Raw genomic sequence first — 57,671 nt, forward strand, 5'->3', positions numbered from 1 at the left:
TGTTGGCCTTTGTGTGTGTTTTATTGATTTTTTTCGGTCTGTATAAGTTTTATAAAAAGCTTCGCAAAAAACGCAACACTACTGGTTAATCTTCTTATTTTTGAAATCAAGACGTTAATACAATTTAGTTTGAAAATAATAGCAATGATCCCGGCTCGTTACGGAGCCTCTCGATTCCCAGGAAAATTAATGCAAGATCTAGGCGGCAAACCTGTGATCGTTAGAACCTACGAAGCTGCAAAAGAGACCAATCTCTTTGATGAAGTATATGTTGTTACCGACAGCGAAATCATCTTCAATGAAATTGAACTCAACGGAGGTAAGGCCATCATGAGCAAGCGCGAACATGAGTGTGGGAGTGACCGAATCGCCGAAGCAGTAGCCGACATGAACGTTGATATCGTGGTTAATGTGCAAGGAGATGAACCCTTCACAAGCAAAAAGGGACTGGAACAGGTTTTAAGTGTCTTTGACGGACCGGATGCCGATAAGATCGATTTGGCCTCACTAATGACAGAAATTCACGACTGGAAAGAGATTAGTGATCCCAACTGTGTAAAGGTGATTGTGGATCAAGATAACTTTGCACTCTATTTTTCCCGTTCACCCATTCCATATCCGCGTGATAAGAACGTGGCCGTACAGTATTACAAACATAAAGGTATCTACGCTTTTCGTAAATCGGCATTGATGGATTTCTACAGACTGCCTATGCGCAGTTTGGAGGCCGCCGAAAAAATAGAATGCATACGATACTTAGAGTATGGAAAAAATATAAAAATGGCTATTTCCAATGCTCAGGGGATCGAGATCGATACCCCCGAAGATCTGATACGAGCCAATAAGGTGTTGAAAGAAGAAAAGAAGGAAACCGTGAATAATAAGTTTCGAAACTTTCCCATGGTTCCCAAGGTGGTTTTCGGGCAGGGTTGTTTTGACCAATTGGGTTCTATTTTAGCACCCCAACGAAAGGACAAAGCGCCTTTTATCTTTTTAGTGGATGATGTTTTTAAACAGAATAAAGATCTATTGGACAGGATAAACCTTCGGTTTAATGATAAGTTGTTGTTCATTTCGGCTGAAGAAGAGCCAAAAACGACGCAGGTGGACCAGATCGTTAAGGATATCAAAGCTGAATTTACCTACAAACCGTCCGGAATCATCGGGATTGGCGGTGGAACGGTATTAGATCTCTCCAAAGCGGTCTCCATCATGTTAACAAATAAGGGCAGTGCTGCAGATTATCAAGGTTGGGACCTAGTAAAGAACAAAGCGGTCTATCATGTGGGAATTCCTACAATATCGGGTACCGGAGCCGAGGTGTCCCGTACAACGGTTCTTACCGGACCCGTTAGAAAACTTGGGATCAACAGTGACTTTACGCCTTTCGATCAAGTGGTTCTGGATCCTGAGCTTACGATTGGGGTACCTAAAAACCAGTGGTTCTACACAGGCATGGATTGCTTTATTCATTGTGTCGAATCCCTTAATGGAACATTCCTCAACGCTTTTAGTCAGAGTTATGGAGAGAAAGCCTACGATTTGTGTAAAGAGATCTTTTTGGATGAGGGACTACCCGATGAAGAATCCAGAGGAAAATTGATGATGGCCTCTTGGCATGGAGGTATGAGCATCGCCTACTCACAAGTAGGGGTGGCACATGCCATGAGTTACGGACTTTCTTATGTTTTGGGTACAAAGCACGGGATTGGGAATTGCATCGTTTTCGATCATTTAGCCGAATTCTACCCCAAAGACGTTGCATTGTTCAAGGAAATGGTGAAGCAACACAACATCGACATCCCAAAAGGACTCTGTAGCAATCTTACCGAAGCACAACTCAATACAATGATCGATATCGCCTTAAGTTTGGTGCCCTTATGGGAGAATGCCTTGGGTGAAAACTGGGAAGTAATAATGACCAGAGATAAGCTGAAGGAACTCTACCTTAAAATGTAGAAAAGCTAAACAAGGGGATGCACCTAACAAAATTTATTTTTTTTAAAGTCATGGGGTGGAGGATTGAAGGCGATTTTGATGCCTCGATCAAAAAAGCTGTTGTGATCGTAGTCCCTCATACGAGTTGGCACGACTTCTTTATAGGCGTCTTTACCCGTCGTATCTTAAAAACCGAAATCAATTTTGTCGCCAAAAAAGAGTTATTCAAATGGCCCTTTGGCTGGTACTTTCGGTGGATGGGAGGCGCACCTCTTGACAGAACTTCCGGTCAAAATAAGGTTGAAGCAATTGCTGAAGTCTTCAGAAAAAAGGAAGAATTCAGACTGGCCCTAGCTCCCGAAGGGACTCGCAAGAAAGTAGCCGCATGGAAAACCGGCTTTTACTACATTGCACAAGCCGCACACGTGCCCATTATTCCCGTCTCATTCGATTATGCCACCAAGACCGTGACAATTAACCCGCCGTTCTATATTTCCGGTGCCATTGAAGAGGACACTCAGTTTCTTCGCATGTATTTCAGAGGTATTGTAGGAAAAGTACCGGAATACTCTTAACACAGTACCTCTTCCTGCCTTCATTGCTTAACACAATGTTAGTTTAATTCTTTGTTAAAGCGTTATTTATAGCTACGAACTAACAAATTGACTATCAATGAGCGCAGGTTAAAATCTCGTTAATCTTAGCGCAGAAAAATACGTATTGATTCATTTTCTAGTTATTTAGTCACAAACCTAAAAAGTAACACTATGAAAATGCACAAAATTTTAACACTACTGCTTTTCGCGGGCTTAATAACAACCGCATGTAGCAGCGACGATGACACAGGAAATGATGATACAACTGCCGATTCGCGCAGAGAATTGTACGCTTCCAATAATTCCAACGGAAACGTAACTAAGTATGATGTAAGCGATCCCGGTGCAGTCACCTCAAAGACCTTCCTAACCTTATCTCTTGACTCGGAAGGTATCCACTATGACGGATCAACGGATGCCGTAACCCAAGCTTCAAGATCATTTTTACGATTAAATTCTTATGCAAATATCTCTGTTGCCGAAGATGGGATCACGATCAATGCCGACATATCAAGTTCGGCCGATCTGGAAAGTCCTAGAGATGTTGCCGTAAACGGTAACTTCTATGTTGTTTCAGACAATGCCGATGTTGACGGTGATCCTAATACAGCCGATGGTCGTTTTTTTATATACGTTAGAGATGCTAACGGATTCACTTTGCGTAATACAGTAACTGTAGATTTTGCAGTATGGGGAATTGAATTTGTAGGTAACGACTTGTTTGTGGTCGTGGACAAGACTTCAGACATTGCCGTATTTACCAATTTTACGGCAACCAATACCACAGATGCCACGGTAGCTGCCAATAAACGTATTACGATTGAAGGCATTACGCGAACCCACGGAATTGCATTTGACGGCTCTACAATGATCCTAACCGATATCGGTGATGCCGCTTTGGATGCAGATGGAGGATTTCATGTGATAACTGATTTTCAAAGCAAATTCAACGCCGTTGCCAATGGTGGCACGATGGCGGTAGCAGGTAATCAAGTACGAGTAGCCGGAAGCAGCACGTTCTTAGGGAATCCTGTAGCAGCAGCGTTCGATCAAGAAACCAATACCGTATTTATTGCGGAACGAGCGAACAGCGGGGGTAGAGTATTGGCTTTTCAGAATATAAATACCGGCGGAAACATTGCACCGACAATGAATGTATTATTGTCCGGAGCGTCTTCACTATCTTTTTATAAAGAGTAAACGCATGCCATGCTCAAAATTAAAAAGCCATCTTTTTAAGATGGCTTTTTTTATTCTTCCGCAGATTCTTCCATGGTGTGATACACGTTTTGGACATCATCGTCCTCCTCTAATTTTTCAAGTAATTTTTCGACGTCTGCCGCTTCGCTTTCTGAAAGTTTCTTAGTGACCTGCGGAATTCGTTCAAATCCGGAACTAAGAATCTCAATATTATTTTCCTCTAAATAGGCCTGTATAGCTCCAAAGCTTTCAAACGGGGCATAGATCAACACACCGTCCTCATCCTCAAAGATTTCCTCCACACCGTGATCGATCAATTCCAATTCCAATTCCTCCAAATCCATACCTTCGCCTTGAATGCGAAAATTGCAAGTATGATCGAACATGAAAACCACCGATCCGGATGTTCCAAGGCTTCCGTCAGATTTATTGAAATAGGAACGAACGTTGGCTACGGTACGCGTATTATTATCGGTAGCGGTTTCAATAAGTACAGCGATACCATGGGGTGCATATCCCTCAAACAATACCTCTTTATAATTACCTTGATTTTTATCGCTGGCACGTTTAATGGCACGTTCAATATTGTCCTTAGGCATATTGACAGCCTTGGCATTTTGAATTACGGCACGCAAACGGGAATTTGCATCGGGGTCGGGTCCACCTTCTTTTACCGCCATCACGATGTCCTTTCCAATACGCGTAAAGGCTTTAGACATTGCGGACCACCGCTTCATTTTACGTGCTTTTCGAAATTCGAACGCTCTTCCCATAGTAACTATTTAGTTGAAAGTTTTGGCAAATTTATAAAATCCGTTAGTCCTTGGGAATATGTTTGGCTAAAAACTTTTCATTGGCTAGATTCAAATTATTAATTATTTGTTGACGGTCCTTATTGAGAGCAGCCATCAACTTATTGTAGTTGCCAATTGCTTTATTGATTTCTTTTACCTTTCGATTATAGCCATCTATCTGTTCCTTGGTACGCTTACGCTCCGGAGTTTTTTCGAGGGTGGTTTTAATGGATTCCACCTCATCGTTGAGCAGTAGAAATGCAACTACTTCAGGGATGCTGGTTTGACTTTCTTCAATAAAAAAATTGAAAGCGGTTTGTGTTGCTTCAACCAAAGAAGGATCGTTTTTATAAAGTGTAGCGTCTTTCAACATTTTTAAACCTTCCGCTGCCACTTGTTGCAAAGCGTTCCCATTTTGCTGAATAGCGCCTACGTCTCCTTTCTCGATAGCTTCCCAAAGATACACATCATTGATATTCACTTTAAAGAATCGCAAGTACATATCATTATAATGCTTGAATACTTCAGAAGAGATAGCCATCTTCTTTCCTAAGTCCGATTCATTCTCAATAATATCGATGTTGTGCTTCGCCGCATACGCATAGAAATGTGTTTCATATTCCTGCTGTGCTTCTGCCATTTTTTTATCGGCAAGTTCGCGTGCTAGTATATAAGCTTCCATTTGATCGTACGACTGTTCTGCGACTGCCTTCATGTCGATGATCTTTTCATAATCCTGTTTCATTAGGCTTTCATTCAATCTTAGATTTTCGAGCACTTGATTCTTATAGGTATCGCCGTCAAATCCTTCGGCGCGCTCAATTTTTGAAATCGCACGTTCGATAGACTTAATTAAGGAATTTCTGGAACCGTCAACACTGCGTTCATTTTTACTGTGTGCAATGGCCTTGGTGTATTTCCACATATTCTTAGTAATGATCTCCTGTTCGCTTGAAATAAACTCTAAGTAATCGAGCGCATTCTTAAATTGTTGTGCATGAAGCAAAGGGGAGAACCCGATAGCTAACAAGGAAATAAAAAGTAGTTTCTGTTTCATATTAATGTGTATTTATTGCTAAAAGGTATTCGCTCAAAATAATATATGCTTCTTCAATCTGTAGGTCTGAAGTGATTTCCTTTAAAATCAATGTATTTGCTTCCTTTTCCTCAGAACTATAAGCAAGCAACTCGTTGGTAGCCGTAGTATTCGAAACTAACATCGAGGCAGTATAATTTTCCAGCTCGTTAGCATAATCTTTCCACAGGTTTAAAGATCCTGTATAATCGTTGTAGACGTTCTCAAGGGTTAATGAATAGGTCGTGTTCTTTTGTATGTAGTTGTTTACGAGCAGTTCATTGAACTTTCGAATGTTTTGAAATCCGGTACTGGCGGTTATCCTCTTGGCACTCCGTTCCTTAATCTGTCCTAAAGCTAAAGGCTCAAGCGCTGTGTGCTTTAGACTCACAGGCACCGAATCTATATCCAGCGCGAATTTTAAATGTTTTTCACCATTTGGAATCCGGTCGTACATATCCGGCAGTTGAATATCGGGAATGACACCTTCCGATTGTAAACTCTTTCCAGTTACACGATAGAATTGATCTACAGTGATCTTACAATACCCTAATGATTTTTCGTTGCTAAGCGGAAGTATGGTTTGAGCACTTGATTTTCCATAGGTTGGTGTTCCCACAATGATCGCTCTGTTGTAATCCTGCATGGCTCCGGCAAAGAATTCGGAAGCAGAAGCACTGAATCCATTCACCAGTAACAATAGAGGTTTAGTGAACAGCATGCCGCGTTTAGCATCCTTTAATGTTGAAGTTTCACCATCCTTATACTTTATAATAGACAATGGGCCTCGGTCCACAAACATTCCGCTTAAATCAGTTGCTTCTTTCATGGAGCCGCCGCCATTAAATCGCAAATCTATAATTAAAGCAGCGATATTTTCCTGTTCCAGTTTATACAGTTCCTTGGCAAGATCATTGGCAAGGCCCAATCCGTCCCACGACTCAAAATCGGTATAGAAACTGGGTATATTGATATAACCAATTTTGGTGTCTGTCCCTAGCACATAACCTAGAACTGTGTTCTCTTCAACTTTGATCGCTGCCTTGCTAAGCGTTACCGTTTTTATGGAACCATCCTGTTTTTTAAGTCTGAATTCAATCGTATGATGCGCTTCATCTTGTGTAAAAGCTTGAATATCTTCGTTTGAAACACATACAAGCTCCATAGTATCTTTACCGGACTTCAAGGCTTTAATAATGTCCCCCTCTTCAAAATCCTCATGGCGATGGGCGCTGCTTCCGGGCGTAATGTATTCGATAACGATCTCACCACTGTCGTTCTTGGATGTCATAAAACCGAAAGAAAGCGAGTTCTTAGATAAAGCCGATTCGAATACACTCTTTTCGGTGTCATTGAAAAAAAGGGTATTGGGGTCCATATAACTGGCATAAGCATTTAAAAATGCCTCATGTACAAAACGTTCAATACCCCCGTTTTGATGAAGCAACTCATCCAAAATACAGACTTCGCTTTGGATTACCAAGGGTTTTGCTAATGCCTCCCGTTTCTTAAAGTTTTGTTGTATGGAAGCAACACTTGAATCTTCTTCAATAAGGCGCATGAGAACCCCGTAACGCACCTTCTTGTTCCAATACTTGGCCATCTCAGCCTCGGTCGTCACATACTTAAATGTATTCCCGGGTGTAAACACAAGCGTATCTGTACCACTATAATCAAGAACTTGGTCCTTTAACGACAGCAGACTGTGCTTTGCAAATTCAATACGTTCTGTTAACTTTTGGCTGTATTTTGAAATAAAACCACAGCTACCTGCACGCAGGTAATCGTCAATCTGAAGCATGTCTGTTTCGAAGACAGTGACGTCTTCCGTAGTAAAAAATCGTTTGTTTGGATCTAACTGATCGAGAAATTGATCGTAAATGCCTTTTGAGAGACTGTCATCCAGTGGCTTCGGACGAACATGCTCTTTTTCAATGAGCTGTTTCAATGCTTGTGTCTGTTCGCAGAAAAGGGAAGCATCCTGAGCGAAAATGGTTATAATAGAGAAAAACGCAATACCGAAACAAAAACGTGTGATCATGAATGACTGCCTGATTCGGTTAAAAAAGTACAAAATTTTAGCTTACTAAGTCGTCAATAATCTTAGCCAGTTTAAAATCTTTTTCGGTCACACCGCCTGCATCGTGCGTAGAGAGACTGATGTTCAATGTGTTGTAGGTATTAGACCAATCCGGATGATGCTGCATTTTTTCGGCTTCAAAAGCAATACGGGTCATCACCGAAAAGGCATCTTTAAAATCGCGAAACTCAATGGTGGTATGGATTGCATTCTCGCTGTAATCCCAACCTTCAAACTGCTCCAATTTATCATTAATTTCTTTTTCGCTCAATGCTTTCATAATACATTAATATTTTAGGGTACTTATCTCTTCTTTAAGCGTACTGTCTTCAATAACCTCTGCTACCGTAATACGATATTGCTTAGGTAATATGTTCTCCTTCGGAAGAATAGCAAGGTAGCTTTCCTCATTTCTGCTGAAGACACGCTTAAAGATAGGCAATTTATTGCTTAATTTGTCGGTAAGTTCCCGAAACAAATCTTCATGGTGCACCATATCATTGCTAGCCAAATGAAAGATACCTGTGCGTCTTTGATTAATGATGTAGTGAATTTGTTGGGCGATCTTATTGGCAGTTGTAACCGTTATTATAAGGTTAGGAAAGACTTCGAAAGAAGCGTGATGCTTGATGGTTTGCTTTAGCTGAAAAATAGCAGGGGAGTTCACGCCCAACACGGTTGGCAGTCTCAGGATTGCATAGGTCTCAATGGGCAATTCCCGGATGATCTTTTCTATGGAAAGTTTGTGTTTCCCATAATCACTTTCGGCTATGGGAAGATCTTTCTCGTACGAAGGATATGTAAACTTTCCGTCAAATACGGCGGCAGAAGATAAAAATAACAACCGCGTTCCTTCATTGGTCAGAACATAATTCGCCAAGGTTTGGTGCATGGTTCTTTGAGACGCAAAATCTCCTTTAATCGAAGAAATGATTACACAGGGGCGTACTTCAGCAAGGACCTCTAAAATGGTGTGTTTGGTGACGTCAAATCGATAGAATACCTTGTTGTCTTTAAGATCCTCATTATCTCTGCAATATGTGCCATAGACATCAAAATAGGACTGAAGTTCCTTATAGAGCGCATGACCAATAAAACCGCTGGCGCCGATGATAAGAATTCTATTTTGAGGAATTTGTTTCATGTACTTACTTCGGAAAATGACGTTCTAAAAAATAGACGCGCCGGTTTTTGTGGTGAATCTTTCAAGTGCCTGCATGCCAAGATAGGAATTTCCTTTTGGGTTCAAGCCGGGTGCCCACGTTGCCAGAATATATTCATTGGGCAGTAACGCGACAATACCACCGCCTACACCACTTTTTCCAGGCAATCCCACCTCGAAAGCAAATTCTCCTGCTTCGTCGTAGAATCCACAGGTGAGCATGATCGCATTGATACGCTTTACTTGTGTTAATGTAAGATGCGGAACATTGCGCATACATTTTCCGCGATTGGCAAATAAATAGAAGGCGTTGGATAATTGTTCGCAGTTCATCTCCAGCGCACATTGATGGAAATAGAAATCAAGCACTTCGTCCACGGGATTGTTTAAATTGCCAAAGGATTTTAGCAAGTAAGCCGTGGCATAGTTCTTAAATCCGGTCGCTTTTTCGGAAGCAGCAACCCGTTCATTATAAATAATAGTCTCATCATTTGCCAACCCGCGAACATAGGTCAAAAAGTCTTTTTTAGGATCAGATAATTCAGAGATTAGGATATCGGCAACAACAATAGCCCCGGCATTGATCAACGGATTTCTGGGAATTCCTTCTTCCATCTCCAATAGCGACAAGTGATTGAAGGGATCACCGGAGGGCTCTACATCCATTCTGTTCCATATGGAAGTTCCTACCTCTGATAATGCTTTGGCCAAGGAGAGTACCTTCGAAATACTTTGAACAGAGAAGCGCGTGTCCCAGTCTCCTACACAATAATTATCACCCTTGATCCGATTTAGATATATTCCGAAGTTATCTTGGGAAACAGAAGCCAACTCAGGAATGTAAGAAGCCACTTTTCCCGTATCCTCAATACCCAAGAGTTCTGTGTGAATGTCTTCTAATACCTGTTGATAATCGATCATATTAACCTTTGTAGAACGGTAACTTTACCACGGTAGCCGGCACCGTATTCTTTCGAATTTGAATAAGGATCTCAGTTCCGGGTGCGCTAAGTTCGGTAGGAACATAGCCCATACCGATTCCTTGGTTTAGTGAAGGTGCCATCGTTCCGCTGGTCACATTTCCGATGACTCTCCCGTCTTTTGAAACAATTTCGTACCCTTGTCTTGGAATGCCGCGTTCGTTAAGTTGAAACCCAATCAGTTTTCTTTTTACTCCTTCTTCTTTTTGTTGCTTTAAAGCTTCAGAGTTCACAAAGTCTTTCGTAAACTTTGTAATCCAACCCAAGCCCGCTTCGATAGGAGAGGTGGTATCATCAATATCATTTCCGTAGAGACAATAACCCATTTCCAACCGCAAGGTGTCACGTGCTGCCAAACCAATGGGTTTTATCCCAAATTTAGCACCGGCTTCCATTACTTTGTCCCACACTTGCGCAACTTCGCTGTTCTTACAATAGATCTCGAAACCGCCGCTTCCGGTATATCCGGTCGCACTAATTATAACATGTTCAATTCCGGCAAAGTCTGCCACTTTGAACGTATAGAATTTAATTTCTGAAAGATCCACACTGGTTAAGGACTGCATCGCTTCAACCGCCTTTGGACCTTGAATGGCCAACAAGGAAAAATCTTCTGAAAGATTTCGCATTTCGGCTCCCATGGTATTGTGCTTTGATATCCAATCCCAATCTTTATCGATATTGGATGCATTCACGACCAATAACCATTTTTCAGCATCAAGGCGGTATACGATAAGGTCGTCTACTATTCCACCTGAGGCATTAGGTAAGCAGCTGTACTGCGCTTGACCATCCACCAATTTAGAAGCATCGTTACTGGTAACATGTTGAATGAGTTCTAAGGCTTTGGGACCGGTGATCAAAAATTCTCCCATGTGAGAAACATCAAAGACACCTACACCCTTACGAACCGTTTCATGTTCTGCCACCACTCCCTCGTAGGAAACGGGCATATTGTAACCGGCAAAGGGTACCATCTTGGCACCTAATTGTTCGTGAACTTGAGAAAGAGCAGTCTGCTTCATGTGTGAAAATTTTTCGCAAATGTAACGTTATCTGTAAAAGGTAACGAAAGATTTGCTTGATTGTTTTCAACAGGGGTAGTAACTTGCAGATTACAATAACAACTGCTAGTTAAGCGTAAAGAAGGAACGTAGCAATGAAAATATTTTCATCAGAACAATTATATCATGCCGATAAGATAACCACCGAGAAAGAGGGGATCACTTCCGTAGATCTCATGGAACGGGCAGGAACACAGATCTTTAATTGGTTGCACCAGCGCATGCAAGGAGCTCAGGTTCCCATACATATCTTTTGCGGTATTGGTAATAACGGTGGTGACGGTCTGGTGGTAGGGCGGTTACTCATTGAGCACGGTTACAATGTCAATCTGTACGTGGTCAACTGCAGCGACAAACGTTCCAAGGAATTTTTAATAAACTACGATCGTGTAAAGAATGTGACCAAAAATTGGCCTAAATTAATGAAATCTGAAGACGATTTTCCTGCCATCGCTCCGCAGGATATTATTATCGATGCCATTTTTGGGATAGGTTTAAACCGATGTCCCGATGGTTGGGTAAAAAAACTCATACAATACCTTAACGCCAACAAAGCATTTAAGCTGTCTATAGACATCCCCAGTGGATTATTTGCTGAAAAGCCTGTGAGTGATCCCGATGCTGTCTTAAAGGCGAATCACACGCTTACATTTCAAGTGCCCAAATTATCCTTTTTTCTTCCTGATACCGGAATCTATGTTCCTTTTTATGAAGCCATAGATATTGGTTTGGATGCAGAATTTTTGAGTAGTGCTGAACCCTTGGCCCAGCTTATTGGAAAACAGGAAGCGCAATTATTTTATAAACAACGACAAAAATACGATCACAAAGGAACGTACGGTCATGCACTCGTTGTGGCAGGCAGCTACGGCAAGATGGGAGCTGCCGTTCTGGCTACTAAAGCCGCGTTACGTACCGGTGCAGGAATGGCAACCACATTTACGGCGAAATGCGGATATAGCATTCTACAAACAGCCATTCCCGAGGCCATGGTACTTACAGACGAACATGAAGAGTTCCTTACTGCGATCGATTATAACTTTCAACCATCGGCTATTGGGATAGGGATGGGAATTGGTGTTCAGGAAGAAACTGTATCAGCTTTCAAAACGTTTCTAATGAAGACCGAAGTGCCTGTACTCCTCGATGCAGATGCGCTTAATATTCTGTCCTCTCACAAGGAGATCCTTGATCATATTCCAAAGCATTCGATCTTGACGCCGCATCCCGGAGAGCTTGAGCGATTAATAGGATCGTGGAGTTCAGATTATGACAAACTGGACAAGGCGAAAGCTTTCGCAAAAGAATATGACCTTGTCTTGCTTATAAAAGGGGCAAACTCCATTGTAGTTTTTGAGGAAAAATTATATATCAATACAACGGGAAATCCGGGTATGGCAACCGCCGGCAGCGGTGATGTCCTTTCCGGTATGATCACTGGTCTACTATCACAAGGTTATGATCCATTATTAGCCACAGTATTTGCGGTCTACTTGCACGGGAGTGCCGGAAACATAGCTTCACAAGAGCTGGGTTATGAAGCAGTGATTGCCGGAGATATCATTGAAAAAATAGGTAATGCCTATCTGTCTCTTTTTGAACAAGAACCTCCCGAAACAGAACAGGCATAATCTAAATGTTTATAATAGTTCCTGTAACATTTCCCGAAGCTTAGGGTCTGAAGGACGCGGTGCATCTGCCGATACTATCTTTCCTTGGGGGTCGATCAAAATAAATCGCGGTATACCGAGGATACCGTAATTCTCTACGAAATCTGACTTCCAATTATTGTCGGCCATTAACTGAATGCCTCCCAAATCCTTTTCGGTGACCATGGCCTTCCAAGTATCATAATCTTTTTTCTCATCGATGGAAATACTTACAAAAGCCACATTCTCATCTTGAAAATCTTCCTCTACAGCTTTTAAAGCCGGGATCTCTCGTATACAGGGACCGCACCAGGTTGCCCAAACATCGATATACACATATCGTCCCTCCAAATCAGACAGACTCGTAGTACCGCCCTTATGATTCTCATACGTAAAGGTTGGGGAGTCGTTACCGGGTAGCAAGGGGCGTAATTTGTTGTACCGTGCCGTCAACTTTTCCAAATTCTCAGGATCGGGGGAACTACTCTTATAGATTTGATAAACGTCATCTAAAGATACATCCGGACGCATACCAAACTCTAGGAAACCGTATAATAATTGATCTTTTGCATATCCATCGGGTAACGATTCATCTACTTTGGTTAAATAGGCCATTGTAGGATCAAAATCGGGATCATCATTATCAGATTCATTGATGAGTCTGTTAAAGTGCGTATCAAGCATGCGTTGATAGGCAATGGATTGACGAAAGGCCGTTGTATCTGCATAATCGATATCTTTCATGGGTTCATAGTAGCGATCTGATACTTTGAAAGTTCTATCCCCGGTAAAATAGCGGTGGTATTCTTGAAAATTCTCTAAGTTCATGATATGTTCGTAATCCAGTTCCTTGGCCTCTAGCGCTTTAAACGCTTCTGAAAGACCTTCGGTGTTGTTTAAAAGATCTTCGTACCGAGAATGGATGCTGTTTGCTTCGGCAACAAAATCCTTTTCTGACATGGCAAATACTTCCTGATACGGCTTCTCTTTTTCTGAAAGCAAGTATTTTTCAGCTAAATAATTATTTTCGGCTGCAAGATCCCCGGAGTATGAAATGCTCTCATCAAATTGCGTTATATCAACGGAAAAAGTAAGTGTTTTTCCCTTTTCGAGATAGGTAAGTGTTCGTTCCCGTCCAATATAAAGTTCGTAAAAACCGTTGGTATCCAAATAGAGTGTATCGCTCAATGTACCGTTGGCTGAAATGGGAATTTCTTCCTTCAAATCGTATCCCCGAATCATGGCGGAACTTTCTTCAGAATTTTCAACAGTACCGGAAAGGAGCACATAATCAATGTTTTTATCGTCTTTCTTACATGAAATTATTGTGAGTGCAACGACAAGGAATACTAATTTTTTCATAGGTGTTTACAGTTTGTACATTTATAGCTTCAGAAGGCAATGAGTTGGCTAAAATTACAAAACCTTTGCTATAAATTGGTATTTTTGCAGAACAAACAACCCAATCGATGCAAGAAACCCATTATATCAGTTCCGAGATATTGGATCTGCCCACTGTAAAAGAGATCATTGAGTCTAATAAACTATTGGAATTATCTGAAGAAGCGGCATTCAACATAAAAAAGTCCAAAGCCTATCTCGATGGAAAGATGGAGAACAATGAGCGACCCATCTACGGCATTAATACCGGATTTGGCTCGCTTTGCAATGTGAAGATCGCTAACGACAATCTCTCAAAATTACAAGAAAACCTGGTGATGTCCCATGCATGCGGAACGGGAGACTATGTTCCCAGACCTATTGTAAAATTGATGTTGCTTTTGAAGATTCAATCGCTTAGCTATGGTTACAGTGGTGTGCAATTACAAACAGTAGAAAGGCTCATTGACTTTTATAATAACGACCTGCTTCCGGTGGTGTATACACAAGGCAGCTTGGGTGCTTCAGGAGATTTGGCTCCCTTAGCGCATTTGTCGCTTCCACTTTTGGGCAAAGGCGAAGTCTTTGTAGGCGAGAAACGCATGCGCACTGCAAAAGTGCTCAAAAAATACAATTGGCAACCGATCACTCTCGAAGCAAAAGAAGGGTTGGCCCTATTAAATGGTACGCAATTTATGAGTGCATACGGTGTCTATACTTTATTGCAATCTCATAAACTATCGTATCTAAGCGATGTGATTAGTGCGTTGTCTGTGGACGCATTCGATTGTAATATGAGTCCATTCGACCCGCTGGTACATTTGGTACGGCCGCATCGCGGGCAAGTTAAAACTGCCGAGCGTATTGTGGAATTTCTGGAAGGAAGTGAATTAGGCCTTTCGGAAAAGAAGAACGTACAGGATCCTTATTCGTTTCGTTGCATCCCGCAAGTACATGGAGCTAGTAAGGATACCATCGTGTTTGTCACCAAATCTTTTAAGACCGAGATCAATTCAGTAACAGACAATCCCAATATCTTTGTGGCAGAAGACAAGATCATTTCCGGCGGAAATTTTCACGGACAGCCCTTGGCCTTGGGATTGGATTACTTGTCAATCGCCATGGCCGAATTAGCCAATATCTCCGAAAGAAGAACCTATCAACTCGTTTCCGGATTGCGGGAATTGCCTGCTTTTTTAGTGAATAACCCCGGATTGAACAGTGGTTTTATGATCCCGCAATATACCGCTGCAAGTATAGTAAGTCAGAATAAACAACTGGCTACACCTGCCTCTGTAGACTCGATCGTCTCCTCCAACGGACAGGAAGACCATGTAAGTATGGGGGCCAATGCAGCTACGAAATGTTTGCGTATTGTTGAGAACCTAGAGACTGTTTTGGCAATAGAACTACTAAATGCGTCACAGGCTATGGAATTTAGAAGGCCAAAAAAGACATCGCCATTTTTAGAATCCTTCCTGCAGTCGTTTCGGGAAACGGTTTCTTTTGTGGCAGAAGATCGCCTTTTGGCAGATGATATCCATGCGGCCATAGCGTTCATTCAAAGTTTTTCTATTGATAATGAGATCTTGTTTGAATAAGATTTAACTGGCTTCGATCACAATCTCATCAACCCATGCTTTTGCTTCAGAAAGTGCATCAAATAGATGAAAAGGCTTCTTGAGAAATATCTTTTCGATCTCGACATTGGAAATATTGATCTCTTGGGTACTCACAACAGCAAATGCCTTGAGATTGTCGATCTTGGAAGTTTCAATATAGACACGAGGATCTACGGCATAGGAGTTCTTTCGATAGGAGATGTATCCAAAAGGCCTGTTCTTAAAATAGGTGTTAGATATTTCAAGAAGGTCTTTGTTGTATTCGGGAAGTACAGTAATACCCTCATGCATGATGGTAACGAGATAGTTCTCATAGATCTCTACGGTCCCGAAGACGTATTGTAATGTAGTAACGTTCAATTTGGTTGGATTTGAGACTTTCAAGTTACAAAATTCACAAAGAACTCTAAAGCGGTTTCCGTACAATCCAAATGTCTTGAGGGATCCAACCCGCTTGAGGAGGGGTTTCAATATGCTCTAAAATTGTTACGTTCGAGAATAACTTTTTCATGAATTCCTGCGGGTGGAAGGTCGTATAGATCCTATGTCCTTCTTTTACTTGTCCACGTGCCACTAGAGCTCCTTGATCGTAAATTTCACGTTCGTTTTCCGTTAAAAGTGGCACATAATTATTTCCCGACGTGGTAATGAACATGATACCTCCGGGTCGCAGCACCCTATAAAGCTCGGCAAACCATTCAAAGTGCAACCTTTCAGACAGATGAGTAAAGACCGATAGGCTGTAGATCACATCCATATGTGCGTTCGGATAGGGGAGTTGTGCTTCTAATGTGTTCAGGTTAAAATCAATTTTCGGAAGATTTTTAGCGTTCCATGCTATGGAAAGCGGGTTGTAGTCACTTCCATAGAACGAACAATCGCTTGGAAGAATGGTTGGCAGATGTCTAATAATTCTTGCAGGTCCACAGCCCCAATCTAAAATTTTCTTGTTCTTAAGATCGGTGTGTCGTTTCAAATGATTCACCAACCATTCCGCAGTCTTTTTTCCCCCCATGTAATATTTCTCATAATTCATCTCATGGGATTCGTAAATGAGATAGTCGGGTGGAAGTTTAACATTGGGGTGATTTTTCAAGAAGCGATCATTCTTTTTCTTATTCTTTAGTAGTTGTTGATAAAACCGTGCTTTATCTGCTAGATGTAAAAAACCTAATTTTCTTAAGGTATTGGAGAGTTTTTGTTTATTCATTAAAGTAATCTCTAGTAGCGGGTGCAAAATATAGATTTATATTTTATTAAAAAACATTAAATAGCTAGTTTTAGAGAACCAAATATAGTGTTCGCATGAAGATCTATTACTTTATTTCATTTTGCCTGTTTTGTTCAACCATCTTTTGCCAGTCGTATACTCCTTTACTGAATAATATCAACGAATGGCAAGTCACCAATTGCTTCAATGGTTGTCTTACCGATACCTATTATACAGATGGTGATACCATTGTGGAAGGGAAATCCTATAAGATTCTCGATGGATTTCATTATATCTCACGTACTTTTCTATTGAGGGAGGAGCTATCCACTAAGAAAATTTATTTGGCAAAGCTTAGTTTGAATCGGATTGATGAATATTTATTATATGATTTTGGATTGAATGAAGGAGATTCTTTTAATATGATGAATCCTATAAGTCCGTTCCCACAGGATGGCGGAGCGTTTATACTCGATTCGGTTCGATGGAAACCGCTCATTGACGGAAACAATTATCGTCATTATTATTTTTCCCCCGCCCCAACCAACCCAACAAGTTCAAACAATGCCGTTTGGATAGAAGGAGTGGGTTCATTATCACTAATCAATGCACCCGGCGGTGATCCCAACGTTAATGGCGTGGGGCATTTGAGTTGCTTTTTTAAAAATTCTGAATTGTTTTACGCCAATTTAGATTCCATCTCAGGCTGCTCCCCGGTACTTTCAGTTCCTGAGGTATCCTTATTGGATTCATTAAAATTTATTACTTCGGAAGGAGCTTGCATCGTAGCGAATGCCAGATCGGTCGTTCGCATCGATGTATTTGATCTTAGTGGCCAACGAATAGACAGTATTTTCAGCAGCAATAAGGAAAGAATACAAATAGATGTGAGTCACTATGCTGAAGGATTCTATCTATTTATAGTTTCGACCGAAACAGAAAAACGCACCTTCAAGGTAATCCTCAATTGACCAAATCGTATCCATTCAGCCGGTGCCATGCCTGTGATATTAGTAAGATTCACACGAATGGAATCTGAGTTCGCTCTTATAAAAAAACAAAAACCACCCGATTCCAAGAATGCAGGTGGTTTCCTATTTTATCAGACTGTTGTTAAGATTCAGTCTTTTTTTTCTGCTTTTTGATCTTTATAGTAAGCTCATTGGTCTTTTCATCAAGATCCATAGTGATACCGTCACCTTCTTGCAAATTGGAATTGATGATCTCTTCCGCTAAGGCATCTTCAATATATTTTTGAATGGCCCGCTTCAAAGGTCTGGCGCCATAATCTTTATCGAAGCCTTTGTCTGCAATATAGTCCTTAGCCTTCTCGGTAAGGGTAAGGTCGTACCCCAGATCCTTGATACGATCAAAAAGTTTGTCGAGTTCAATGTCGATGATCTTATGGATATCGTCACGATCTAACGGATTAAAGACCATAACATCGTCTACCCGGTTCAAGAATTCAGGAGCAAATGCTTTCTTCAACGCATTCTCGATAATGCTTTTTGAATTAGCATCTGCCTGACTCTCTTTTGCCGCAGTACCAAATCCAACGCCTTGGCCAAAATCTTTTAATTTTCTGGCACCAATATTCGATGTCATGATAATGATGGTATTCTTAAAGTCGATTTTTCGTCCCAAACTATCGGTCAACTGTCCGTCGTCCAATACTTGAAGTAACATATTGAAAACATCCGGGTGGGCTTTTTCGATCTCATCCAGTAAAATTACAGCATAGGGCTTCCGGCGAATCTTTTCGGTCAATTGTCCGCCCTCTTCATAACCCACATAGCCCGGAGGTGCACCAATAAGTCGTGACACCGCAAACTTTTCCATGTATTCACTCATATCTACGCGTACCAGCGCATTTTCAGAATCAAAAAGCTCACGTGCCAATACTTTGGCCAACTGGGTTTTACCCACACCGGTTTGCCCCAGGAAAATAAAGGAACCAATAGGCTTATTGGGATCTTTTAATCCGGCGCGATTTCGCTGAATAGCTTTTACCACTTTGGCAACCGCCTCATCTTGTCCAATGACTTTTCCTTTAATGCGGTCCGGTAATTTCGATAATTTTGTACTTTCCGTTTGTGCGATACGATTCACCGGAACCCCGGTCATCATTGAGACAACTTCCGCTACATTTTCCTCGGTCACGGTTTCTCGATGCAGTTTTGAATCGTTTTCCCATTTTTCCTGCTCGGTTGCAAGCTCTTTTTCAAGGTTTTTCTCATCGTCCCGTAATTTCGCAGCCTCCTCGTATTTTTGTTTCTTCACTACGGAATTCTTCAATTCACGAACCTCTTCCAATTTTGCCTCGATGGTTAAGATCTTCTCCGGTACATTGATATTAGTGATGTGTACGCGAGAACCCGCTTCATCCATAGCATCGATAGCCTTGTCCGGAAGGAAACGCTCTGTCATGTATCGATTTGTCAATTTCACGCAGGCTTCCAGTGCATCCTCGGTATACTGAACATTGTGATGCGATTCGTATTTATCTCTAATGTTGTGAAGGATCTCAATGGTCTCGGCCACGGTAGTAGGTTCTACCAATACCTTCTGGAAACGCCTTTCTAAGGCGCCATCCTTTTCGATATATTGTCTGTATTCGTCCAAGGTAGTAGCACCAATACATTGAATCTCACCGCGTGCAAGCGCTGGCTTGAACATGTTAGATGCATCCAGGGAGCCCGTAGCGCCTCCTGCGCCAACAATGGTATGGATCTCATCGATGAAGAGGATAATGTCGTCATTCTTCTCTAATTCGTTCATCACTGCCTTCATACGTTCTTCGAACTGTCCGCGATATTTTGTTCCTGCGACCAAGCTGGCCAGGTCTAACGTTACCACGCGTTTATCGTATAGGATACGAGAAACCTTTCGTTGTACGATTCTAAGTGCTAAGCCTTCGGCAATGGCAGATTTTCCCACGCCGGGTTCTCCAATAAGCAACGGATTGTTCTTTTTTCTTCTACTCAATATCTGTGAAACACGCTGTATTTCGCTTTCGCGTCCCACTACAGGGTCTAATTTACCGTCTTCGGCCATGGATGTGAGATCCCTTCCGAAGTTATCTAAAACAGGTGTTTTAGACTTCTTGGTTCCCTTGGTACTGCTTCCTGAAAATAAATTCTCTTTTGAAGCATCTTCTTGAGGGGTGTCATCATCATTTGGAAATGATTCTGAAGTAGGGCTGTCTATATAGTCTTCGTCGTTTGCGATCATAAGTTTGAATTGATCCTTAACACCGTCGTAGTCCACTTTCATCTTGTTGAGCAATTTGGTTGTGGGATCGTTCTCATTCCGAAGGATACACAACAGCAGATGCGCTGTATTGATCGATGAACTCTGAAAAAGTTTTGCCTCTAAAAAAGTTGTTTTAAGGGCGCGTTCTGCCTGACGGGTTAAATGGAGGTTTTTTTTATCGTTTTCACTGGCCCCGATGTTGGGGTTAGCGGGACTTAGTATCTCCACCTTGCGTCGAAGGTGATTAAGATCCACATCCAATGCGTTTAATATTGTTACCGCCTTGCCGTTACCATCACGAAGCAGGCCGAGCATTAAATGTTCGGTGCCTATAAAATCGTGACCTAAACGCAAAGCTTCTTCTTTGCTGTATGCAATTACGTCTTTTACTCTTGGGGAAAAATTATCATCCATAAATCTATATCCTCTAATGCCTTTAAAAATACTAAATTTCCTATTAAAAGGGACAAAAACCATACCCCATTTGAAAGTACTGTAGTAAAAGGACAAAAAAACTTACTAAAATCAAAGCGCAAAGCGGTATAGTTATTAACGGTTTTCGTGTTAAAATTTGTTAATAAAAACGTGAATATTAAGGCCCGGATCCCCTGTAAAAACATGCAAAATAATGTATCTTGCTCCTTACGTTTAACGACTAAATATTAAAGTAAAATTTTATGGCTGAAGGCGAAAAATTGATCCCAATTAACATTGAAGATGAAATGAAGTCGGCTTACATTGATTATTCAATGTCGGTCATTGTGTCACGAGCACTTCCTGATGTTAGGGATGGTATGAAACCTGTTCACAGACGTGTGCTGTATGGAATGCACGAACTGGGTGTTAGAGCGACCGGAGCTCACAAAAAATCGGCGAGGATCGTTGGAGAGGTTCTTGGTAAGTATCACCCGCATGGCGATACTTCCGTATACGATGCTATGGTGCGAATGGCACAAGAATGGAGTCTGCGGTATATGTTGGTGGACGGACAAGGAAACTTTGGTTCCATAGACGGTGACAGCCCTGCGGCGATGCGATACACCGAAGCCCGCATGCAAAAAATTTCCGAAGACATGTTGGCAGATATCGATAAAGAAACGGTAGATCATCAGCTGAATTTCGACGATACACTATATGAGCCTACAGTACTGCCTACACGCGTGCCTGGTCTGCTCATTAACGGGGCTTCCGGAATCGCCGTAGGTATGGCTACCAATATGCCGCCGCACAACCTTACCGAGGTAGTGGACGGAACAGTCGCCTTTATTGAGAACAACGATATTACCATAGACGGATTGATGCAGCATATAAAAGCTCCCGATTTCCCAACTGGCGGTGTGATCTATGGATATGAAGGAGTTAAAGAAGCCTTTCATACCGGGAGAGGACGCGTGGTAATGCGTGGGAAAGCATCGTTCGAAGAAGTGAACGGACGCGAATGTATTATCGTTTCTGAAATTCCTTATCAAGTGAACAAGGCCGATATGATCAAGAAAACGGCCGATCTGGTAAATGAGAAAAAGATCGAAGGGATCACTAACATTCGGGACGAATCCGATCGAAAAGGGATGCGCATTGTCTACATCCTGAAAAGAGATGCCATTCCCAATATTGTACTGAACATGTTGTATAAGTACACGGCGCTTCAGTCAAGCTTTAGTGTCAATAATATTGCACTGGTAAATGGGCGTCCACAAATGCTCAACCTAAAAGAGCTGATCCATTATTTTGTGGAGCATCGCCATGAGGTGGTTGTACGTCGTACGGAATACCTGTTGCGCAAAGCTGAAGAACGTGCGCACATCTTGGAGGGTCTTATTATTGCTTCAGATAATATTGATGAAGTAATACGATTGATTCGTGCTTCTGCTAATGCCGATGAGGCTAGGGAAGTATTAATGAAAACATTCGAGCTTTCAGAAATACAAGCCAAGGCCATTGTAGAAATGCGTCTGCGTCAATTAACAGGTCTTGAACAGGACAAACTTCGAAGTGAATACGAAGAATTGATGAAGACCATCGAAGACTACAAAGACATTCTTGCCAAAAAGGAGCGTCGCATGGAGATCATCAAAGAAGAGTTGCTCGAGATTAAATCCAAGTACGGAGACGAGCGTCGTTCGGTGATCGAATATGCCGGGGGTGATGTGAGTATCACCGATCTTATCGCCGACGAAAAGGTAGTGATCACCATTTCACATGCCGGATACATTAAGCGTACATCCCTTACTGAATACAAGACGCAGAACCGGGGTGGGGTAGGGCAAAAAGCTTCAGCCACGCGAAATGAAGACTTTTTAGAGCATCTTTTTGTAGGAACGAACCACCAGTATATGCTATTCTTTACTCAAAAAGGAAAATGTTTCTGGATGCGCGTGTTCGAAATACCCGAAGGGAGTCGCACTTCCAAGGGACGTGCTATTCAAAATTTGGTGAATATTGAGCCTGATGATAAAGTGAAAGCCTTTATTTGTACACAAGATCTTAAAGATGAAGCCTATATCAATAATCATTATGTGATCATGGCGACAAAAAAGGGACAAGTTAAGAAAACCCCTTTAGAGCAATATTCGCGTCCTAGAACCAATGGAATAAACGCCATCACCATTAAAGAAGGGGATGAGTTGTTAGAAGCCAAATTAACAACGGGCGATAGCCAAGTGATGCTTGCTGTTCGCTCCGGTAAAGCCATTCGATTCGAGGAAGAAAAGACACGCCCTATGGGCCGAAATGCATCGGGAGTTCGTGGCATCACACTAGCCAATAAAAACGATGAAGTGATTGGAATGATCGCGGTTGAGAATGAGGAATCCGATATATTGGTAGTTGCTGAGAATGGGTACGGGAAACGATCGAGCATTGAAGACTACAGGATCACGAACCGTGGCGGAAAAGGTGTTAAAACCATTAATGTTACCGAAAAAACCGGTAAATTAGTAGCTATCAAGAATGTAAGTGATAATGATGATTTAATGATCATCAATAAATCCGGAATTGCCATTCGTATGGCAGTAGAAGATCTTCGCGTTATGGGACGTGCTACACAAGGGGTTCGACTCATAAAAGTTAGGGAAGATGATGCGATTGCCGCAGTGGCCAAAGTAGTTCATGATGAAGATGATGTGGATGAAAATGGCGATGTACCGGAAGATGGCATTACTCTTGATATAAACGACACGCAAACCGAAAACAACGAATAAAAATGAAACGTAACAAAATGAAAAATACAGTTTTAATGGCTGGTGCCCTTTTAGTTGCTATGGGTGCTTTTGCTCAAAAAAAAGAGATAAAAAAAGCCGACAAAGCATTACAATCCGGTGATTACAATGAAGCAATGACCTATCTTTCCCAAGCTGAGCCTATGCTTGGAAGCGCAGATGACGATGAGAAGGCAGATTTTTATTTAATTAGAGCGGGCGTTATGCTTGGAAAGCCCGGTGCCGATTTTTCGCAATATGCAAAAGCAGGTGAAGACCTAGAGAAGGCAAAAGCAGCGGACCCTAGTATTGAGAACGATGATGCCTACGCTCAAACCTTTCTAAAGCTTCGCGAAAAGATGGAGAACAGTGCGATGAATGACTTCAATTCGAAGAATTTCAAAATGGCCGCAGAGAAGTACGAAAAGGCATATGCGTTAAGCAAGTCGGATACCATCTTTTTGGCCAATGCAGCCATTAGTGCCAAGAACGGACAGGATTATGATATGGCCGTCAAATTCTATAATCAACTTTTAGATATTGGGTATACCGGGATACAATCTCAATTGGTAGCCACTAATAAGGAGACCGGAGAAGAAGAAGCGTTTGGTTCTGTTAGCCAAAGGGATTTGATGTTAAAGGCTGGCACTCATACCAACCCGCGAACCAAGGTAAGTGAAAACCAGCAAGAGGACATTGTACGCAACTTGACACAGATTTACATTCAACAAGGTAAAACTGAAAAGGCGTTAGACCTCTTGAAAGGACTTCGTGCTAAAAACCCAGACGATATGATATTGCTTCGAACGGAAGCAGATCTTTATTATGAAATGGGCGATAAGGAAACCTACAATAAGTTGATTAGTGAATTGATCGCTAAAGATCCCGAGAATCCTGAACTCTATTTTAATTTAGGCGTGGCGAGTGCCGAGAATGGAAATGTTGAAAAAGCAATGGAATATTACAGGGAAGCATTAAAAAGAGACCCCGGATATGCCTCTGCAAACATCAACATGGCTTCTCTTATTTTGGATAAGCAAACACCTATTGTAGAAGAAATGAACGCCTTGGGTACATCACGCGAAGATTTTAAGAAATATGACGCATTAAAGATAGAGTTGACAAAGATTCAGGAAAGTTCTGTTCCTTATTTGGAGGCTGCCTTCCAAGCGCGCCCGGATAATGTTGAATACGCAAGAACACTTATGAACATTTACAGTCAGCTGGGGCAGGAAGCCAAAGCAAGTGCTATGAAAGCTAAAGTTCAGGAATTGGAAGGGCAGTAGACTCATTCAAACATAATAAATCAAAGAAGCCTCCTAAGTGGAGGCTTTTTTATATAATACGTTTGATAACACGTAATTTATGCGTGTGACACCGTCGCTCGTAGTTAAAGATACCGGTGTGATCCAGCCTATCTATACGTACCTTACCATGCGCATGGATAATATGATTATCCTTCATAATAATACCTACATGCGTGATAACACCTTCGGCATTATCAAAAAATGCAAGATCCCCGGGTTCACTTTCCTCGATGAAGCTAAGCGCTTCTCCTTGGGTCGCCTGTTGACTCGCATCCCTTAAAATTCGATAACCATTTATTTTGTACACCATTTGGGTAAATCCGCTGCAATCAATTCCAAACGGAGTTTTGCCTCCCCACAGATACGGTGCATTTACATAGAGAAGTGCGGTATCAAGCAGATGTTCTTTAGGAAGTTTTTCTGAAATGGTTTTGCCCTCAAACGCATGTTTAAGAATTGGCGCAGCACTTATCGTACTCCCCATACAAATAGAAAGAAGTTGCCCTTCCGAAGCAATGATAAAATCCACAAGATCGGAAGAATATAAAGCCGGTTCTTCGTTTAGCTTTTTACCGGCTTCCTCGGTAATTTCGATGAATTGCTTATTGTCGATCCAACCTTCGTAGCGATCAAAATCAAGGCGAATTCTACTCCATTTTTTTCGTTGTTCCAGAATTTTGAACGATTCACCATACAATACTTGGCTCACCATCTCACTTCGGTCTGAGGGTTCTAACCGTAGCGGAACAATACTTAAATTACAAATGCCGTATTTCATCGTGTCTGGTTACCCAACGAACAGCTTAGTTTCTTTCAATCACCATCGCCGATGCGCCACCACCTCCATTACAGATCGCAGCCGCGCCAATTTTCCCATTGTTTTGGATCAAGACGTTTAGCAAAGTGATAAGGATTCGAACCCCGCTGCAACCTAGCGGATGTCCTAAAGACACTGCGCCGCCGTTTACATTGACATTACCATCGTTAAGTCCTAAGAGTTTCATATTCGCCAACCCCACAACGGCAAACGCTTCATTAAATTCGAAAAAATCGACATCATCTTTAGTAATTCCTGCTTTAGCAAGTGCCTTAGGCAAAGCTTTAGAAGGTGCCGTAGTAAACCATTTTGGTTCTTGAGCGGCATCGGCATAACTCTTAATTGTAGCTAAGGCAGTAAGTCCTAACTCCTTAGCCTTTTCGGCACTCATAAGGATCATGGCACCTGCACCATCGTTTATTGTGGAAGCATTAGCAGCCGTTACTGTACCATCTTTTGAGAACGCAGGCCGTAGGGTGGGGATCTTGTCCATGTGTACATTTTTGTACTCTTCATCTTCCGAAACAATTACCGGCTCACCTCTGCGTTGTGGCACTTCCACAGGGACGACCTCTTCCTTGAACTTCCCTTCTTTCCATGCCTTAGCAGATCGGTTATAGGATTCAATAGCAAAAGCATCTTGGTCTTCTCTGGAAAAATTGTGTTCAATTGCACACAGATCGGCACATACACCCATAGCGTTTTGATCGTAGGCATCCACCAGACCGTCTTTTTGCATGCCATCGACAAGAGAGGCCGGTCCAAACTTCACTCCATTACGCATGTGCACGTAGTGCGGAATATTGCTCATGCTCTCCATGCCCCCGGCAACAATGATATCGGCATCGCCCAAAGCGATAGCCTGTGCTGCGTTCATCACTGCTTTCATGCCCGAAGCACATACCTTATTTACAGTAGTACAGGGCACGGTATCGGGGATACCCGCTCCTAAAGCTGCTTGTCTGGCAGGAGCCTGACCCACACCTGCCTGTACCACATTACCCATATATACTTCCTGAACCAATGAGGGATCTAACTGTATCTTGTGCAGTGCACCTTTAATAGCTGCAGCACCCAATTGGGTAGCCGTTAATGATGATAGACTTCCCATAAAACTTCCTATTGGGGTTCGTGCCGCAGCAACAATTACAACTTCTTTACTCATTGGATCTTTTTTTATTTAACATTGAATTTTCTGAAGTGTTTATACCTTCAGAAGAGGAAGTGCAAATTTACATATTTAAAACTAATTTATCAATCTTTCCCAAGGGCAGGTATGGGATTAATCACTCTATATTTATACCTTTACTCCTAGATCGACTTCTATGAACAAGCTGTTTTCTTTCCTTACAAAAAATCAGTCCTATATCTACAAAGGATTCTTGTTTATTATCGCAACGATCCTTGTTATCTATTTACTTCCAAAGGGTGGACAGTTCAAATATAATTTTCAAAAAGGAAAACCTTGGCAATATGAGAACTTGTATGCGCCTTTCAGTTTTACCATTAAGAAGGATGTGACTACGCTGGAAAAGGAAAAAGAGGATATTCGGGTAAATGCAACACCCTATTTTGAATACGATCCCGATGCAGCTAATGAGGCGATGCTTCGGTTTAATGATCTTTTTGAACAGACCTTTGTAGACAGTGTTTACACAACCTCCAAAAGTAGGACGCTTCGACTGGGAAGAAATATTATTTCAGAACTTTACGAAAAAGGGATCACCAACGAGATTCATCCCTATTCCGAAGAAAAATTAATTTATTTAACAAAAGGAAGTGAAGTAGAAGAGATCACCTACGCGCAAGTATACAAGTTAGACGACCTCGATAAGATTGTTCGTACTTCGGTAATCGACGCCAAGGCTCAAGATACCGAAGAACTACTTCAAAAGCTATTGGCAAGAGCAGTGGCGCCCAATGTTAGTTTTAATACGAAGCTCACCGAAGCGGCCATTGAATCAGACATCAAAGCGATCAATCCCAATCGTGGCATCATTGAGAAGGGGGGGAGGATCATAGCGAAAGGTGAAGTAGTGGAGGGTGATAAGTATCAAATACTCAACAGTTTGAAGCTCGAATACCAATCGCAAGTGTGGAGCAAATCTAATTATGTTTGGCTTCTTGTAGGGTACTCGTTGTTGGTATCGTTAGTATTTCTGATGCTGTATTTATTCCTTAACAAATATCGCCCTGCTATTTTTCACAACAATACCAAAGTCACATTCATTTTCTTTAATGTGGTGCTTATGGTCTTTTTAACGACTATTGTTGTGAAGATCGATGCCGCCTATGTATATGTGGTGCCTCTTTGTATTTTACCGCTTGTCATTAAAGCTTTTTTCGATCCGCGTCTGGGGTTGTTTGTACATGTACTGACCATTCTATTGCTTGGTTTTGTGGTACCCAACAGTTTTGAATACATGTTCCTTCAAATTATTGCCGGTATTGTAACCATTCTCACGGTTTCTGAATTATACAAACGTGCCAATCTGTTCATTTCCGTAGGGCAGATCACCTTTATTTATATTGTGGGTTACTTTGCGTTCTTCTTAATACAAGAGGGGAACGTTCAGCTTATCAACTGGGAAACATTTGGCTACTTTGTTCTTTGTGGACTTGCGACCTTGTTTGCCCACCCCTTGATCTATTTATATGAAAAGGTTTTTGGATTGGTTTCTGATGTTTCCCTGCTGGAATTGAGCGATACAAATTCTAAACTATTAAAAGAGCTGTCCAATAAGGCCCCGGGAACTTTCCACCATTCACTGAATGTAGCTAACTTAGCTGAAGCAGCTGCCAATGAAGTGGGTGCGAATGCTATGCTGGTGCGTGTAGGAGCGTTGTACCACGATATAGGGAAAATGATCAATCCCACCAATTTCACCGAAAATCAGGTGAATTCTTTCAATACCCATACCGAGCTCGCGCCCAAGGAAAGTGCCAAGATCATTATTGCCCATGTGATCAACGGGATAGAGATCGCACGCAAAAATAATCTGCCGGACCGTGTGATCGATTTTATTCGGACACACCATGGAACCAGTTTGGTCTATTACTTCTACAAAAAAGAAAAAGAAATAAGCGGTGCTGCCGACCCTGAAGATTTTCGCTATCCCGGTCCTATCCCATTTAGCAAAGAGACCGCCATTCTAATGATGGCAGATAGTGTGGAAGCGGCCAGCAAAAGTTTAAAGGATCCTACTTCCACGAAGATCGATGCTTTTGTAGAGAAGATCATCGATGTGCAAATGGAACAAGGTCAGTTCTTGAATGCAAATGTCACGTTTAAAGAAATTCAGAGCATTAAAAAGGTACTTAAGAAGAAACTCAACAATATCTACCACCTGCGAGTAGAATATCCGGAATAAAAAGCACCGACTCCCCAAAGTCGGTGCTTTACTCCTCAATTTTGTAGGCTAAGAAAATTACAAAAGTAATCTGATGTAATTAAGATTTAGGTATAGATGTTCTAACAGCAGAAGCTATAAAAAAACTAATATTAGTGATAACCCCAGCTTGCTTCACCTATGTAAAAGTAACATTAAGTACAAAAGGAGGTTGGGAATATTGTAACAAAAGATAGGAGTCATGTAACCTCAATTGCGACATACCATTCTTTTCTTAATATGGTGAGCGTTAAAATTAAGCTAAGATACATCAAGGGTAATTTTTTACACGGTAACTTTAGATAAATTTCAGGTATGGATATACGATCTCTAGAGCCGTTTTGGGTACTTCAAAATTCATTTATAACATCGTATCCGTCACTTACAGAGGATATCACAACTTCGGTGGTGATTATTGGTGCAGGTATCACAGGCGCTCTCATAGCACATACATTAATTGAAGCCGGATATGACGTAACCCTAGTCGATAAACGAGATGTTTGTCACGGAAGCACCGCAGCCAGCACCGCCATGCTTCAATATGAAGTTGATGTCCCTTTGTATACATTAATTGACAAAGTAGGTATTACGAACGCGGTTACAAGCTACAAACAATGTGATGTAGCCATTGATACCCTAGAAGCCATTGTTTCCGAAATAAACAGTAACTGCGATTTCAGAAAAAAAGAAAGTGTCCTGTTTACTACCGAAAAAAAAGAAGTACCCTCTTTGAGGAAGGAGTATGAGGCACGGTGCAATCATGGATTTGAAGTATCGTGGCTGGATAAAAATGCCATACAAGGACTAGGTGTTCACAATGGGCAAGCTGGCATAAAATCTACTGCAGGCGCGGTTATAAATCCGTATATTTTTGCTCAAGATTTACTATTATATGCCGTAAAAAAAGGCTTGAAGGTTTTTGACAAAACCGAGATCAAAGACCGTAATCAAAAAGGAGACAATATGGTTCTAACAACACGAACCGGAAATGTTATTAAAACTTCGCATGTGATCCATTGTACAGGATATGAAAGTGTTGAAACCTTACCAAAAGATACCGTAACCCTTATTAGCACGTATGCAATTGCTTCGGAAGTATTTGCTGACCTACCATCTCCCTTTAAAAATATGATCCTATGGGATACAGCAGACCCGTATCATTATTACAGAGGGACTGAAGACGGTAGAATTATTATGGGTGGCGGTGATACTCCTTTCAAGAACGCAAAAGCAAGGGATAGCTTATTAGCTAAGAAAGAAAAACAATTGGTAAAAACCTTTCAGAAGACCTTTCCGGCCATTCCGTTTATAAAAGATTACAGTTGGGCCGGAACATTTGGCGAAACAAAAGACGGACTTCCTTATATGGGCAAACCGGACCCAAATAGAAATGAACATTATATTTTAGGCTTCGGCGGAAACGGTATTACTTTCAGTGTAATGGGCAGAGATGTCATCATCCCATCCATAGAAGGAAGGCCACATCCTTTCTTAGAATATTATAAATTTGACAGGTAACTTTGAGGATAAAACTTTCAGAATGAAAAAAATTGGAATCATACTAGCAATACTAATTGTTTTGCTTTTAATTCTTCTTTATTCTTCCGTACTCAGCTCAGACGATACGGCGGCTACTGATATTATCGTCGATCTTCAGAATATTGAGGAAACAGACTTCAAATCTATGGACTCAGTGCTCGTTGCTGCCAGCTCTCAATATACAGCAAACGATCTCAAACGATTTGTTCAAGGCGATCATTATCGAGAAGCTTGGTCAACACCTATAAAGGTCCCTATTGTATTCTTAGATACACTTTATGGAGGTATGAAGGTGATAGAAGAAGGAGGTGGAAAGCAAACAAACTCATTAAAGCTACAAGGTGCAAACGGGATTGTCTATACCTTGCGCAGTATTGCTAAAGATCCTGAAGCACTTGTCCCTGAATATGTTCGTTTTCTGGGGTTAGAGAATATTGTTATCGATGGCGTGTCTGCACAACATCCCTACGGTGCTTGGATCGCTGCTGAAATGGCTAACGCTTTGAACATACTCCACACACACCCCAAAGCTGTATTTGTGCCCAAACAAGAATCCTTAGAAGATTTCAACGATGCCTATGGCAATAAACTTTATTGGCTAGAATATGAAACGGAAGGAAAAAAAAACTGGACGATCTATAAGGATGTTGTTGAATTAATGGACACTGAGGATTTGCAGCAGTTAAAAACGAAACATGGACAGCACGTAAAAATTGATGTGTCACAGTTAGTAAGGAACCGTTTGTTTGATTTGGTGATAGGGGATTGGGATCGTCATGTGAAGCAGTGGGGGTGGGCCGTTGTCAAGAATAACAATGAATTTATTGGGATACCCATTCCCGGTGATAGGGATAATGCCTTCTTTGATATCGATGGAATTGTTCCTCAAATCGTTTCAAGTAAAAACGTTGAGCCACATGTAAGGCCCTTTAAACCAACAATTGATTATATACCGGGTCTTGTATACCCCTTTGACCGTTATTTTTTACTTTCGACTCCCGAATCTATTTACTTAGAGGAAGCACAGTACATCCAAAAGCACCTTACAGATTCGGTCATTGAGACGGCAGTTTCAAAATGGCCTGAGCCTTTGCAAAAATTAAATGGAGATACCATCATTTCCAAGATCAAAAGAAGACGCGATGATCTTAAAGAGTATGCTTTAGAATTTAGAAAAAGCATTGAAAGCAAAGGCGTCCTCACAGCACCACTTAACGGATCTCAAGATCTTGTGCTACCTCCCAATCTCTTAGCTTGTTTTAACTGCAAAAACGACTAACGGTTTTTCACAGTTAGTGCCTTACTCCATACACTATACGCGAGCTAATTGCTCTTAGTACGGCATTAACATTTGTTGTTAAGGTGTCATAAAGTTCTTTTAGAAAATTAAGAACAAAAGTACCTTTAGGTAATACTTAATCATTAAAACAAACGACTATGAAAAATCTATCTGAATTATTCGAACATGAAATTAAGGATCTTTATTCCGCAGAAAAACAACTCCTAGATGCATTACCTAACATGGTGAAAGCGGCTTCAGACAAAAAGCTGCAAGAAGCCTTTTCGCATCATTTAAAAGAGACTAAAACGCAATTTGAACGTATTAAAGAAATTTGTGATTCGCTGGGAATAAATCCGGGTAATACCAAATGCGATGCCATGGAGGGGCTTATAGAAGAGTGTGATGACATGATAAAAGAAGACGCACCGGGCGATGTAAAGGATGCCGGACTTATTGCTTGCGCACAAAGAGTAGAACATTACGAAATTTCCGGTTACGGTACGGCAGTTCGTTTTGCAAAGGAATTAGGTCATAAGGATGTGGCGAAGAAGTTGCAAACCACATTGGATGAAGAATATGACGCCGATAATAAACTGGATAAATTAGCGGAAGGTCGTCTTAACAAGAAAGCTTTAGCCTAAGCAATACTATCACAGAACCCGTTTTTAACGGGTTTTTTAATATATAGATCTTATGGAAACATGGTTTGAAACATCTCTTAGTGCTGTAGCGGCAATTACCCTAAGCACGATAAGTATTTTTATCACGGTCATCTTATTAACAAGGATCTTTGGAAAACGAAGTTTTTCAAAGATGTCCAGTTTTGATTTTGCGATGACAGTAGCCGTGGGTTCGATCATCGCCACGACCATCCTCTCCAAATCAATTTCCTTACTGGAAGGCATGCTGGGGTTATTAATGGTCTATTTGGTTCAGTTGACAGCTGCGTATTGTAGGCGATGGAAGTTTTTTCAGAAAGCTATTGACAACACACCGCTACTACTCATGGATTATGAAAATATTCTTGAATCGAATCTCAAAAAAGCCCGGGTGACAGAAGGAGACCTTCGATCGAAACTACGGGAAGCAAATGTTCTGGATCTTAGCGAGGTGCGTGCAGTGGTCTTTGAAACAACCGGTGATATCGTTGTATTACATACCGCTAATAGTGATAAGAGCGTGCAGGATTGGTTATTGAAAGACGTGAAACGGTAAGATTTATAAGCCGAGACTTAAACCCGACGTTTTCGCCTCTCGTGCCGCGTACTTAAAAATAGAATTAACTTAAATAAACAGATTATGTCATTACTTACTATTATTTTAAACATCTTGTTGCCACCACTAGCCGTTTTTTTGAAACATGGGGTAGGCACAACTTTTTTAATTAGCATCATTTTAACGCTAATTGGTTGGCTCCCGGGAGTGATTCACGCGTTCATAGTGAACGATTAAATTGGTATTCTTCAAGATATTCATCGGGGTGGCAGATCCCCAGAGGAGCCTAATGGCTTCGAAAATTTCTATTGCTGAAAGTATGATAAATACTATACTTTGAAATCAAGAATACCTCCCTTGCAGTCGGTGATCCTGACAACGCTCCGCGTTGATATCTAGGAGTACCTCCCTTACAGTCGGTGATCCTGACAACGCTCCGCGTTGATATCTAGGAGTACCTCCCTTACAGTCGGTGATCCTGACAACGCTCTGCGTTGATATCTAGGAGTACCTCCCGTACAGTCGGTGTTCCTGACAACGCTCCGCGTTGATATCTAGGAGTACCTCCCTTACAGTCGGTGTTCCTGACAACGCTCTGCGTTGATATCTAGGATTACCTCCCTTACAGTCGGTGATCCTGACAACGCTCCGCGTTGAAAATAAAAAATCCCCGCTTAAAAATTCAAACAAGTTTGATTTTACACGGGAATTTTTTATTTATTCGTGATCGCACCAGGATTCGAACCTGGGACCGCCTGCTTAGAAGGCAGGTGCTCTATCCAGCTGAGCTATGCGACCCTTTTTGGTATACTAGGTAATAAAGCCAAGCTTTATATTCTTGTCGGGGTGGCAGGATTATAAAACAATGATCCTCTTTAAAGGATTACAAATCAATGCCTACGTTTCCTTAAGAAAACAAATTTCCTACGGAAACTCCCTTTTGATTTGTCGGGGTGGCAGGATTCGAACCTGCGACCTCCTGCTCCCAAAGCAGGCGCGATAACCGGGCTACGCTACACCCCGAATGGGTTATCAATACATTATTCTCATAATACTCGTACTTTGATAGATACGCTGTAAGCGATCTGCCCACTTGTTCTTAAAGCATTTAGAGAATCGTGTGCATACAAACCGTATGCAATTTGTAATATAGTGCTAATTGCACTTGAATACAACTTGCGGAGAGACGGGGATTCGAACCCCGGCAACGGTTGCCCGTTGACAGATTAGCAATCTGCTCCATTACCACTCTGGCACCTCTCCAATAAATAATGAACGTCATCGTAAAATGCGGATGCAAATGTAACTTTTCAATTGGTATAACGCAAAAAAATACTCGCTTTTTTACCCTAATTTATTCGGCTTATTTCAAAAGAGTTAGTCGGTTTGCTCAAGCTTTTTATATTTTACTGCAAATCAACACCACTTTTTTATCCTCCAATGTGGTGGTAAAGAAAAGATAGCGGTCCCCACCATCCTTAAGCTTCCACTTTTTACGTATCACAGCAACCGATTCGGGGAAATTACGAGTGGCAACATTCGCTTTTGTAAACGTGAGTAATTCCTTCATGGCTCCTTTGGAGTAGGGGATACAAGTGTCGATTGTAAAACGGCGTCCGGGAAATTCACGCAAGGATTCACTTGTATACAAATGGCTGTTGGAATGTAATTTCTTAACGCGGAAGGCTTCTGAAAGCAACCCGAAGGCACCACTTTTCATGAGTGCAGCATTGGGTTCATATAAAAAACGCTGTGGCAGACCATATACTTCCGAAGCTTCAGTCCCCCAAGAAAAATCGAATTGTTGTGGTGTTTCTTTAGTTATATTGACGGTGTGTATTCTTGGCGATGCCGCTGTAAACTCCTTCCGAAGCATCCATACGAGCTCTTTCACATCATTGTTCACTGCGACAATATGTATTTCTGAAACATACTTTAATTCTTCCAGACCTACTGAAAGATCGAGCATAGGCGATGTCTTTATAACGAAGGTGTTACATACATCCATAATAGATTCTAAGTGTTCCGGGATGTTTGGCTCACAATCGGATAGAAAGAAGACCTTTCCTTTTACATCGTGACGCCGTGACGGATCGGCGTAAATAACATCGTAAGTTCCGTTTTGTACGGCTTCCGTTCCGTTTTGTGAAAAACAACGAATACCCGGGGAATTCAATACTCTAAAATTATGTGCAGCGATCTCTGAAAGCGTTGCATCGATCTCAAAATGGTCTACGGTTTCAAAGCGTTTCGAAAAATAATAACAGTCCACTCCCAAACCTCCGGTCATATCTGCCAACGAAGTTCCGCTTACCAGCGATGCTTTGTACGCCGCGGTTGCTTCAGAAGAAGTTTGCTCAATGTTCAGCTTAGGCGGATAATAGATTCCTTCCGAAGCAAACCAAGTAGGCAATTTCAATTCGGTCTTTCTCCTGCTTTCGATCTGCTGAAGTAATTCCTGAGTCGTGACATTGTTAAAAGGACTACCCGAAAAGGCAAGTTGCTCCAACGGTCCCTCATACGAACGAATGAACGCTTGGACTTTGGTATGCAGGAGATTGTTGTTCAATATAAATTAAAGGTTTTTTGTAAGGCGTTTAACGATCTTATATTCTGAAAGGAATTCCTTCGCGATGACCTTCAACGTAGTATATACCGGCACTGCAAGGATCATTCCGGCGATCCCTACCAGATAACCCCCGATCAAGATGACTATGAATATTTCCAAAGGGTGCGATCGCACGCTTTTTCCGAAGATTACAGGTTGGGTAATCAAATTATCAAACAATTGGGCGATGGAATACCCAATAAGTACGATCAACAACAAGGGTAATAATTCCGAAGAAAAATCGGCACCCAGATTGTTAGAAACCACAACCAGCATCATGACCACGCTTCCAATAAGGGGTCCTAGATAGGGAACGATATTCAAGAAAGCGCAAATGAGCGCTATGGCAATGGCGTTGTGAATATCCAGATAAAGTAATAAAACGGAGTAGAATAGAGTGAGTATCATGATCTGGAGTAGTAACCCAAGAAAGTACCGTGATAATAGCTCCTTAACCTTGGTAAGTACATTTATAAAACGCTGTTCTCTGCTGGGGTGTGCGAAAACCAGCACCGCCCGGGCGATAAGTTTTTCGTCCTTAAGCAAAAAGAACGAAATGAACAGTACTGAAAAAAGACCTACTACAAATCCTCCAATATTGCTAAAGAAAATATCAATGAAACTGGGGATGATCTCTAAATTAAAATTGCGTACATATTCGGTACGCTTAATCGCTTCCACGATCTTGATCTTTTCAACACCCAGATAATCACTCGCCTGAATGTTAAGTTCGTTTAAATCTGATTTTACCAATTCAAAATCGATCTCGGCGATATTCTTGCTTTGCTCTATAATAATTGGAACAAAGATCCGTAACATTAGAGCTACCGATCCAATCACCAAAAGAAGTGTAAAGAATGCTGCCAATGTATTACCAAAACGCAGACGTCTGGTTAAAAACAGGACAACCGGTCTAAAGATAAGGGATACTACCAGCGCGATACCAATATAAAGCAGGAGCGCCTGTATCTTAAAGACGAACCAAAATAAAATAAAGATTCCCGTTATAACCGCCAAGGCTTTTAAGATGCCCAGCGCAATGCTTCTTGCTTTTGCTTTCACAACGTAAAGATAGCAGAATCCCGCTACGAAAGTATCAAAGTTTTGTTAAGGAGAATAGAGCGATAGCAGTCGCTTGGATGACATTCATACTGCTGTTTTCGCCGTACATGGTGATGTGAGTGTTGACAGTTGTATGTTCTAATAATGTTTCGGATATTCCATGACGTTCTCCGCCAATACACAGGACAGTTTTAGATGACTTCGGAAGGGAAAGTGTTTGCAAAGGAACACTGTTTTCGGTTATTTCTAAGCCAATAAAGGTATACGAAAGATTCTTCAATCGGGCAACTTCCGAAGCAAGATCGGTCACCTCACGATACGCCACGCGTTGATGTGTATTCCGGGAAGTTCGAAGCAATCTGTTGGACTGTATATTAAGTATACAATTATAGAAAAGTATTTCTTCCACGCCAAAGGCTTCACAGATTCGGAATAGTGCACCAATGTTTGCCGGACTATGGAGCGAATCACACAACACGATTATGGGAAATTTCTTAGGAGCGAAGGGCGTAGCGTTATGCGAAAGTTGAGAAGCCATTAATTCTCGAAGGCATACTTGATAATGTTGGCTCCCATTTGCAGTGCTTTTTGACGTACATCGGCGGGATCGTTGTGAATCTCAGGATTTTCCCAACCATCGCCCAAGTCACTTTCAAAGGTATAGAGTAATAGTAAGCGACCCTCGTGCTCGATTCCGAATGCTTGAGGTCGACCCCGATCGTGTTCATGAATTTTAGGCAATCCCTTCGGAAATGGGAACGCTATAGAAAAGAGCGGATGATTTCCCGGTAGTTCCTTCAACTCCTTATCGGGAAATACCTTGACCAACTCCTTCCGAAGGTATTGGTCCATTCCGTAATTATCGTCTATATGAAGAAATCCGCCGCTTAGCAGATAGTTTCGAAGGTTCTCGGCTTCTTCCGAACTGAAGAAAACATTTCCATGTCCGGTCATGTGCACAAATGGGTAATCGTAGATATCCACACTGCCCGGGGCAACGGTTTGTGGCTTACGTTCCATGGTGGTATTTATTTGCTGATTACAGAATTGAATAAGATTAGGAAGTGCTGTAGGATTGCTGTACCAATCACCACCGCCACCGTATTCTAGTACGGCAATTTCCTGTGCATTAACAAAAAGAGGGGCAAGGGTGGCTATAAAAAATAAACAAAGTATTCGCATCGTGTTCAAAAATACGAAAAGTAGCGGTTTGGTGCGATAGATACAGTTACGAAATTTTGGATAGAATTCCGCTTCCAAGGAGATCTGTAAATTTCATCCAGTCCTGTACCAATCGTTGCGGAGCCATACCATGATGGGAGATCGCTAAGGTTTGGTCTAGGGACTTGGAATCCTCAATGAACGCATTGGTACCGGTAAGTATACCGGAAGCAATAGTAGGCAAGTTCATGGAGTGTTCAAATTTTCGGGCTGCTGGGGACATATGAACATTCTTATTTTAAAGCAGCCAAACTAAGTAATATTTTATAAAAATCGAATAAATATTTTACTTTTTTTACGATTAAATGCAATTATTATCGTTTAAATGCACTGTTTCAGCTAGTTAAATCTAGGTATACGAGCCAAAGATTTGAGTGTTAACAGTAGTTCACAAGCTTTTTTACAGTCGGAGAGTTTTCATCGGCAAAAGTACAACGTCTTCAAGCAATTTCTCAATTTACAACTCACTAATCAATCATAATTGTATGAAAATTCCTCAATTCACTGTATTGCAATGAGTTATTAAGGTTCTACTTCATTGACAAAAGCGACACTGTGGCACCCTACAATGGCGGCGGTTTCAGTACGCAAGCGGGAATCTCCTAGGCTTACCGGTATGAATCCGCTGTCTTTCGCCAAGGTAATCTCAGCAGTCGAGAAGTCTCCTTCAGGGCCAATGAGCAATAAAACAGGAATGTGTGGTTTCAATACCGACTTAAACGTAGCTTTGGAGCCTTCTTCACAATGCGCAATACAACATAGCGCCTCTAAACCGACGTTTGACGCAATAAATTCTTTAAATGAAACAGCCGGATGTAAGATAGGAAGATATGATTTTAACGATTGCTTCATCGCACTTTGAAGGATCTTTTCGTAACGTTCCGGCTTTATCTGTTTGCGTTCGCTATGATCACAGATAATAGGGGTTATTTCCGTAACACCAATTTCTGTAGCCTTCTCCAAGAACCATTCGTAGCGATCGTTCAACTTGGTAGGTGCTACCGCCATATGCAGCCTATAGGGAAGGGGTGCTTGTTGCTGTAATGATACGATCTTTGCAGTGCATTTTTTTGGCTGGGACTCTTCCAGCACCGTTTCGAAGAATGTTCCGGTACCATTTGTAACGAGCAACCGGTCTCCCGGCTGCTTTCGAAGTACTTTAAAAATATGACGACTCTCTTCTTTGTCGAAGACAACCACTTTGGAAGCTTCAGAAATATGAGGATTATAGAAGAGCTGCATCAGTGTGTTTGTTTACTTTGGGCATGTTCAATACCCAGTTCTATCCAATGCTGCAATTTCTCTTCTGAATCGTATCCCTTTTCAGAAACAAAAATAAATTCCTTCATGGGTTTGCCCGTGAAGTCCATTGGGGTGACATCCGGATCGTTCAAGGCTAGTTCCATCTTATCGTGCACCACACGTACCATAAGTCTTCCTTTGGTCTCACCTACACACATTTTCCCTTTATACATAAAACAGTACCCCCCAAACATCTTCTTTTCGGTGATGTGCGGATTCCAAGGCAGTACTGCCACCCGAATTCGTCGTACCAATGCTTCAGTATGTGTATCCATTACAGTATTACAGTTTCATTCGTGCTTTTGCAACCACCGTATTCTTTGCAAATTGATTTTGTTTAAACTTCAATTCCCCTACGATCGCAATCATGGCTGCGTTATCGGTACAATATTCAAAACGAGGAATGTGCGTGGTCCAACCGTGGGTCGTTTCAGCATCTTTTAGCGCCTTCCTAATTTCGCTGTTGGCTGAAACTCCACCACCTATCGCAACCGTTTTAATTCCTGTCTTTTTTACGGCATTCTTGATCTTATCCATAAGATAATCGACTATGGTGTATTGCAGACTTGCACAAATATCATTGATATTTTCTGAAATAAACTGAGGGTTGGCAGCAACTTCGCGTTCAATAAAATAAAGTACGGCTGTCTTGAGACCACTAAAACTAAATTCCAGCGGTCCTACTTTAGGTTTTGTAAAGGGAAAACGATGGGGATTGCCTAATTGTGCCCGTTTATCGATATGCGGACCCGCAGGATAGGGGAGCCCCAAGATCTTACCGGACTTGTCGAAAGCTTCGCCAACCGCATCATCTATAGTTTCTCCAAGGATTTCCATGTCAAAATAGTCGGTCACTTTAACAATCTGGGTATGACCCCCGCTAATGGTAAGTGCCAAAAAGGGAAAGGAAGGAGCCGTTTGTCCTTCCGCCTTGATGAAATGCGCCAAGATATGCGCTTGCATGTGATTGACATCGATCAAAGGAATACCCAATCCAAAGGCAAAAGACTTTGAAAATGAGGTGCCTACCAACAGGGAACCCATCAATCCCGGACCACTTGTAAAAGCTATGGCACTTAAGTCTTTTTTGTCGATATTTGCTTTGCGCAAAGCTTGGTGAACCACCGGGACGATGTTCTGTTGATGCGCACGTGATGCCAACTCCGGAACCACACCACCATATTCTTTATGAATTGTTTGTGTGGCAACAACATTAGACAAAATAACACCGTTGTTGATCACAGCGGCGGCTGTGTCGTCACAAGAGGATTCAATACCGAGTATGTAACAATTTTGGTCGCTCAAAATAAAAAAGGCATATTTATTGGAGTCAAAATTAAAACTTTAAAAGCGTATCAAAAAACTTAGGAAAATAATACTTCGCACTTTCGCAATAATTGTATTGCTGCTCGTGCTTTTAGTCATTATTCTTTCAATTCCTTCCGTCCAAACCTATGTTGCCAAAAAAGTAACGGACAATCTCAATGAAACCTACGGAACGCGCATTGAAATAAAACGCTTGGGCCTTAACTGGAAAGGTGAGGTCGATATTCGCGAGGTGTACATCGCCGATCATCATGAAGATACACTCATCTACGCAGACAGGCTGGAAACCAACATTGTAAACTTTCAAAATTTAATACAAGGAGATCTGGGTTTTGGTAATATCGACCTTGAAAGAGCCAAACTCTATGTGACCACGTACCAAGGCGAAGAAACAGACAATCTTACAATTTTTGCCGAAAAGTTCGATACCGGACAAAAAAGTGAAAGCCCTTTCTCGCTCTTTAGCAATGATGTAAGTCTTACCGAAAGTGTTGTAAAGATTACCAATCACAATCTTGATAATCCGGAGGTTTTTCTTCTGAAGGATGTAAATTTAATGGCCACAGACTTCAAGATCACAGGACCCGAAATTGAAGCTTCCATCCAATCATTGTCCTTGGATGCCGAACGCGGTTTTGTGATCAAAGATCTGCAAGGAGATTTCTCGTATACACTTACTGAAATGCGCTTCGAAGATCTTACCCTTATCACCGAAGCATCTACAATCACGGGTAATATTTTGCTAAGCTACCCCGACGGAAATTTATCTGATTTCGAAAAAGGGGTGATTATTTCAGCTAATTTCAATGATTCCAAACTGTCGACCAACGATCTAAACAGTTTTTACAATGAATTTGGTCCAGATCAAGTTATCAATATCGACGGAGAATTCAAAGGAACATTGAACGATTTTGAATTTACCAATGCACAGCTGGCGACGGGTGACACGCGCATCTCAGGTGATTTTTCAGTAAAAGACATTTTAGCTGCCGACACCGAGTATTCTATTAACGCTGAAGGGCATTCCATAACTACTAATTACTACGATCTGCGTCGGTTTATGCCGCGAATTTTAGGAGATGTCATTCCGAAGGAACTAAAGGATCTAGGTACGTTCACCTTTTCGGGCAATACCACCATCACAACAACCGATTTGGTAACCAAGAGTACTATTTCCTCGGGTATTGGCGGCGCAAAGGTCGATCTAAGTGTTGGAAACCTCAACAATTTCGATTATGCCTATTACAAAGGGAATATCGTGCTTAATAACTTCTCATTAGGGAAAATAGCAGGAACCAGCTCGTTAGGAAAAGTGACCGCAGATCTTAGTGTGGACGGTCGAGGATTTACTCAGGAATCTGTCAACACCGGGATTACAGGAACAATATCCTCACTTACATTTGAAGGATATAATTATCAAAAAATCAATATCTCCGGGAATTTAAGAAATCCGTTGTTTGATGGTGAGCTTACCATAAACGATCCTAATTTGAAAATGGAGTTCAAAGGGCTTGTAGATGTTTCGAAGGATGCCAATCAGTACGACTTTGAGGCCGATGTGGAATTCGCCGAACTGAATCAATTGAATTTATTTACAAGGGATAGTATTTCAGTTTTCGCTGGGAAGATCATCATGGATATGGAGGGAACTACCGTAGATGATGCACGCGGAACCATTACCTTCAACCAAACGTTCTATCAAAATGAAGATGACGATTTCTTCTTCGATGACTTCAATATTATTTCTTCTTTTGAAGGGCCGATTCGAACCATTGAGATCAATTCGCCTGATATTATTAACGGAAAGATCACCGGTGAGTTCCTACTCGAAGACATACCCAACCTTTTTGTCAATGGAATTGGCAGTATCTACACCAATTACATTCCGCAGGAAGTTACCACAGACCAATACATCGACTACGAGTTCAAGGTATTCAATAAGATCGTAGAAGTCTTTGTACCACAACTTCAGTTGGGTGAGAATACAAGGATAAAAGGTTCGGTCTCTTCCGATGAATCCAAATTTCAACTCGATTTTCGCTCCCCGGAGATCATCGTGCTAGATAATTATCTGTCGCGGGTCAACATTCAAGTAGACAATGACAACCCTATTTACAATGCATATATTTCAGTGGATTCGGTATACACGGGATTTTATAATCTTACGGATGTCAATGTTATTAACAAGACCATCAATGACACCTTGTACATTCGTTCAGAATTTAAAGGAGGTAAGAAAAAAGAAGATCTCTTTAACCTTGCCTTGTTTCACACCATCAACGAACAAGGGAAATCGGTCGTGGGCGTAAAACGTTCCGATATTACCTACAAGGACAATGTGTGGTATATCAACGAGAAGAACAATGATTTGAATAAGGTTGTATTTGATGATAACTTTAAGGATGTGCGTATTGACTCACTTGTTTTTAGTCATAACAACGAGATCATTCAATTAGCGGGAACGCTTCGGGATTCTACCTATAAGAATGTAAAGCTTCAGTTCAATAATGTGAATATTGGAAATCTTACCCCGGATATCGACAGTCTGCAGCTTCAGGGGAATATAAATGGCAAATTGGATTTCCTTCAGAAGAACGGCGCCTACTATCCAAACAGTCAGGTAACCATTGACAACGTGATCATAAACGATGTGTCCTTTGGAGATCTGGACTTAACAGTACGAGGGAATGAGGATCTAACCAACTACAGTATCAATACATCCCTCACAAACAACAATGTGAAATCGATCAATGCCGTAGGTACTATCGATGTCTCCCCGCAAAATCCTCAAATTCGGCTCGATGTCGACCTGAACGATTTCAACATGCACGCATTCAGTCCGTTTGGGGCCGATGTGATTTCAAACATTCGGGGGCTGGCTTCCGGGAACATTCGCGTATCCGGCAATTACAAATCTCCCGATATCTTTGGACGCGTTGCCTTGGAGGATGCAGGTTTGAGGATCCCATACTTGAATACCGACTTCAATTTGGATAATTCCACTCAGATTATTTTAACGAAGAACAAATTTGATCTGGGCCGTACTGAAATAACCGACACTAAATACGGAACCACCGGTACACTTTCAGGAAATGCGACGCATACCAACTTCGGAAACTGGGAGCTGGACCTGAACATCGATGCTCCGGATCGCCTACTTGTCTTGGACACCAAACCCCAAGAGGATGCACTGTACTACGGAACTGCTTTTATAAGCGGAACCGCAGCCATTCGGGGGCCCGTTGAAGAGTTAGTGATAGATGTTGTTGCCACTACCGAAGAGGGTACTACTTTCAAAATTCCTCTCAGCGATACAGAATCTATTGGTGATGATTCATTTATAAAGTTCTTATCTCCCAAAGAAAAACAAGCACGTATTAGCGGTGAGACCATCGTTTCTGAAGAGGTTAAAGGATTGTCCTTGAATTTTGAATTGGATATTAATGACAAAGCTGAAGTTGAAGTGGTCGTGGACCAAGTTAACAATTCTACACTGAAGGGGAGGGGTGCCGGGATCTTACTCATTGAGATCAATACCCTCGGAAAGTTTAGAATGTGGGGAGATTTCCTGGTGATAAGCGGTGAATACGATTTTAGATACGGAGGGATCATCCAAAAGACCATACAAGTAGTTCCCGGCGGAAGTATTACATGGGACGGAAGCCCGGAGCGGGCCAATTTGGATCTAAGTGCCATGTATTTAACACAGGCCAATCCTTCCATACTGTTGGACAACCCGGCAGTGAACAGAAAGATTCCCGTTGAAGTGTTTATTGATCTTACCGGTGAGCTCATTCAACCCGATATCAACTTCCGCATTGATTTCCCCAGAGTGAGTTCTATTGTAAAGAGTGAGCTTGAATACAAACTACAAAATGCCGAACAACGTGAGAGGCAAGCGCTCTTCCTATTGGCATCTGGCTCTTTTGTGAATGATAATTATGAAGGCTCGAATGCCTTTACCGGCACCCTGGTAGAGCGCGTCTCCGGACTCGTGAATGAGATCTTTGCCGATCAGGATAGCAAGTTCCGTGTGGGGCTGGATTATTCGCAGGGGTCCCGATTACCCAATCAGGAAACTGCAGATCGCTTCGGAATTACGCTATCTACACAAATCAACGAGCGTATTCTTATCAATGGAAAAGTGGGAGTACCGGTAGGAGGTGTGAACGAAACTGCCGTAGCAGGGGATATTGAAGTACAATGGTTGGTGAATGAAGATGGAAGCCTTCGTATTAATTTTTTCAACAGGCAAGCCGACATTCAATTCATTGGAGAAGATCAGATCTTCGAACAAGGTGCGGGAGTTTCGTATACAGTAGACTTTGACACCTTTGCAGAGTTGGTCAACAAACTCTTCAACAGAAAACTTACTAAAGAATCTGATGAAATTCTTCCCGTAACTCCGGATGATGATACGATGCCTGCAGATTTTAATACACAAGGCACGCGTGAGAATGAAGAAAATTAGATCACAGGGAAGCTATCATTGAGATCTCGACATTCACATATTTAGGCAAATTGGCTACTTCTACTGTTTCACGAGCCGGTGCCGTTGCTTCGTCAAAATATTGGGCATATACTTCATTGATGGCGCCAAAATTCTTCATGTCGCTTATAAAAATGGATGTTTTGAGCACATGCTCAAAGGTCATTCCTGCTTCTGCGAGAACGGCCTTCAGATTTTCCATCACTAGTTTGGTTTCAGCGGTGATGTCGTCTGTTCTCAAGGCGCCGGTCTTTGGATCCAAAGCGATTTGTCCGGAAGTGAACAATAAATTACCTTTTAATACAGCCTGACTATACGGCCCAATGGGAGAAGGCGCATTGTTGGTTTGAATGATCTTTTTCATAGTGGAATTAAATTAATACTGTTATAACTGTCGATCGGATTCTCTTCGTTTGTCGTATTTAATATCACTTAACACCGAAGATTTTATTCCTATATAAAAATACCAAGAAGTGTTTATGCTCCCAATAGGTGTCCAGTTAAAGCTCATTTGCCAGCTCTCAAGATCTCGCTGAAACCGGAACTGTGTAAGTGTTACGCCTTTGTTCTTAAAATCGTACCCTGAAGAAACTCCCACCCGCCACCGTGGAGAAAGTTCCAAATTGGTACTTACCATAAGCGATTGTGATGAGATCTCATTCTGTCGTTGGTTATTGGAATAGGTCATGGTGTACGCCAATCTAAAATCCCATGGGATCTTATAATTGTACCAGCCAATATCGGTCTTGTCTTCGTCTTCATCATCCTCCTTATAAATATTCCCGTCATAAATATCGGTTGTTTCTCCAAAGAGATCGTCGGGTCGCCCGCCGTTTCTAAACGTTTCATCTTCGAATACCTTAGGATCATCATCCTTTTTTCCTTCAAAATCTGTACTCGAGAACGAATAATTGATACTGACATTCGCATTTGTCAAACGAAACAAACTCCCGCCGTTATTTATATTCCATACATCAATCTCACGGTTATTACTGTTCAAGGCATACGGATTCAATGTACCGCTAAAGTTAAAGTCCAACCGGTCCACGATAGGAATACTTCCGGTGACGCGTAAAGGTTGCCAATTAAGCGAATCGGATACTAGGTTATACGCTGTACTAAAATTGAAATTATTGAGCAGGATCACCTTCTTGGGTTCGGTGGCTGTAGTGTCCCTGTCCCGTATCTTGGCCTCAAAAGTATTGCTTAAAGATAATCCTATACTACTAGAGTAGTTTTGTCCGGGGGCACCGTAGATCGAGTTCTGAAATCGTGAATACGAAACGATCTCATCATTCACATCAGGATCTGCCGTAGCCGGGATCGTATATTCGTCGTAGTATTGATCGAAGCCGGGATTAATGTTGTAGCTTACCGAAGGTCGCATGACGTGCCGAAGCGCCTGTATTCTTTTATCTGTTCCGAAGTTGAATAAACCATATACGGTAGTCCCTAAACTTGTTGAAAAGTTATAGGTAAGATATCTGTCAAATCCGGGAATAGTGTCTTCCACGACACCGCCTACACCATCATTGAGTGTTGCATCATACCGTCGTTCGATAGTTTTTAACACCCATACTTCTTGAAGATTCGTTCCGGCAGACGCACTTATATAATTAAGGATCTTAAAATTGGTAGACACAGGAATGTTATGTCGCGCACCCACTTGTGCTGTCTCGAACATTTCGGGCTTGAAGAACAAAGAATCGACCGTACTGAACCTATTTTCAGCAGCAACATTGTATTGAAAATTGATGTTTTGAAACGCCCCACGCTTTACACCCGAACTTGGAGCAAAGGGAAAGATCCTGGAAACATTTGCATCAATATTGGGTAACGACATCGTGATCTCTTGGGTATTGGTGTTCTGACTGTGCGTACCCGCAATTGTAAAATTAACCTGAGGTTCTCCTTCAAAGGTTTTTGAATACGAAACAGAAGAGTTCAAGGTATTCACCAAGGCGCTGGCGTTGTTGGTTTGATTGATCGACTGCTGGAAATAGCGGCTACTCCCTAAGTTGACCGAAGCCGAGAAGGTGGACGACGGACTCGCTTTTTGGTCCTGTGTGTGGCTCCAACGAATGTTGTATACCGAACTCTGACTAAAATCCGGAAAACCGCGTTCACTATTAATAAGGTTTTCGTATCGTACACTTACATTCCCTCGAAACTTATACCGTACCAGATAGGCCGATTCCCCTCGCAGTCCGTAGCTACCATTGGTATAATAATCTCCTAAAACTGTGAGGTCTAAATAATCATTGATGGCAAAATAGTACCCCCCGTTCTGGAAAAAGAAACCGCGATTACTGTTCTCGCCAATGGTTGGAATGATAAAACCCGATGCACGATCTTCCGTAAGTGGAAAATACGCAAATGGTAAGCCTACGGGCGTAGGTACATCGGCTATATACATATTGGTCAAACCGGTAACGATCTTCTTCTTAGGAACAAATTTCGCTCTGCGGGTGTAAAAATAATATTCGGGATCTTCGATGTTCTTGGAAGTAGTGAACTTCACATTCCGAAGAAAATAAACTGAATCATTTTCTTTCTTTGTAGCTTCCGCGATCACATTAAAACCATTCTGTTCGGTTCGGGTATTGTAGACGATCGCTTTTTTTGTCTTCGTATTGAACCGCAATGAATCGGGTTCGGCTCTGTTACCACCTTGCACGAAAATTGGACGTTGGGAATATACACCTGCGCTGTCAATACCTTTGGCGGTAACTTCATTCTTGTTGTAATCTAAAATGATCAAGCCGGCATCAATTCGCATATCGCCATACACAATATAGGCTTTATTATACATATAGACCTTGTTGCTCTTACGGTCCAGGTACACATAGTCTTCTCCGTAATAATCTACCACGTCATCAAGAAATTCCTTCTGCGGCACTATCGTATCGGTGCGGACGGTATCTGCGACTACTTCAGTGGTTTCAGGAAGTAAGTCTCTTACGGGAACGGTAATAGAATCTTCTTTTTCTTCGGAAGGAAGGTTTACTTCGTTTTTCGAGGGAATGTCCTGTGAATATAATGCAGCACTGCAGGAAAGCAGAAGTGTGAGAAAAATCGGAAAAAATTGCCGTTTAGTTTGCAATGCTACGATGCTGTTATTTTGTAATTTTCGGTTTAAAAAATATAATTTTGCCGTGTATTGTAGAATTATACAAATTAGACCGAGGAACTTTCATTAAGTTTCTTCAATTTTGCCAAACAGTACAACTGAAAAACCCGAAACTTATTTGGCTTAGTTTTTGAAACTTCAAAATTAAGCATATTTTTTGGGCTGTGTTTTTTAAATACACTTTTTTAAAATATCAATTTCTAACTGTCGTTATACCTCTATGAAAACGAAACTTTTGTCTTTTTTCGTACTTGCTGTCGGCCTCTTGCTATGTGCTTCCTTTACTAATTCCAATAACGCTCCAACAAAACCCTTTGTTGTGGTGTTGGATGCAGGACACGGAGGTAAGGATACCGGTAATACAAAGAATGGCTATAAGGAAGCGGAGATCGCGTTAAGCATTGTTTTAAAAATTGGGGAGATCCTTGAAAAGAATCCAAACATAAAAGTAATCTATACACGTAAAACAGATGTCTTCCTTGAGTTGAGCGAACGTGCTGCCATAGCCAATAAAGCAGATGCCGATTTGTTTGTTTCTGTACATTGCAACGCTCATCATTCGCAAGCCTACGGCACAGAAACCTTTGTGCTGGGCTTGCACAAGAGTCAGGCAAATTTCGAGATCGCAAAAAAAGAAAATGAAGTAATATTTCTGGAGGAAAATTACAAAGAGACGTATGCGGGCTTCGATCCAAGTGCGCCCGAATCGCTTATTGGCCTTACATTGATGCAAGAGGAGTATCTGGACCAGAGCATCCTGCTGGCGAGTTTGATACAGAATAACTTTACCAACACCTTGAAACGTAAAGACCGTAGTGTGAAACAGGCAGGTTTTTGGGTGCTTCACAACACCTACATGCCCAGTGTACTTATAGAAACAGGTTTTCTTAGCAATAACGACGAAGGAGCCTACCTTAATTCAAAGAAAGGGCAACAGGAAATGGCCGATCAAATTGCCAAGGCGATCCTATCCTATCAAAATAGCTTGGCGATTGCAACTACTAAATCTCAAAATCCGGTTATTGAAGAAGACGAGATCGACAAGGCCATAGAAACCACTGAAGAAAAGATCTATAAAGACGTGACATTTAAAGTTCAACTTGCAGCCAGCAGTAAAAAGATTGATACCAAACCTTCAAATTTTAAAGGCTTGAAGGAGATAAGCAGAGAGAAAGAAGACGGTCTTTTTAAATATTACTACGGAGAAACGTCAGACTATCACAAGATCGAGCTTATGAAAGCCTTTGCACGCGAAAAAGGATATTCCTCCTGTTATGTCGTTGCCTTCAAAAACGGTAAAAAAGTTAAACTTTCGGATGTCTTAAATTCCGAAGATAAATAAAGGGCTTTTTCTATATTTATTTCTAAATTTGTTTTCAACGAAAACAATACCCCTTGAGACTATCTAGAGAAGTTAAAACCGGAATTCTTGCTATTGGCGCCATCTTGCTGTTTATCTTTGGGTACAGCTTTCTGAAAGGCACGAATTTGCTTGAGAAGCACCGTACTTTTTACGTGAAATACCAAAATGTCGAAGGCTTGGCTAAGTCGGCTCCGGTGACAATCAACGGATTGAAAGTTGGAAAAGTTCAAAACATCGACTTTGCAAATCAGGCAGGTGGTCTTATCGTGGAATTTACGGTAGAAAAGGACTTCGATTTCTCCCGGAACAGCCTGGTTCGTATTTACAGTAGTGGTTTGATTGGGGGGAAGTCACTAGGTATCTTTCCTACCTACGATGTAAATACCATCGCTCAGTCCGGAGATACCCTTAAAGGCGAGATAGAAAAAGGTATGTTGGATGCCGTGACAGAGCGATTGGGTCCATTGGAAAATAAGGTGAACAATACGCTGGCTACAGTAGATACGCTCTTATTAGCTTTTACCGATATTGTTGATGAGCCAACCAGAAATAATCTACGTGAAGCCATTCAAGGTCTAAATCGCACCCTCGCTTCATTTAACAGTGTCACCCAACGTATGGACGGATTGCTGGCAGAGAACAGCGATAAATTAAGCCGAACCTTTACCAACCTTGATACCACCGCCGAGAATTTTGCAAAATTATCCGATTCACTTGCACAGATAGAAACCGGAAAGATGGTAGCCGATATGCAAGCCGTAACCGAACAGCTAAATGATATCGTTACGCGTATCAACAGTGGAGAAGGGAGTGTTGGTAAATTACTGAAGGATGACAAATTATACGAGAACCTTGAAGGTGCGTCCAAACAATTGGAGCAACTAATGCAAGACTTGAAACTTAATCCAAAACGATACGTTCATTTTTCACTTTTCGGTAAACGACCCAAAGAATATAGTCCGCCGGAAGATCCCAACCAATAGAACATGCAGTACATTCCTAATATAGTATTCCTTATCGCCCTAATAGCGGGTATTGGTTATTTCACAAAGAATATCCGAAAGATCATTCGCAATATAAAATTGGGACAGGAGGTAGATGCTTCCAATCAAAAGGCAGAACGTTGGGGAAATGTAGTGCGTATCGCCCTAGGGCAATCTAAAATGGTCGTACGCCCTGTATCGGGACTTTTACACATTATAGTCTATGTAGGCTTTATTGTTATCAATATAGAGGTGCTGGAAATAATTATCGATGGGCTCTTCGGGACACATCGTGTTTTATCGGGAATGGGTGTCGTCTACGATTATTTGATAGCCACTTTCGAGATCCTGGCTCTTTTAGTGTTGGTGGGTGTCATACTCTTTTGGACACGACGTAATATTCAAAAGATTAGACGCTTCTGGGCTCGTGAAATGACAGAGTGGCCCAAGAATGACGCAAACTATATACTTTATTTCGAAATGGTTTTGATGGTGCTTTTTCTCACCATGAACGCCGCAGACCTCCAACTACAGCGTATTGGAGCAGCACACTACACTCAAGCAGGCATGTTTCCTGTGAGCCAATATATCGTACCGTTGCTGGAAGGATTTTCTGAAAGTACGCTCATCCTTATCGAACGCACAGCGTGGTGGCTACATATTTTGGGGATCTTAGTTTTCTTGAACTATCTCTATTTCTCCAAGCATTTGCACATTATTTTGGCATTTCCGAATGTCTACTTCGGAAAAGTGGTGCCGAAAGGAAAATTTAAGAATTTAGAATCGGTAACCAATGAAGTAAAACTCATGATGGACCCAAATGCCGATCCGTTCGCGGCTCCGGCTGAAGGTACTGAAGCACCTGCGAAGTTTGGAGCAAGCGATGTCATGGACCTAAACAGGATCCAATTGCTCAATGCCTACACCTGCACCGAGTGCGGACGCTGTACCAGCGAGTGTCCGGCCAATCTAACCGGAAAAAAATTGTCGCCCCGTAAGATCATGATGGATACGCGTGATCGTTTGGAGGAAGTAGGTAAGAATATTAATGCGAATGGCGAATTCAAACCCGACGGCAAACAACTGTTGGATGATTATATCCTTAGGGAAGAATTATGGGCGTGCACTACCTGTAACGCCTGTGTGGAAGCCTGTCCGGTAAGTATCGACCCGTTGTCTATAATTATGGACATGCGTCAATATTTGGTCATGGAACAATCGGCTGCTCCCAATGAGCTAAACGTTGCTATGACCAACATAGAGAATAACGGGGCCCCATGGCCCTACAATCAAATGGATCGACTTAATTGGAAGAACGAATAAATGAAATCGGAGAAAGTAAATAAATTATTACGAGATACGCATATAAATGGTGAACACGTTAGTCCTGTACTGCCTAAAGATGTCAAGAACTATTTGATCGATATCGATGGGACCATTACCGACGACATTCCCAATGAGGAACCTGAGCGAATGGCCACCTGTGAGCCTTTTCCCGATGCCTTACGAACGTTGAATAAATGGTACGATCAAGGTCATATTATTTGTTTTTTCACTTCCCGAACCGAAGAGCACCGCGAAGTAACAGAAACGTGGTTGAACCAACACGGTTTCAAATACCACAGCCTGCTAATGGGAAAACCCCGTGGAGGAAATTACCATTGGGTGGACAATCATTTGGTGAAAGCTACCCGCTATAAGGGCAAATTCACAGATTTAGTTGAAAAAGAAGTGACCATTCAGGTTTTTAAAGAATAAAGAGTACACACATGAGTGAACCAATAAAAATACCAACGATGGCCGAATATATGGCGCAAGGAAAACAACCCGAAGTGTTGTTTTGGGTGGGCTGTGCCGGAAGTTTTGATGATCGTGCCAAGAAGATTACCAAGGCGTTTGTAAAATTATTGCATAATGCCAACGTGGAGTTTGCTGTCTTGGGAACCGAAGAAAGTTGTACAGGAGATCCGGCAAAACGCGCGGGGAACGAGTTTTTGTTCCAAATGCAGGCTATGGGCAATATAGAGGTGTTAAATGCTTACGAAGTACAAAAGATCGTAACTGCTTGTCCGCATTGCTTTAACACCATTAAGAACGAATATCCGGAATTGGGCGGTTCGTACGAGGTGGTGCACCACACACAATTCCTGAAAGATCTTTTAGCTGAAGGCCGACTGCGAGTGGAGGGTGGAAAATTCAAAGGGAAACGAATTACATTCCACGACCCTTGTTATTTGGGGCGTGCCAATGGTGAATATGAAGCACCTCGGGAGCTTCTGGAAAAACTGGAGGTAGAGCTTGTAGAAATGCGGCGTTGTAAGTCCCGCGGACTCTGTTGTGGGGCCGGGGGAGCACAAATGTTCAAAGAAGCAGAACCGGGCGATAAAGAAGTGAATATAGAGCGTACCGAAGAAGCCATGGAAACACAGCCCGACATTATTGCAGCCGGTTGTCCCTTCTGTAATACCATGCTAACCGATGGCGTAAAAGGAAAAGAAAAAGAAGGCGATATACAAGTAATGGATGTCGCAGAGATGATTGCCAATGCTGAAGACTTATAATCATGTTGACCGATTTTAACAACTTACCCGACGATTCACGTGTGTGGATCTACCAAGCGAATAGAAAACTAACCGATGACGAATTAGCTATCATCCATGATAAAACAGCAAAGTTCTTGGAGGCGTGGACGGCACATGGAACCGATCTGGAAGCCGGTTTCGAGCTAAAATACAATCGGTTTATTGTGATTGGCCTTAACCAAGAGAATGCTTCAGCTTCAGGATGTAGCATCGATGCTTCAGTACGATTCATTCAGTCGTTAGAGAAAGAATTTGAAGTAGACCTGCTTGACAAGATGAATGTCACATTCTATTCCGGAGATTTCATAGCGTATAAGCCTTTGACCGATTTCAGAAAAATGGCAAAAGCACGTTCTGTCTCTCCCAATACCGTGGTATTCAACAACCTGGTGAATACAAAAGCCGAATACTTGGAAAACTGGGAAGTTCCTGCAAAAGAAAGCTGGCACAATCGATTTTTAGCATAGTTTTTGTACCTTTCAGTATATGAAAAAATTGCTTGCAACCTCACTTCTTGCACTCGTTCTATTCCCTGTATTTTCACAGCAAATTAATCCATTAATCGTTAAGGAGGACTTCCCGAATCAGCAAAAATGGGTCGATAGTATCTATGGTAACATGTCCCTTCAGGAAAAGATCGGACAATTGTTTATGGTCGATGTGTTTTCCAGTGATCCTACCTCTAAAACCGATAAAGTGAAAGACCTAATTGCCAATCAATACATTGGCGGTGTTATCTTTTCGAAAGGAGGCCCTATGCGGCAAGCCAAACTAAATAACGAGTTTCAAGCCGCTTCAAAAATACCACTTATGGTTGCCATGGATGCCGAATGGGGACTCGCCATGCGTTTGGATTCTACCTTTGCATATCCTTGGAATATGACCCTGGGAGCCATTAAAGATAACCGTATTGTTGAAAAAATAGGAGAACGTATTGGGGAGCATTGCAAACGTTTGGGAGTGCACATCAATTTCGCTCCCGTGACCGACATTAACACGAATCCGAAGAATCCCATTATCGGGAACCGTTCGTTTGGCGAAGACAAAGACAATGTTACCGAAAAGGCTCTGGCATTTATGAAGGGAATGCAGCGTGCCGGGATTTTGGCAAATGCAAAACATTTTCCCGGTCATGGGGATACCGATACCGACTCCCACAAGACGCTGCCCACGATCAACTTTAGCAAAGAGCGAATTGACAGTATAGAACTTTACCCTTATAAGCGTCTTATCAACAACGGACTGAGCAGTGTGATGGTTGCGCATTTAAACGTTCCATCGCTGGAAGAACGTAGCGATTATCCATCTTCCATTTCCAGAACAATTGTTTCAGGAATTCTTAAAGGTCAATTGGGTTTTAACGGACTTATTTTTACCGATGCCCTTAATATGAAGGGAGCTTCCAACTTTTCATCACCCGGGGAGATTGATCTGGCTGCATTTCTAGCCGGGAATGACGTTCTATTGATTTCTGAAGACATCCCAAAAGCGCACCAACTCTTAGTGAATGCCTATCGCGAAAAAGTGATCACTGAAGAACGCCTGGAGCATTCCGTAAAAAAAATTCTGTACGCGAAATATAAGGTGGGGCTCCACGATTATGCTCCAGTAGATACTAATTATTTAATCGAAGAACTCAATACAGTACAGGACGCTGTTCTGTATGAGGAATCCATGGAGAAAGCACTTACTGTTTTAAAGAATGAACAAGATATTCTACCCATCAAAGACCTTCAAAAAAGTTCCATTGCCTACGTCAATTTTGGTGATGACGACGGCAGTGCGTTTTTGGACCAATTGCAACAATACGCACAAGTGGATTGGGTCAAGGCAGATGACTTGGACAGTTACATAAAGAAATTAGCAACCTATACCCACGTGATTATTGGTTTTCATAAGTCGAATGCATCACCATGGAAAGACTACGAGTTTACTGAAAATGAATTGGTCTGGATCTATGAGATCGCACGTACCAACAAGGTTATTTTGGATGTATTTGCCCGTCCATACGCTCTTTTAAACCTGAGAAGCCGTGCCAATTTTGAAGGGATTGTGCTCTCGTATCAAAACAGCGAAGTGAGTCAGCAACTGTCGGCTCAATTAATTTTTGGAGCGAGAAAAGCGAACGGTCAGTTGCCGGTTTCATTGGGACCCGATTTTCCGCTGCATACTTCTATTGAAACGAATAGTATGAATCGTTTACAGTACGGTACTCCAGAAAGTGTAGGTATGAACAGCTTTACCCTGCATAAAATAGATTCGCTTGCTCGCACGGGGATCTATGGCGGTATGACCCCGGGAATGCAAATATTGGTAGCCCGTAAGGGGAAAGTAGTTTATCAAAAGAATTTTGGGTACCACACTCAGGAAAACAAGAATGCCGTAAAGAACGATGATGTGTATGATGTGGCATCACTTACCAAAATACTCGCAACATTACCGTTGGTGATGGAACTTGTAGATCGGGATGTTCTTTCTATGGATACCAAGCTTTCTGAAATGCTCCCGGAATACAAGAATTCAAATAAAAAAGATATCACCCTTAAAGAGATCCTTACGCACACGGGCAGACTACAGGCGTGGATACCATTTTACATTGGAACCTTGGACACATTAACCAAACAACCCGCAGCAAAATACTATTCCAAATCACCTTCTGAAACATTTGGTTTGCCAGTGGCGGAAGACTTGAATATGCGTACCGATTATCAGGATTCCATATACAATATCATCCGAACGAGTGAATTGAGGGACCGGCCGGGATATAAATACAGCGACCTGCCGTACTATATCCTGAAAAAATACCTGGAAGAATTCTACGGAACGCCTTTGGACAAGCTGGTACAGCGAAATTTATATGAGCATCTTGGTGCCAATTATACCACGTACAATCCGCTTCAAAAATTCTCAAAGATCGATATCGTTCCAACAGAAGACGATTACAGCTTTCGTATGCAGAAAGTTCACGGTTATGTGCATGACCAAGGGGCAGCCATGTTAGGAGGAGTAGGGGGTCATGCAGGACTTTTCAGTAATGCCAACGACATCGCGAAGATTATGCAGATGTATCTTTGGAAAGGGTTTTATGGCGGAAAGCGATTCTTTAAACCACAAACCTTGGACGCCTTCAATACATGCTATTACTGTGAAAGCGATGTACGGCGCGGTGTCGGGTTCGACAAACCGCAATTGGGTGATGTTGGCCCAACCTGCGGCTGTGTCTCCATGACCAGTTTTGGGCATAGCGGGTTTACGGGAACATTAACTTGGGCAGACCCTGAAGAAGAGATTGTTTATGTATTTTTATCGAACAGAACCTATCCCAGTGCCGACAACCGCAAACTAATTGGAAGTAATTTGAGAAGTAATATTCAATCCGTTATATACGATGCTATCGATTTTAAAAACACCGACCTATGAAAATTGCGATAGTTTGTTATCCAACCTTTGGAGGAAGTGGCGTTGTAGCAACCGAATTGGGTATTGCCTTGGCAGAGCGAGGTCATGAGATTCATTTTATTACTTACAATCAACCGGTAAGGTTGGAACTGGTTTCGCATAACATCCATTATCATGAAGTAACCGTCCCGGACTATCCATTGTTCCATTATCAACCGTATGAATTGGCCTTGTCAAGCAAATTGGTGAACATGGTGAAACTATATGGAATCGAACTGCTTCATGTTCACTATGCCATACCGCATGCGTACGCAGGATATATGGCCAAGAAAATGCTCGAAGAAGAAAACATCTATATCCCCATAGTAACCACTCTTCACGGAACTGATATAACACTGGTAGGAAATCACCCATTCTACAAGCCGGCCGTAACCTTCAGTATTAATAAAAGCGAAGTGGTAACGTCAGTTTCTGAAAGTCTTAAAGAAGATACACTTCGATTGTTCGATATCACCAATGAAATAGACGTGGTCCCAAACTTTATTGATGTTGCGAAGCACGACAACCCTTATACCGACTGTCAAAGGGATCTAATGGCAGATAAGAATGAAAGAATCATTACACACATAAGTAACCTACGCCCCGTAAAACGTGTCATGGATGTCATTGAGATCTTTGACCGTATTCAGAAAAAAATACCGGCCAAGCTTATCATGGTAGGAGAAGGTCCCGAAAAAGAAGCGTGTGAGGCGTTGTGTGTTAAGAAGGGGATTCAGGAAAAAGTATTATTTTTAGGGAACAGCAGCGAGATCAATAAGATTCTGTGTTTTACAGACCTCTTTTTGTTGCCTTCAGAAAAAGAGAGTTTCGGTCTTGCAGCCTTAGAAGCAATGGCCTGCGGTGTTCCTGTGATCTCCAGTAATACCGGCGGATTGGCTGAAGTGAATGTACAGGGGGTAAGCGGGTATTTAAGCGATGTAGGTAATGTAGATGAGATGGCTGCAAATGCTTTACAGATTTTAAAAGATGAAAAAACCTTATCGCAATTCAAGAAGCAAGCTAAAGAAGCTTCACGAAAATTCGACACAAAAAATGTAGTACCCTTATATGAAACTGTTTATGACAAAGCCTTTCAGAAAATATAGTAAAGTACTCATTATACTTTGTGCGGTGCTATTAAGTTTCTTGTGGAGCTGTAAAAGCAGTACGAATAATTCGAAACCGTCAATAACAGCTTCCATAGATTTTACTGTTTTAGAAAAAGGCAGCCACGGTAACTTTACTAATAAACAAGAACGTATTATATCTGATCAAATAACACTGCAAGACATATATAATACTATTAACGGTACACGAAAACCCGGCCTTCCTGTGCCCGAAGTGGACTTCTCGAAATACCAAGTCGCATTTATCACATCCGGGGAACGTTCTACCGGAGGATATTCAATCGCCATTGAT

At 41.8% G+C, this 57,671-nt stretch carries 48 protein-coding genes, 3 tRNA genes and 1 pseudogene (2 of these 52 cut by a window edge); 26 read left to right on the top strand and 26 right to left on the bottom strand.

The window, feature by feature from the left end:
• The 5 genes and pseudogenes from AACZ11_RS02785 to AACZ11_RS02805 all read left to right on the top strand — a co-directional run.
• Positions 1-89: the end of a DUF4126 domain-containing protein gene (locus AACZ11_RS02785; protein ID WP_290629223.1), read on the top strand. The gene continues 490 nt to the left of window position 1, outside the view; the window shows 89 of its 579 coding nt (coding positions 491-579); the start codon falls outside the window, past its left edge; the stop codon is at positions 87-89.
• Positions 90-144: 55 nt separating this feature from the next.
• A pseudogene (gene kdsB, locus AACZ11_RS02790) lies at positions 145-855 on the top strand (3-deoxy-manno-octulosonate cytidylyltransferase); the annotation flags it as partial.
• A 45-nt stretch (positions 856-900) separates the two neighbouring features.
• Positions 901-1,959, top strand: coding sequence for an iron-containing alcohol dehydrogenase family protein (locus AACZ11_RS02795; RefSeq protein WP_290629335.1), 1,059 nt, complete (start codon positions 901-903; stop codon positions 1,957-1,959).
• A gap of 17 nt (positions 1,960-1,976) precedes the next feature.
• Positions 1,977-2,513 (top strand): 1-acyl-sn-glycerol-3-phosphate acyltransferase, encoded by a 537-nt coding sequence (locus AACZ11_RS02800; RefSeq protein ID WP_290629226.1) that lies wholly within the window; start codon positions 1,977-1,979, stop codon positions 2,511-2,513.
• A 192-nt stretch (positions 2,514-2,705) separates the two neighbouring features.
• Positions 2,706-3,734: a hypothetical protein gene (locus tag AACZ11_RS02805; protein WP_290629227.1), complete on the top strand. Its 1,029-nt coding sequence runs from the start codon at positions 2,706-2,708 to the stop codon at positions 3,732-3,734.
• 50 nt (positions 3,735-3,784) lie between these two features.
• On the opposite strand, the gene AACZ11_RS02810 is transcribed toward AACZ11_RS02805, so the two are convergent.
• Genes AACZ11_RS02810 through gcvT form a run of 7 tightly spaced genes read right to left on the bottom strand, consistent with a single transcriptional unit; the run spans position 3,785 to position 10,850 of the window.
• Positions 3,785-4,507: a YebC/PmpR family DNA-binding transcriptional regulator gene (locus tag AACZ11_RS02810; RefSeq protein WP_290629229.1), complete on the bottom strand. Its 723-nt coding sequence runs from the start codon at positions 4,505-4,507 to the stop codon at positions 3,785-3,787.
• A 43-nt stretch (positions 4,508-4,550) separates the two neighbouring features.
• Positions 4,551-5,585 carry a hypothetical protein gene (locus AACZ11_RS02815; protein ID WP_290629231.1) on the bottom strand — a complete coding sequence of 345 codons (1,035 nt, stop codon included), beginning with the start codon at positions 5,583-5,585 and terminating at the stop codon, positions 4,551-4,553.
• Between the two features lies 1 nt (position 5,586).
• Positions 5,587-7,644 (bottom strand): S41 family peptidase, encoded by a 2,058-nt coding sequence (locus AACZ11_RS02820; protein ID WP_290629233.1) that lies wholly within the window; start codon positions 7,642-7,644, stop codon positions 5,587-5,589.
• A gap of 37 nt (positions 7,645-7,681) precedes the next feature.
• Positions 7,682-7,963, bottom strand: coding sequence for a 4a-hydroxytetrahydrobiopterin dehydratase (locus tag AACZ11_RS02825; protein WP_290629235.1), 282 nt, complete (start codon positions 7,961-7,963; stop codon positions 7,682-7,684).
• Positions 7,964-7,969: 6 nt separating this feature from the next.
• Entirely contained in the window at positions 7,970-8,827 is an 858-nt protein-coding gene (locus tag AACZ11_RS02830) for a sugar nucleotide-binding protein (RefSeq protein WP_290629237.1), read from the bottom strand.
• Between the two features lie 24 nt (positions 8,828-8,851).
• A complete protein-coding gene (locus AACZ11_RS02835; RefSeq protein ID WP_290629239.1) occupies positions 8,852-9,766 on the bottom strand; it encodes a glutaminase in 915 nt (304 codons plus the stop codon).
• Between the two features lies 1 nt (position 9,767).
• On the bottom strand, positions 9,768-10,850 hold the full coding sequence (gene gcvT / locus AACZ11_RS02840) for a glycine cleavage system aminomethyltransferase GcvT (protein WP_290629241.1): 1,083 nt from the start codon (positions 10,848-10,850) through the stop codon (positions 9,768-9,770).
• 134 nt (positions 10,851-10,984) lie between these two features.
• Between gcvT and AACZ11_RS02845 the strand changes: the two genes are divergently transcribed.
• The gene (locus AACZ11_RS02845) at positions 10,985-12,520 is read left to right on the top strand and encodes an NAD(P)H-hydrate dehydratase (RefSeq protein WP_290629243.1); all 1,536 of its coding nucleotides are present in this window, start codon (positions 10,985-10,987) and stop codon (positions 12,518-12,520) included.
• A 9-nt stretch (positions 12,521-12,529) separates the two neighbouring features.
• Here AACZ11_RS02845 and AACZ11_RS02850 read toward each other — a convergent pair whose 3' ends face one another.
• The gene (locus tag AACZ11_RS02850; RefSeq protein ID WP_290629245.1) at positions 12,530-13,900 is read right to left on the bottom strand and encodes a TlpA disulfide reductase family protein; all 1,371 of its coding nucleotides are present in this window, start codon (positions 13,898-13,900) and stop codon (positions 12,530-12,532) included.
• Between the two features lie 107 nt (positions 13,901-14,007).
• Here AACZ11_RS02850 and hutH point away from each other — a divergent pair, with 107 nt between their 5' ends.
• Complete coding sequence (gene hutH / locus AACZ11_RS02855; protein WP_290629247.1) at positions 14,008-15,519, top strand: histidine ammonia-lyase; 1,512 nt, start codon at positions 14,008-14,010, stop codon at positions 15,517-15,519.
• 3 nt (positions 15,520-15,522) lie between these two features.
• Here hutH and AACZ11_RS02860 read toward each other — a convergent pair whose 3' ends face one another.
• Both AACZ11_RS02860 and AACZ11_RS02865 read right to left on the bottom strand, forming a co-directional pair.
• On the bottom strand, positions 15,523-15,900 hold the full coding sequence (locus AACZ11_RS02860) for a hypothetical protein (RefSeq protein ID WP_290629249.1): 378 nt from the start codon (positions 15,898-15,900) through the stop codon (positions 15,523-15,525).
• 46 nt (positions 15,901-15,946) lie between these two features.
• Positions 15,947-16,750, bottom strand: coding sequence for a class I SAM-dependent methyltransferase (locus AACZ11_RS02865; RefSeq protein WP_290629251.1), 804 nt, complete (start codon positions 16,748-16,750; stop codon positions 15,947-15,949).
• Positions 16,751-16,845: 95 nt separating this feature from the next.
• On the opposite strand from AACZ11_RS02865, the gene AACZ11_RS02870 reads away from it, so the two are divergent.
• On the top strand, positions 16,846-17,721 hold the full coding sequence (locus tag AACZ11_RS02870; RefSeq protein WP_290629253.1) for a T9SS type A sorting domain-containing protein: 876 nt from the start codon (positions 16,846-16,848) through the stop codon (positions 17,719-17,721).
• A 142-nt stretch (positions 17,722-17,863) separates the two neighbouring features.
• On the opposite strand, the gene AACZ11_RS02875 is transcribed toward AACZ11_RS02870, so the two are convergent.
• On the bottom strand, positions 17,864-20,416 hold the full coding sequence (locus tag AACZ11_RS02875) for an ATP-dependent Clp protease ATP-binding subunit (protein ID WP_339831401.1): 2,553 nt from the start codon (positions 20,414-20,416) through the stop codon (positions 17,864-17,866).
• A 263-nt stretch (positions 20,417-20,679) separates the two neighbouring features.
• Here AACZ11_RS02875 and gyrA point away from each other — a divergent pair, with 263 nt between their 5' ends.
• Positions 20,680-23,202, top strand: coding sequence for a DNA gyrase subunit A (gene gyrA / locus AACZ11_RS02880; protein ID WP_290629257.1), 2,523 nt, complete (start codon positions 20,680-20,682; stop codon positions 23,200-23,202).
• Positions 23,203-23,219: 17 nt separating this feature from the next.
• Positions 23,220-24,485, top strand: coding sequence for a tetratricopeptide repeat protein (locus AACZ11_RS02885; RefSeq protein ID WP_290629259.1), 1,266 nt, complete (start codon positions 23,220-23,222; stop codon positions 24,483-24,485).
• 49 nt (positions 24,486-24,534) lie between these two features.
• On the opposite strand, the gene AACZ11_RS02890 is transcribed toward AACZ11_RS02885, so the two are convergent.
• Together AACZ11_RS02890 and AACZ11_RS02895 are read right to left on the bottom strand one after the other, a co-directional pair.
• Positions 24,535-25,284: a C40 family peptidase gene (locus AACZ11_RS02890; RefSeq protein WP_290629261.1), complete on the bottom strand. Its 750-nt coding sequence runs from the start codon at positions 25,282-25,284 to the stop codon at positions 24,535-24,537.
• Positions 25,285-25,309: 25 nt separating this feature from the next.
• Complete coding sequence (locus tag AACZ11_RS02895) at positions 25,310-26,488, bottom strand: acetyl-CoA C-acyltransferase (protein ID WP_290629263.1); 1,179 nt, start codon at positions 26,486-26,488, stop codon at positions 25,310-25,312.
• A 160-nt stretch (positions 26,489-26,648) separates the two neighbouring features.
• On the opposite strand from AACZ11_RS02895, the gene AACZ11_RS02900 reads away from it, so the two are divergent.
• From AACZ11_RS02900 to AACZ11_RS02925, 6 genes are all read left to right on the top strand, one after another.
• Entirely contained in the window at positions 26,649-28,694 is a 2,046-nt protein-coding gene (locus AACZ11_RS02900) for an HDIG domain-containing metalloprotein (protein ID WP_290629265.1), read from the top strand.
• A 333-nt stretch (positions 28,695-29,027) separates the two neighbouring features.
• Positions 29,028-30,230, top strand: coding sequence for an FAD-dependent oxidoreductase (locus AACZ11_RS02905; protein ID WP_290629267.1), 1,203 nt, complete (start codon positions 29,028-29,030; stop codon positions 30,228-30,230).
• Between the two features lie 22 nt (positions 30,231-30,252).
• Positions 30,253-31,530 carry a hypothetical protein gene (locus tag AACZ11_RS02910; RefSeq protein WP_290629269.1) on the top strand — a complete coding sequence of 426 codons (1,278 nt, stop codon included), beginning with the start codon at positions 30,253-30,255 and terminating at the stop codon, positions 31,528-31,530.
• A 158-nt stretch (positions 31,531-31,688) separates the two neighbouring features.
• Positions 31,689-32,174, top strand: a complete 486-nt coding sequence (locus AACZ11_RS02915; protein WP_290629271.1) for a ferritin-like domain-containing protein — start codon at positions 31,689-31,691, stop codon at positions 32,172-32,174.
• 52 nt (positions 32,175-32,226) lie between these two features.
• Positions 32,227-32,748 carry a YetF domain-containing protein gene (locus tag AACZ11_RS02920; protein ID WP_290629273.1) on the top strand — a complete coding sequence of 174 codons (522 nt, stop codon included), beginning with the start codon at positions 32,227-32,229 and terminating at the stop codon, positions 32,746-32,748.
• A gap of 84 nt (positions 32,749-32,832) precedes the next feature.
• Entirely contained in the window at positions 32,833-32,985 is a 153-nt protein-coding gene (locus tag AACZ11_RS02925) for a YqaE/Pmp3 family membrane protein (protein WP_290629275.1), read from the top strand.
• 487 nt (positions 32,986-33,472) lie between these two features.
• On the opposite strand, the gene AACZ11_RS02930 is transcribed toward AACZ11_RS02925, so the two are convergent.
• The 11 genes from AACZ11_RS02930 to tsaD form a co-directional block, all read right to left on the bottom strand.
• A tRNA-Arg gene (locus AACZ11_RS02930) sits at positions 33,473-33,546 on the bottom strand.
• A gap of 150 nt (positions 33,547-33,696) precedes the next feature.
• Positions 33,697-33,771: transfer RNA gene (locus AACZ11_RS02935), tRNA-Pro, on the bottom strand.
• Between the two features lie 156 nt (positions 33,772-33,927).
• A tRNA-Ser gene (locus tag AACZ11_RS02940) sits at positions 33,928-34,011 on the bottom strand.
• A gap of 136 nt (positions 34,012-34,147) precedes the next feature.
• Complete coding sequence (locus tag AACZ11_RS02945; protein WP_290629277.1) at positions 34,148-35,317, bottom strand: class I SAM-dependent methyltransferase; 1,170 nt, start codon at positions 35,315-35,317, stop codon at positions 34,148-34,150.
• A 6-nt stretch (positions 35,318-35,323) separates the two neighbouring features.
• On the bottom strand, positions 35,324-36,418 hold the full coding sequence (locus AACZ11_RS02950; RefSeq protein ID WP_290629279.1) for an AI-2E family transporter: 1,095 nt from the start codon (positions 36,416-36,418) through the stop codon (positions 35,324-35,326).
• A gap of 34 nt (positions 36,419-36,452) precedes the next feature.
• Entirely contained in the window at positions 36,453-36,956 is a 504-nt protein-coding gene (locus tag AACZ11_RS02955; protein ID WP_290629281.1) for a TrmH family RNA methyltransferase, read from the bottom strand.
• On the bottom strand, positions 36,956-37,600 hold the full coding sequence (locus AACZ11_RS02960; RefSeq protein ID WP_290629283.1) for a DUF4159 domain-containing protein: 645 nt from the start codon (positions 37,598-37,600) through the stop codon (positions 36,956-36,958). The genes AACZ11_RS02955 and AACZ11_RS02960 overlap by 1 nt, the downstream gene beginning before the upstream one ends.
• A 46-nt stretch (positions 37,601-37,646) precedes the next feature.
• A complete protein-coding gene (locus AACZ11_RS02965; RefSeq protein WP_290629285.1) occupies positions 37,647-37,862 on the bottom strand; it encodes a hypothetical protein in 216 nt (71 codons plus the stop codon).
• Positions 37,863-38,161: 299 nt separating this feature from the next.
• Positions 38,162-38,881, bottom strand: a complete 720-nt coding sequence (locus AACZ11_RS02970) for a 16S rRNA (uracil(1498)-N(3))-methyltransferase (protein WP_290629287.1) — start codon at positions 38,879-38,881, stop codon at positions 38,162-38,164.
• A complete protein-coding gene (locus AACZ11_RS02975) occupies positions 38,881-39,216 on the bottom strand; it encodes a TfoX/Sxy family protein (RefSeq protein ID WP_290629289.1) in 336 nt (111 codons plus the stop codon). Before AACZ11_RS02975 ends, AACZ11_RS02970 begins: the two co-directional genes overlap by 1 nt.
• Positions 39,217-39,223: 7 nt before the next feature.
• A complete protein-coding gene (gene tsaD / locus AACZ11_RS02980; protein WP_290629291.1) occupies positions 39,224-40,246 on the bottom strand; it encodes a tRNA (adenosine(37)-N6)-threonylcarbamoyltransferase complex transferase subunit TsaD in 1,023 nt (340 codons plus the stop codon).
• Between the two features lie 106 nt (positions 40,247-40,352).
• Here tsaD and AACZ11_RS02985 point away from each other — a divergent pair, with 106 nt between their 5' ends.
• On the top strand, positions 40,353-44,738 hold the full coding sequence (locus AACZ11_RS02985) for a translocation/assembly module TamB domain-containing protein (RefSeq protein WP_290629293.1): 4,386 nt from the start codon (positions 40,353-40,355) through the stop codon (positions 44,736-44,738).
• Between the two features lies 1 nt (position 44,739).
• On the opposite strand, the gene AACZ11_RS02990 is transcribed toward AACZ11_RS02985, so the two are convergent.
• Positions 44,740-45,120, bottom strand: coding sequence for a Rid family detoxifying hydrolase (locus AACZ11_RS02990; protein WP_290629295.1), 381 nt, complete (start codon positions 45,118-45,120; stop codon positions 44,740-44,742).
• Positions 45,121-45,141: 21 nt separating this feature from the next.
• The gene (locus AACZ11_RS02995; protein WP_290629297.1) at positions 45,142-47,859 is read right to left on the bottom strand and encodes a putative LPS assembly protein LptD; all 2,718 of its coding nucleotides are present in this window, start codon (positions 47,857-47,859) and stop codon (positions 45,142-45,144) included.
• A gap of 247 nt (positions 47,860-48,106) precedes the next feature.
• Here AACZ11_RS02995 and AACZ11_RS03000 point away from each other — a divergent pair, with 247 nt between their 5' ends.
• The 9 genes in view from AACZ11_RS03000 to AACZ11_RS03040 are tightly spaced (at most 53 nt apart) and all read left to right on the top strand, a layout consistent with a single transcriptional unit that may run on beyond the window.
• A complete protein-coding gene (locus AACZ11_RS03000) occupies positions 48,107-49,228 on the top strand; it encodes an N-acetylmuramoyl-L-alanine amidase (RefSeq protein WP_290629299.1) in 1,122 nt (373 codons plus the stop codon).
• Between the two features lie 53 nt (positions 49,229-49,281).
• Positions 49,282-50,232 (top strand): MlaD family protein, encoded by a 951-nt coding sequence (locus AACZ11_RS03005; RefSeq protein ID WP_290629301.1) that lies wholly within the window; start codon positions 49,282-49,284, stop codon positions 50,230-50,232.
• Between the two features lie 3 nt (positions 50,233-50,235).
• Positions 50,236-51,555: a (Fe-S)-binding protein gene (locus AACZ11_RS03010; RefSeq protein ID WP_290629304.1), complete on the top strand. Its 1,320-nt coding sequence runs from the start codon at positions 50,236-50,238 to the stop codon at positions 51,553-51,555.
• Positions 51,556-51,990, top strand: a complete 435-nt coding sequence (locus AACZ11_RS03015; protein ID WP_290629306.1) for a phosphoheptose isomerase — start codon at positions 51,556-51,558, stop codon at positions 51,988-51,990.
• Positions 51,991-52,001: 11 nt separating this feature from the next.
• Positions 52,002-52,793, top strand: coding sequence for a (Fe-S)-binding protein (locus AACZ11_RS03020; protein WP_290629308.1), 792 nt, complete (start codon positions 52,002-52,004; stop codon positions 52,791-52,793).
• Between the two features lie 2 nt (positions 52,794-52,795).
• Positions 52,796-53,281, top strand: a complete 486-nt coding sequence (locus AACZ11_RS03025; RefSeq protein ID WP_290629310.1) for an ABC transporter ATPase — start codon at positions 52,796-52,798, stop codon at positions 53,279-53,281.
• Positions 53,282-53,300: 19 nt separating this feature from the next.
• Positions 53,301-56,234 carry a glycoside hydrolase family 3 N-terminal domain-containing protein gene (locus AACZ11_RS03030; RefSeq protein ID WP_290629312.1) on the top strand — a complete coding sequence of 978 codons (2,934 nt, stop codon included), beginning with the start codon at positions 53,301-53,303 and terminating at the stop codon, positions 56,232-56,234.
• Complete coding sequence (gene bshA, locus AACZ11_RS03035; protein WP_290629314.1) at positions 56,231-57,358, top strand: N-acetyl-alpha-D-glucosaminyl L-malate synthase BshA; 1,128 nt, start codon at positions 56,231-56,233, stop codon at positions 57,356-57,358. The genes AACZ11_RS03030 and bshA overlap by 4 nt, the downstream gene beginning before the upstream one ends.
• Positions 57,321-57,671, top strand: the 5' portion of a protein-coding gene (locus AACZ11_RS03040) for a protease complex subunit PrcB family protein (protein ID WP_290629316.1). The gene runs 159 nt beyond the window's last position; only the first 351 of its 510 coding nucleotides appear in the window; it begins with the start codon at positions 57,321-57,323; the stop codon falls past the right edge of the window. The genes bshA and AACZ11_RS03040 overlap by 38 nt, the downstream gene beginning before the upstream one ends.

This window comes from uncultured Altibacter sp. (assembly GCF_963972995.1).
GTDB lineage: Bacteria > Bacteroidota > Bacteroidia > Flavobacteriales > Flavobacteriaceae > Altibacter.

What these genes read in the sequence shown, in the direction of transcription:
- AACZ11_RS02795 (WP_290629335.1), top strand. Translation starts at nt 901, where the DNA reads ATGGTTCCCAAGGTGGTTTTCGGGCAGGGTTGTTTTGACCAATTGGGT.
- AACZ11_RS02800 (WP_290629226.1), top strand. Translation starts at nt 1,977, where the DNA reads ATGCACCTAACAAAATTTATTTTTTTTAAAGTCATGGGGTGGAGGATT.
- AACZ11_RS02805 (WP_290629227.1), top strand. Translation starts at nt 2,706, where the DNA reads ATGAAAATGCACAAAATTTTAACACTACTGCTTTTCGCGGGCTTAATA.
- AACZ11_RS02810 (WP_290629229.1), bottom strand. Translation starts at nt 4,507, where the DNA reads ATGGGAAGAGCGTTCGAATTTCGAAAAGCACGTAAAATGAAGCGGTGG.
- AACZ11_RS02815 (WP_290629231.1), bottom strand. Translation starts at nt 5,585, where the DNA reads ATGAAACAGAAACTACTTTTTATTTCCTTGTTAGCTATCGGGTTCTCC.
- AACZ11_RS02820 (WP_290629233.1), bottom strand. Translation starts at nt 7,644, where the DNA reads ATGATCACACGTTTTTGTTTCGGTATTGCGTTTTTCTCTATTATAACC.
- AACZ11_RS02825 (WP_290629235.1), bottom strand. Translation starts at nt 7,963, where the DNA reads ATGAAAGCATTGAGCGAAAAAGAAATTAATGATAAATTGGAGCAGTTT.
- AACZ11_RS02830 (WP_290629237.1), bottom strand. Translation starts at nt 8,827, where the DNA reads ATGAAACAAATTCCTCAAAATAGAATTCTTATCATCGGCGCCAGCGGT.
- AACZ11_RS02835 (WP_290629239.1), bottom strand. Translation starts at nt 9,766, where the DNA reads ATGATCGATTATCAACAGGTATTAGAAGACATTCACACAGAACTCTTG.
- gcvT (WP_290629241.1), bottom strand. Translation starts at nt 10,850, where the DNA reads ATGAAGCAGACTGCTCTTTCTCAAGTTCACGAACAATTAGGTGCCAAG.
- AACZ11_RS02845 (WP_290629243.1), top strand. Translation starts at nt 10,985, where the DNA reads ATGAAAATATTTTCATCAGAACAATTATATCATGCCGATAAGATAACC.
- AACZ11_RS02850 (WP_290629245.1), bottom strand. Translation starts at nt 13,900, where the DNA reads ATGAAAAAATTAGTATTCCTTGTCGTTGCACTCACAATAATTTCATGT.
- hutH (WP_290629247.1), top strand. Translation starts at nt 14,008, where the DNA reads ATGCAAGAAACCCATTATATCAGTTCCGAGATATTGGATCTGCCCACT.
- AACZ11_RS02865 (WP_290629251.1), bottom strand. Translation starts at nt 16,750, where the DNA reads ATGAATAAACAAAAACTCTCCAATACCTTAAGAAAATTAGGTTTTTTA.
- AACZ11_RS02870 (WP_290629253.1), top strand. Translation starts at nt 16,846, where the DNA reads ATGAAGATCTATTACTTTATTTCATTTTGCCTGTTTTGTTCAACCATC.
- AACZ11_RS02875 (WP_339831401.1), bottom strand. Translation starts at nt 20,416, where the DNA reads ATGGATGATAATTTTTCCCCAAGAGTAAAAGACGTAATTGCATACAGC.
- gyrA (WP_290629257.1), top strand. Translation starts at nt 20,680, where the DNA reads ATGGCTGAAGGCGAAAAATTGATCCCAATTAACATTGAAGATGAAATG.
- AACZ11_RS02885 (WP_290629259.1), top strand. Translation starts at nt 23,220, where the DNA reads ATGAAAAATACAGTTTTAATGGCTGGTGCCCTTTTAGTTGCTATGGGT.
- AACZ11_RS02890 (WP_290629261.1), bottom strand. Translation starts at nt 25,284, where the DNA reads ATGAAATACGGCATTTGTAATTTAAGTATTGTTCCGCTACGGTTAGAA.
- AACZ11_RS02895 (WP_290629263.1), bottom strand. Translation starts at nt 26,488, where the DNA reads ATGAGTAAAGAAGTTGTAATTGTTGCTGCGGCACGAACCCCAATAGGA.
- AACZ11_RS02900 (WP_290629265.1), top strand. Translation starts at nt 26,649, where the DNA reads ATGAACAAGCTGTTTTCTTTCCTTACAAAAAATCAGTCCTATATCTAC.
- AACZ11_RS02905 (WP_290629267.1), top strand. Translation starts at nt 29,028, where the DNA reads ATGGATATACGATCTCTAGAGCCGTTTTGGGTACTTCAAAATTCATTT.
- AACZ11_RS02910 (WP_290629269.1), top strand. Translation starts at nt 30,253, where the DNA reads ATGAAAAAAATTGGAATCATACTAGCAATACTAATTGTTTTGCTTTTA.
- AACZ11_RS02915 (WP_290629271.1), top strand. Translation starts at nt 31,689, where the DNA reads ATGAAAAATCTATCTGAATTATTCGAACATGAAATTAAGGATCTTTAT.
- AACZ11_RS02920 (WP_290629273.1), top strand. Translation starts at nt 32,227, where the DNA reads ATGGAAACATGGTTTGAAACATCTCTTAGTGCTGTAGCGGCAATTACC.
- AACZ11_RS02925 (WP_290629275.1), top strand. Translation starts at nt 32,833, where the DNA reads ATGTCATTACTTACTATTATTTTAAACATCTTGTTGCCACCACTAGCC.
- AACZ11_RS02955 (WP_290629281.1), bottom strand. Translation starts at nt 36,956, where the DNA reads ATGGCTTCTCAACTTTCGCATAACGCTACGCCCTTCGCTCCTAAGAAA.
- AACZ11_RS02960 (WP_290629283.1), bottom strand. Translation starts at nt 37,600, where the DNA reads ATGCGAATACTTTGTTTATTTTTTATAGCCACCCTTGCCCCTCTTTTT.
- AACZ11_RS02965 (WP_290629285.1), bottom strand. Translation starts at nt 37,862, where the DNA reads ATGTCCCCAGCAGCCCGAAAATTTGAACACTCCATGAACTTGCCTACT.
- AACZ11_RS02970 (WP_290629287.1), bottom strand. Translation starts at nt 38,881, where the DNA reads ATGCAGCTCTTCTATAATCCTCATATTTCTGAAGCTTCCAAAGTGGTT.
- AACZ11_RS02975 (WP_290629289.1), bottom strand. Translation starts at nt 39,216, where the DNA reads ATGGATACACATACTGAAGCATTGGTACGACGAATTCGGGTGGCAGTA.
- AACZ11_RS02990 (WP_290629295.1), bottom strand. Translation starts at nt 45,120, where the DNA reads ATGAAAAAGATCATTCAAACCAACAATGCGCCTTCTCCCATTGGGCCG.
- AACZ11_RS03000 (WP_290629299.1), top strand. Translation starts at nt 48,107, where the DNA reads ATGAAAACGAAACTTTTGTCTTTTTTCGTACTTGCTGTCGGCCTCTTG.
- AACZ11_RS03010 (WP_290629304.1), top strand. Translation starts at nt 50,236, where the DNA reads ATGCAGTACATTCCTAATATAGTATTCCTTATCGCCCTAATAGCGGGT.
- AACZ11_RS03015 (WP_290629306.1), top strand. Translation starts at nt 51,556, where the DNA reads ATGAAATCGGAGAAAGTAAATAAATTATTACGAGATACGCATATAAAT.
- AACZ11_RS03020 (WP_290629308.1), top strand. Translation starts at nt 52,002, where the DNA reads ATGAGTGAACCAATAAAAATACCAACGATGGCCGAATATATGGCGCAA.
- AACZ11_RS03025 (WP_290629310.1), top strand. Translation starts at nt 52,796, where the DNA reads ATGTTGACCGATTTTAACAACTTACCCGACGATTCACGTGTGTGGATC.
- AACZ11_RS03030 (WP_290629312.1), top strand. Translation starts at nt 53,301, where the DNA reads ATGAAAAAATTGCTTGCAACCTCACTTCTTGCACTCGTTCTATTCCCT.
- bshA (WP_290629314.1), top strand. Translation starts at nt 56,231, where the DNA reads ATGAAAATTGCGATAGTTTGTTATCCAACCTTTGGAGGAAGTGGCGTT.